Annotated in this window: 37 protein-coding genes and 1 pseudogene; 14 read left to right on the top strand and 24 right to left on the bottom strand. The window is 73.3% G+C overall.

Annotated features, from left to right (window positions below; translation table 11 throughout):
• Positions 1–372: 372 nt before the first annotated feature.
• Together M8I34_RS35880 and ptsP are read left to right on the top strand one after the other, a co-directional pair.
• Entirely contained in the window at positions 373–822 is a 450-nt protein-coding gene (locus tag M8I34_RS35880) for a PTS glucose transporter subunit IIA (protein ID WP_030088803.1), read from the top strand.
• Positions 823–899: 77 nt separating this feature from the next.
• Positions 900–2,570: a phosphoenolpyruvate--protein phosphotransferase gene (gene ptsP / locus M8I34_RS35875; protein WP_030986392.1), complete on the top strand. Its 1,671-nt coding sequence runs from the start codon at positions 900–902 to the stop codon at positions 2,568–2,570.
• A gap of 97 nt (positions 2,571–2,667) precedes the next feature.
• Here the strand turns inward: ptsP and M8I34_RS35870 are convergent, their stop codons facing one another.
• The gene (locus M8I34_RS35870) at positions 2,668–3,594 is read right to left on the bottom strand and encodes a hypothetical protein (protein ID WP_250056969.1); all 927 of its coding nucleotides are present in this window, start codon (positions 3,592–3,594) and stop codon (positions 2,668–2,670) included.
• A gap of 146 nt (positions 3,595–3,740) precedes the next feature.
• On the bottom strand, positions 3,741–5,771 hold the full coding sequence (locus tag M8I34_RS35865) for an acetoacetate--CoA ligase (RefSeq protein ID WP_250056967.1): 2,031 nt from the start codon (positions 5,769–5,771) through the stop codon (positions 3,741–3,743).
• Between the two features lie 341 nt (positions 5,772–6,112).
• Between M8I34_RS35865 and M8I34_RS35860 the strand changes: the two genes are divergently transcribed.
• Both M8I34_RS35860 and M8I34_RS35855 read left to right on the top strand, forming a co-directional pair.
• Positions 6,113–8,506 carry a glycoside hydrolase family 31 protein gene (locus M8I34_RS35860; RefSeq protein ID WP_250056965.1) on the top strand — a complete coding sequence of 798 codons (2,394 nt, stop codon included), beginning with the start codon at positions 6,113–6,115 and terminating at the stop codon, positions 8,504–8,506.
• Between the two features lie 191 nt (positions 8,507–8,697).
• Positions 8,698–9,543 (top strand): M15 family metallopeptidase, encoded by an 846-nt coding sequence (locus M8I34_RS35855; RefSeq protein WP_250056963.1) that lies wholly within the window; start codon positions 8,698–8,700, stop codon positions 9,541–9,543.
• On the opposite strand, the gene M8I34_RS35850 is transcribed toward M8I34_RS35855, so the two are convergent.
• From M8I34_RS35850 to M8I34_RS35835, 4 genes are all read right to left on the bottom strand, one after another.
• Positions 9,473–10,879 carry an adenylosuccinate synthetase gene (locus M8I34_RS35850; protein ID WP_250056961.1) on the bottom strand — a complete coding sequence of 469 codons (1,407 nt, stop codon included), beginning with the start codon at positions 10,877–10,879 and terminating at the stop codon, positions 9,473–9,475. The genes M8I34_RS35855 and M8I34_RS35850 overlap by 71 nt on opposite strands.
• A 58-nt stretch (positions 10,880–10,937) precedes the next feature.
• Positions 10,938–11,936: a hypothetical protein gene (locus tag M8I34_RS35845; protein ID WP_250056959.1), complete on the bottom strand. Its 999-nt coding sequence runs from the start codon at positions 11,934–11,936 to the stop codon at positions 10,938–10,940.
• Between the two features lie 85 nt (positions 11,937–12,021).
• Positions 12,022–13,125 (bottom strand): molecular chaperone DnaJ, encoded by a 1,104-nt coding sequence (locus tag M8I34_RS35840; protein ID WP_250056957.1) that lies wholly within the window; start codon positions 13,123–13,125, stop codon positions 12,022–12,024.
• Positions 13,122–14,018 (bottom strand): NUDIX domain-containing protein, encoded by an 897-nt coding sequence (locus M8I34_RS35835; RefSeq protein ID WP_250056975.1) that lies wholly within the window; start codon positions 14,016–14,018, stop codon positions 13,122–13,124. The genes M8I34_RS35840 and M8I34_RS35835 overlap by 4 nt, the downstream gene beginning before the upstream one ends.
• A 520-nt stretch (positions 14,019–14,538) precedes the next feature.
• On the opposite strand from M8I34_RS35835, the pseudogene M8I34_RS35830 reads away from it, so the two are divergent.
• From M8I34_RS35830 to glpK, 4 genes and pseudogenes are all read left to right on the top strand, one after another.
• A pseudogene (locus tag M8I34_RS35830) lies at positions 14,539–14,952 on the top strand (Zn-ribbon domain-containing OB-fold protein); the annotation flags it as partial.
• A 342-nt stretch (positions 14,953–15,294) separates the two neighbouring features.
• Positions 15,295–16,473 (top strand): lipid-transfer protein, encoded by a 1,179-nt coding sequence (locus M8I34_RS35825; protein WP_308372751.1) that lies wholly within the window; start codon positions 15,295–15,297, stop codon positions 16,471–16,473.
• A 478-nt stretch (positions 16,474–16,951) separates the two neighbouring features.
• Entirely contained in the window at positions 16,952–17,719 is a 768-nt protein-coding gene (locus tag M8I34_RS35820) for an MIP/aquaporin family protein (protein WP_250056955.1), read from the top strand.
• A gap of 107 nt (positions 17,720–17,826) precedes the next feature.
• Positions 17,827–19,362, top strand: a complete 1,536-nt coding sequence (gene glpK, locus M8I34_RS35815; RefSeq protein WP_250056953.1) for a glycerol kinase GlpK — start codon at positions 17,827–17,829, stop codon at positions 19,360–19,362.
• A gap of 72 nt (positions 19,363–19,434) precedes the next feature.
• On the opposite strand, the gene M8I34_RS35810 is transcribed toward glpK, so the two are convergent.
• From M8I34_RS35810 to M8I34_RS35785, 6 genes are all read right to left on the bottom strand, one after another.
• Complete coding sequence (locus tag M8I34_RS35810; RefSeq protein WP_030986418.1) at positions 19,435–20,046, bottom strand: ATP/GTP-binding protein; 612 nt, start codon at positions 20,044–20,046, stop codon at positions 19,435–19,437.
• Positions 20,047–20,272: 226 nt separating this feature from the next.
• Positions 20,273–20,884, bottom strand: a complete 612-nt coding sequence (locus tag M8I34_RS35805; protein ID WP_250056950.1) for a TetR/AcrR family transcriptional regulator — start codon at positions 20,882–20,884, stop codon at positions 20,273–20,275.
• Between the two features lie 78 nt (positions 20,885–20,962).
• Positions 20,963–21,832, bottom strand: a complete 870-nt coding sequence (locus M8I34_RS35800) for an alpha/beta fold hydrolase (RefSeq protein ID WP_250056948.1) — start codon at positions 21,830–21,832, stop codon at positions 20,963–20,965.
• 234 nt (positions 21,833–22,066) lie between these two features.
• Complete coding sequence (locus M8I34_RS35795; RefSeq protein WP_030986423.1) at positions 22,067–22,480, bottom strand: DUF742 domain-containing protein; 414 nt, start codon at positions 22,478–22,480, stop codon at positions 22,067–22,069.
• Between the two features lie 96 nt (positions 22,481–22,576).
• Entirely contained in the window at positions 22,577–23,017 is a 441-nt protein-coding gene (locus tag M8I34_RS35790; protein ID WP_053209948.1) for a roadblock/LC7 domain-containing protein, read from the bottom strand.
• Positions 23,014–25,908, bottom strand: a complete 2,895-nt coding sequence (locus M8I34_RS35785; protein WP_250056946.1) for a nitrate- and nitrite sensing domain-containing protein — start codon at positions 25,906–25,908, stop codon at positions 23,014–23,016. The genes M8I34_RS35790 and M8I34_RS35785 overlap by 4 nt, the downstream gene beginning before the upstream one ends.
• A 204-nt stretch (positions 25,909–26,112) precedes the next feature.
• On the opposite strand from M8I34_RS35785, the gene M8I34_RS35780 reads away from it, so the two are divergent.
• Positions 26,113–26,664: a hypothetical protein gene (locus M8I34_RS35780; protein WP_374211031.1), complete on the top strand. Its 552-nt coding sequence runs from the start codon at positions 26,113–26,115 to the stop codon at positions 26,662–26,664.
• A gap of 161 nt (positions 26,665–26,825) precedes the next feature.
• On the opposite strand, the gene M8I34_RS35775 is transcribed toward M8I34_RS35780, so the two are convergent.
• On the bottom strand, positions 26,826–27,155 hold the full coding sequence (locus M8I34_RS35775) for a bifunctional 3-phenylpropionate/cinnamic acid dioxygenase ferredoxin subunit (RefSeq protein WP_250056942.1): 330 nt from the start codon (positions 27,153–27,155) through the stop codon (positions 26,826–26,828).
• A gap of 161 nt (positions 27,156–27,316) precedes the next feature.
• Between M8I34_RS35775 and M8I34_RS35770 the strand changes: the two genes are divergently transcribed.
• Positions 27,317–28,123: an IclR family transcriptional regulator gene (locus tag M8I34_RS35770; RefSeq protein WP_250056940.1), complete on the top strand. Its 807-nt coding sequence runs from the start codon at positions 27,317–27,319 to the stop codon at positions 28,121–28,123.
• A gap of 262 nt (positions 28,124–28,385) precedes the next feature.
• Positions 28,386–29,471, top strand: coding sequence for an S-(hydroxymethyl)mycothiol dehydrogenase (locus M8I34_RS35765; protein ID WP_250056938.1), 1,086 nt, complete (start codon positions 28,386–28,388; stop codon positions 29,469–29,471).
• 85 nt (positions 29,472–29,556) lie between these two features.
• Here M8I34_RS35765 and M8I34_RS35760 read toward each other — a convergent pair whose 3' ends face one another.
• The 7 genes from M8I34_RS35760 to M8I34_RS35730 all read right to left on the bottom strand — a co-directional run bounded on the left by M8I34_RS35760 (position 29,557) and on the right by M8I34_RS35730 (position 40,496).
• Entirely contained in the window at positions 29,557–34,251 is a 4,695-nt protein-coding gene (locus tag M8I34_RS35760) for a hypothetical protein (protein ID WP_250056936.1), read from the bottom strand.
• A 149-nt stretch (positions 34,252–34,400) separates the two neighbouring features.
• On the bottom strand, positions 34,401–35,333 hold the full coding sequence (locus tag M8I34_RS35755; RefSeq protein ID WP_244416259.1) for a hypothetical protein: 933 nt from the start codon (positions 35,331–35,333) through the stop codon (positions 34,401–34,403).
• A gap of 136 nt (positions 35,334–35,469) precedes the next feature.
• Positions 35,470–36,993, bottom strand: a complete 1,524-nt coding sequence (locus tag M8I34_RS35750; RefSeq protein ID WP_374211030.1) for a hypothetical protein — start codon at positions 36,991–36,993, stop codon at positions 35,470–35,472.
• Between the two features lie 169 nt (positions 36,994–37,162).
• Positions 37,163–37,807 carry a pyroglutamyl-peptidase I gene (gene pcp, locus M8I34_RS35745; RefSeq protein ID WP_250056932.1) on the bottom strand — a complete coding sequence of 215 codons (645 nt, stop codon included), beginning with the start codon at positions 37,805–37,807 and terminating at the stop codon, positions 37,163–37,165.
• A 96-nt stretch (positions 37,808–37,903) separates the two neighbouring features.
• Positions 37,904–38,872 (bottom strand): DUF979 domain-containing protein, encoded by a 969-nt coding sequence (locus M8I34_RS35740; RefSeq protein ID WP_250056930.1) that lies wholly within the window; start codon positions 38,870–38,872, stop codon positions 37,904–37,906.
• Positions 38,869–39,579: a DUF969 domain-containing protein gene (locus tag M8I34_RS35735; RefSeq protein WP_244416255.1), complete on the bottom strand. Its 711-nt coding sequence runs from the start codon at positions 39,577–39,579 to the stop codon at positions 38,869–38,871. The genes M8I34_RS35740 and M8I34_RS35735 overlap by 4 nt, the downstream gene beginning before the upstream one ends.
• Before the next feature lie 173 nt (positions 39,580–39,752).
• Positions 39,753–40,496, bottom strand: coding sequence for a GntR family transcriptional regulator (locus M8I34_RS35730; protein WP_250056928.1), 744 nt, complete (start codon positions 40,494–40,496; stop codon positions 39,753–39,755).
• A 306-nt stretch (positions 40,497–40,802) separates the two neighbouring features.
• Here M8I34_RS35730 and M8I34_RS35725 point away from each other — a divergent pair, with 306 nt between their 5' ends.
• The 3 genes from M8I34_RS35725 to M8I34_RS35715 are packed head-to-tail and all read left to right on the top strand — an operon-like array spanning position 40,803 to position 43,062.
• Entirely contained in the window at positions 40,803–41,582 is a 780-nt protein-coding gene (locus M8I34_RS35725; protein ID WP_250056926.1) for a LamB/YcsF family protein, read from the top strand.
• Positions 41,579–42,199 carry a 5-oxoprolinase subunit PxpB gene (gene pxpB / locus M8I34_RS35720; protein ID WP_250056924.1) on the top strand — a complete coding sequence of 207 codons (621 nt, stop codon included), beginning with the start codon at positions 41,579–41,581 and terminating at the stop codon, positions 42,197–42,199. The genes M8I34_RS35725 and pxpB overlap by 4 nt, the downstream gene beginning before the upstream one ends.
• On the top strand, positions 42,199–43,062 hold the full coding sequence (locus M8I34_RS35715; RefSeq protein ID WP_250056922.1) for a biotin-dependent carboxyltransferase family protein: 864 nt from the start codon (positions 42,199–42,201) through the stop codon (positions 43,060–43,062). Before pxpB ends, M8I34_RS35715 begins: the two co-directional genes overlap by 1 nt.
• Before the next feature lie 109 nt (positions 43,063–43,171).
• Here M8I34_RS35715 and M8I34_RS35710 read toward each other — a convergent pair whose 3' ends face one another.
• From M8I34_RS35710 to M8I34_RS35695, 4 genes are read right to left on the bottom strand one after another with little or no spacing between them, the layout of a single operon-like run.
• The gene (locus tag M8I34_RS35710; protein ID WP_250056920.1) at positions 43,172–46,786 is read right to left on the bottom strand and encodes a hydantoinase B/oxoprolinase family protein; all 3,615 of its coding nucleotides are present in this window, start codon (positions 46,784–46,786) and stop codon (positions 43,172–43,174) included.
• Entirely contained in the window at positions 46,783–47,703 is a 921-nt protein-coding gene (locus M8I34_RS35705; RefSeq protein ID WP_250056971.1) for an SGNH/GDSL hydrolase family protein, read from the bottom strand. Before M8I34_RS35705 ends, M8I34_RS35710 begins: the two co-directional genes overlap by 4 nt.
• A gap of 35 nt (positions 47,704–47,738) precedes the next feature.
• The gene (locus tag M8I34_RS35700; RefSeq protein WP_250056918.1) at positions 47,739–48,968 is read right to left on the bottom strand and encodes a glycosyltransferase; all 1,230 of its coding nucleotides are present in this window, start codon (positions 48,966–48,968) and stop codon (positions 47,739–47,741) included.
• A complete protein-coding gene (locus M8I34_RS35695; RefSeq protein ID WP_250056916.1) occupies positions 48,965–50,092 on the bottom strand; it encodes a glycosyltransferase family 1 protein in 1,128 nt (375 codons plus the stop codon). The genes M8I34_RS35700 and M8I34_RS35695 overlap by 4 nt, the downstream gene beginning before the upstream one ends.
• Positions 50,093–50,248: the final 156 nt, after the last annotated feature.

Genomic DNA, 50,248 nt, shown 5'->3' with positions numbered 1-50,248 from the left:
CTCCTGTTTCACCAGGATCTCCGGGCGCTTCCCTTCGGTGTTTCACACTCTATCAGGCCTTTTTCGTCTTCCGAACCGCCGCTTTTCTGCAAGCATGCAGATGCGCGCAATTCTTGAGTCGCGATCAAGACGCTGGGAGTGCCGCCCACCTCAACCGGACGCAGTTGATTGCGTCCTTGCTGTCCGGGGCAGGTCTCAGACAGTACAGCTCCGGTGTGGGCGAGGCAAATCGATTCAGCTGGACGCGCGCTCCGCAACCGGCGTCTCTCATGCGGAACCGTCAGTTCTTATGACTTACGCTTCTGAACGGTGCGCCGTCCAGGACAGGTAGTGACGGCGGCCTGATGAATCTCCACCCCTGGGAGGCTTCCCATGACCACCGTGACGTCCCCTCTTGCCGGACGCGCCATCGGACTCGCGGCTGTGCCCGACCCGGTGTTCTCCGGAGCGATGGTGGGTCCCGGTACCGCCATCGACCCGGTGCGTGAGCCGTCTACTGCTGTTTCGCCCGTGGACGGTGTTCTCGTATCGCTGCACCCGCACGCGTTTGTCGTCGTCGACTCCGAGGGGCACGGCGTGCTCACCCACCTCGGTATCGACACCGTTCAGCTCAATGGCGAGGGCTTCGAGCTGCTCGTGAACAAGGGTGACACCGTTGCCCGCGGCCAGGAGATCGTGCGCTGGAACCCGGCGGCGGTCGAGGAGGCCGGTAAGTCGCCGGTGTGCCCGGTCGTCGCGCTGGAAGCCACCGCGGACTCGCTCGGCGAGGTGCGCGAGGACGGCGACGTCAAGGCGGGCGACCAGCTCTTCTCCTGGCAGTAGCCGGGCGCCGTCCCGAACGGCAGGTACGACATCCATCGCGGCGGCTTCGGCCGTCGCATCAACCGGAGACGGGTGCAATGGAGACAACGCTGCGAGGCGTCGGCGTCAGCCACGGTGTGGCGATCGGCGAGGTGCGGCACATGGGCACGGCGGTCCTCGAGCCGCCGGCCAAGCAGATTCCGGCGGACGAGGCGGAGCGCGAGCAGGGGCGTGCCCGGCAGGCCGTGGAAGCTGTTGCCGCTGACCTGATAGCGCGGGGGAATCTGGCGGGCGGCGAGGCGCAGGCCGTGCTGGAGGCCCAGGCCCTGATGGCTCAGGACCCCGAGCTGATTGCTGATGTCGAGCGGCGGATCGCCGTCGGCTCCACCGCCGAGCGCGGTGTGTATGACGCGTTCGCCGCCTATCGGGCGCTGCTCGCCGGTGCCGGTGAGTACCTCGCGGGCCGGGTCGCCGACCTCGATGATGTGCGCAACCGGATCGTCGCCCGGCTGCTGGGTGTGCCGATGCCGGGTGTGCCGGACAGCGATGAGCCGTATGTGCTGATCGCGCGCGATCTGGCGCCGGCCGACACCGCGCTGCTCGACCCGACGCTGGTGCTCGGGTTCGTGACCGAGGAAGGCGGGCCGACCAGCCACAGCGCGATTCTCGCGCGGGCGCTGGGGGTGCCGGCCATCGTCGCGCTGCCCGGTGCGGGTGAACTCGTCGAGGGCACGGTCATCGCGGTCGACGGCAGCACCGGTGAGGTGTTCGTGGAGCCGAGCGCCGAGAAGCGTGCGGTGCTGGAGCAGGCCGCGGCGGAGCGGAAGGCCGCGCTGGCGGCGTCGTCCGGTCCGGGTGCCACGTCCGACGGGCACAAGGTGCCGCTGCTGGCGAATGTCGGCGGGCCCGGTGACGTGGCCGCGGCGGTCGAGGCGGGGGCCGAGGGTGTCGGTCTCTTCCGTACCGAGTTCCTGTTCCTGGACGACAGCAAGAGCGCGCCGTCCGAGGAGAAGCAGGTCGAGGCGTACCGGAAGGTGCTGGAGGCGTTTCCGGAGGGCCGCGTGGTCGTGCGCGTGCTGGACGCCGGTGCCGATAAGCCGCTGGACTTCCTGACGCCGGCCGATGAGCCGAACCCCGCGCTGGGTGTGCGGGGGCTGCGGACGCTGCTCGACCACCCGGATGTGCTGCGTACGCAGCTGACGGCGCTGGCGAAGGCGGCCGAGGGGCTGCCGGTCTACCTCGAGGTCATGGCGCCGATGGTGGCGGACCGGATCGACGCGAAGGCGTTCGCGGATGCCTGCCGGGAGGCCGGGCTGCGGGCGAAGTTCGGCGCGATGGTGGAGATCCCGTCGGCGGCTCTGCGGGCGCGGTCGATTCTTCAGGAGGTCGAGTTCCTTTCGCTGGGGACCAATGACCTGGCGCAGTACACCTTCGCCGCCGACCGTCAGGTGGGTGCCGTCTCGCGGCTCCAGGACCCCTGGCAGCCGGCGCTGCTGGATCTGGTGGCGGTTTCGGCCGAGGCGGCCAAGGCCGAGGGCAAGAGCTGTGGTGTCTGTGGTGAGGCGGCCTCCGATCCGCTGTTGGCGTGTGTGCTGACGGGGCTCGGGGTCACCAGCCTTTCGATGGGTGCGGCGTCGCTTCCGTACGTACGGTCGACGCTGTCCAAGCACACGCTGGCGCAGTGCGAGCGGGCGGCGGCCGCGGCGCGTGCCGCGGACACCGCCGAGGACGCGCGGGCTGCCGCGCAGGCGGTGCTCTCCGGGGAGTGATCTCGCGCGGCGCATGCGTCGCAGGAGTGTTGACGGCCGTCCCGCCCTTCTGGCGGGGCGGCCGTGGTGTGTTTGTGGGCCGGGCGGGGTGGTGCGGTCAGTGGTGGTGGGGGTCGGGCGGGGGTGTGAGGGGCAGACCGGGGGCGTAGTCGACGCGGTGCTCGGGCGGGATGGGTTCGCCGGTGTCGGCGTCGGTGCAGTAGGCGGTGAAGACCTCGGCGGCGCCGAGGGGGCGGGGCCAGGAGTCGCCGAGGGTCCAGCCGCGGACCGTGTCGTGGGCGCCGTCGCCGGTGGTGTCACGGTCGGTGGGGGCGGTGGTGGTGCGGGAGACGAGGCCGCCGGGGGTGCGCAGGGCGAAGCCGGCGGCGAGGACCGTGCAGAAGACGAGGGTCTCGGATTCGGCGAACTGGGGCCGGGCGCCGTCGCGGCCGGTGGCGTGGAGGACCGCCAGGAGGGGCGGGTCTCCGGCCGCGACGGAGCAGACGAGGTGGTGGGTGCCTTCGCCGAGGGAGGCCAGAAGCTGCTGGAGGGCCTGGGTGGCGCGGGCGAAGGCGGCGTGGCCCAGGTCTTCGCCGCACTCCTCGCAGGTGCCGGCGCGGGCCAGGAGGCCGGAGGCGTGGTCCCAGGTCGCCTGGCGGTCGGCTTCTTCGACGAGTAACGGGAGCAGCTGGGTCAGCGGCTCGCCCTGGTAGGTCAAGGTGGCGCCGGTGCGGGCGACTTCGGCGGTGTAGCGGCTGCGGCTGTCGGGGCGGTCCGGGTCCAGGGCGAGGTCCGCGCAGTATTTCTCGTAGGCGGCCGGGTCGAAGAGGCTGATGGTCGTGAGCACGCCCTGGGAGGCGAAGCGGCGCAGCAGGGTCTCCATCTGCCGGAGATAGCTGCGGTGGTCGTCGAACGGGAAGGTGCGGTAGCGGCGCATGGCGGTGAAGTCCTGCTCGTCGGCCAGGACGGCGGCGCTGCTGGGGACTTCGCGGCGTAGTGCGCGGCGGGCGGTGGACGGGTCGGTGTGCCGGGATGTGGATGTCATGACTCCCCCTGAGTGAGATGCGCCGCTCTGTCCGAGTGCGGCGGCCGTACATCACTTGTCACAGAGAGTAATCGGGGGGTCTGACAATGCGGCGCGGCGCCGGACCGCGGGGCGTGGGTGCCCTGGCGGTCCGGCGCCGGACGGGCCTACTGCGCGCTGTCGGCGGCGCGGTCGCGGGCCACCCGCTCGTAGAAGCGGAGCAGTTCGAGGTTGTCGACGGAGCCGGGGTTGACGGCCTTGTCGAGCGGGGTGCCCTGGAGGAGGCGCTTGACGGGGACCTCGATGCGTTTGCCGGTGAGGGTGTGCGGGACACCGGGCGCTTCGATGATGTCGTCGGGGACGTGGCGGGGCGAGAGCTGGTCCCGGATGGTCCGCTTGATGCGGTCGCGCAGGGCGTCGTCGAGGATGGCGCCGGGGGCGAGGTGGACGAAGAGCGGCATCCAGTAGCCGCCGTCGGGCAGCTCCAGGCCGATGACGAGGGATTCGCGGATCTCGGGGAGCCGTTCGACGGCTTCGTAGATGTCGGCGGAGCCCATCCGGACGCCCTGGCGGTTGAGGGTGGAGTCGGAGCGGCCGTGGATGATGACGCTGCCGCGGGAAGTGACGGTGATCCAGTCGCCGTGCCGCCAGACGCCGGGGTACATGTCGAAGTAGCTGTCGTGGTAGCGGGTGCCCTCGGGGTCGTTCCAGAAGCGGGTGGGCATGGACGGCATGGGGTTGGTGACGACGAGCTCGCCGACCTCGTCGACGACCGGCTTGCCCTGGGGGTCCCAGGCCTGGAGGTCGGTGCCCAGGCAGGGTGCCTGGAGTTCGCCGATGTGGACGGGCAGGGTCGGGACGGCGCCGGCGAAGCAGCTACAGACGTCGGTGCCGCCGCTGACGGAGGCGGTCCACAGGTCGGCGCCGCTCTCCGCGAAGGAGTCGTGCAGCCAGCGGAAGCCGTCCGGCGGGAGCGGGGAGCCGGTGGTGGCGACGCAGGTGACGGCGGAGAGGTCGAGGTCGCGGGCCGGGTGGATACCTGCCTTGCGGCAGGCCATGACGTAGGCGGCGGAGGTGCCGAAGACGGTGGCGCGGGTGGTTTCGGCGACCCGCCATTGGGCGGAGATGTCGGGGTGGCCGGGGCTGCCGTCGTAGAGCACGATCGTGGAGCCCACCAGGAGGCCGGCGACGAGGAAGTTCCACATCATCCAGCCGGTGGAGGTGTACCAGAAGAACCGGTCGTCGGGGCCGAGGTCGCAGTGCAGGCCGGTCTGCTTGAGGTGTTCCAGCAGGATGCCGCCCTGGGACTGGACGATGGCCTTGGGCAGGCCGGTGGTGCCGGAGGAGTACAGGACCCACAGCGGGTGGTCGAACGGGACCTGTTCGAAGACCGGTTCGGTGTCGTTCGAGGTCAGGTCCGACCAGTTCAGGGCGCCTTCGGGGGCGAGGGTGCCGAGCAGGGGGATGTGGACGACGGCGCGCACGGTGGGAAGTTCGGCACGGAGTTCGGCGACGGTGTCGCGGCGGTCGTGTTCCTTGCCGCCGTAGCGGTAGCCGTCGACGGTGAACAGGACGACGGGTTCGATCTGCTGGAAGCGGTCCAGCACGCTGCGGGCGCCGAAGTCGGGGGCGCAGGAGGTCCATACGCCGCCGACCGCGGCGGTGGCGAGGAGCGCCACGACGGCCTGCGGGATGTTGGGGACGTACGCGCTGACGCGGTCGCCGGGGCGGACGCCGAGGCGGCGGAGTTCGGCGGCCAGTGACCCGACCTGGGCGCGCAGCTCCGTCCAGGTGACCGGGGTGGGCTCATGGGTCTCGTCGACGTACAGCAGCGCGGGGGCGTCGGCGCGGGCCGGGTCCTCGGCGGCGCGCAGGGCGTGCTCGGCGTAGTTGACGGTGGCGCCGGGGAACCAGCGGGCGCCGGGCATCGCGCGGTCGGCGAGGACGGTCTCGTACGGGGTGGCGAAGCGGACGTCGAACCACTCCGCGGTGGCCTGCCAGAAGGCGGGGAGGTCGTCGACGGACCAGCGGTGCAGCGCCGCGTAGCTCGTGGCGGGATCGCCGGGGGTGGGGGCGGGCGCGCCGTGGTGCGTGGCCGCCCAGGCGTGGAAGCGGGTGACCTGTGCGCCGGCGATACGGTCCGGGCCTGGTTGCCAGAGGGGTTCCGGCTGCGGGGCGGACGGCGGTGCGGTGGTCATGATGCGGCTCCCGGGCGGTACGCGTCGTAGGCGTCGGGCGCGCACGGCGGCGGGGGTCCCCCGGCCCAGCGGATGGGCGTGTGCGCGTGACACGGCTTGCCTGGACGATGCCATGTGATCGACTTCCGCACCAGGGTGGGCTCCCCACATTCGGGGGGTGGCGGATGTGGTGGCGGCATGTGGTGCGGGACGGTTCCGGGGGCACACAGGGGGACATACGGCGAGATCAGGCCATCGGACGGCGATCCGCGGGCCTGAAGGTGGCCGAGCGTGACCCGGTGCAGGTGAACGGCAGTTGAACGGCGCCCGCGCACCCGGCCGGAAATGGCAGGCTGACCGGCATGGACGGGCGGGATCTGGTGCGGTCGGTACGGATGATCAAGGCGATCGGGCCGGCGCAGGGGCTACGGTCCGTGCGTACGGCGTGGCGGGCACGGCGGGCGGATGCGCTGGCGCTGCCGCGCCGCACGGCCGAGCGGGCACGGGTCCCGGGCGCGGCGCGCGGCGCGGAGTCCCAGCCGGGCGGCGGAGTGATCCACTTCGCCCGGTCGTCGCTGCGGGTGCGGGTCGCCGCGGGCGGTGCGGTGTTCTGCGGCTGGGACGGTGCCGAGCCGGAGCCGTCGTACGCACTGGCCGGGGCGTGTCCCGAAGTGGACGCGCGGGTGGTGCTGGAGCCCGATACGGACGGCGGCTGGCGGGTGGTCTCCGAGCGGGTGCTGGTGGTGGTGTCCCGGCACGGTGCGGTGGAGGTGCGGACGCCCGGCGGGGCGGTGCTGCGGCGGGAGTTGCCGCCGCGCTGGTGGGAGGGCATAGCCGCGGAGGGTGCGGGCGGGCGGCCGGAGGGCGGTGCCGCGCGCTGGGTGCAGCGGGCGGAGGTCGCGGCCGATGCCCGGTTCTTCGGGCTGGGCGGCCGGGCGCACGGGCCGCGGCTGCGGGACGGTGCGTACCGGCTGTGGAACACGGATCCCGGTGGCGCCTTCGGTCCGGGGGACGATCCGCTGTCGCTGACGATGCCCGTCCAGCTGGTGGTGGCGGACGCCGGTACGCATCTGGTCTTCCACGACAATTCCTGGGACGGCCGGGTGACGCTGCGCGAGGGCGCGGAGGGCGCGGGCTCGGGTCATGACCGGCCGGGCACCTGTGAGCTGCGGATGGACGGCGGACCGCTGCGCTACTGGGTGCTGGCGGGCACCCCGGCCCGGGTGCTCCAGGGCTGGACGGCGCTGACCGGGGCGCCCGCGCTGCCACCGCAGTGGGCGCTGGGATATCAGCACGCCCGCTGGGGCTTCGGCGGGGAGGCCGAGGTGCGCCGGGTGGTGGCGGGCTACAAGGAGCGCGAACTTCCGCTGTCCGCGGTCCATTTGGACATCGACCACTACGACCGGCACCGGGTCTTCACCGTCGACCGGCAGCGCTATCCGGATCTGCCGGGTCTGGCGCGGGAGTTGCGGGCGGACGGGACACGGCTGGTGTCGATCGTGGATCCGGCGGTGAAGGCGGAGCCGGGGGACGCGGTCTACGAGGGCGGGGCGGCGGCGGACGCCTTCGTCCGGGACGCACAGGGGCGGGAGGTCCGCGGGGTGGTGTGGCCGGGCGAGTCGGTGTACCCGGATTTCACCGATGCGCGGGCCCGCAAGTGGTGGGGGGCGCTCTACGCGGAGCGGCTGGCGCAGGGCTTCTCGGGGTTCTGGCACGACATGAACGAGCCGGTCTCCTTTGCCGCCTTCGGGGAGCGGACGCTGCCGCGCTCGGCACGGCATGCGCTGGAGGGGCGGGGCGGCGACCACCGGGAGGCGCACAACGTCTATGGCCTGGCGATGGCACGGGCCGGTTTCGAGGGGCTGTGCGAACTGCGGCCGGCCGAGCGGCCGTTCCTGTTCTCCCGTTCGGGCTGGGCGGGGATGCAGCGCTACGGGGGCAGCTGGTCGGGCGATGTGGCGACGGGCTGGCCGGGGCTGCGCGCTTCGCTGTCGCTGGTGCTGGGGCTGGGGCTGTGCGGGGTGCCGTACAGCGGTCCCGATATCGGCGGGTTCTCCGGGGTGCCGTCCCCGGAGCTGTATCTGCGGTGGTTCCAACTGGGGTCCTGTATGCCCCTGTTCCGTACCCATTCGGCGTTCGGGGCGGGGCGGCGGGAGCCGTGGGAGTACGGGACCGAGGTGCTCGAAGCGGCCCGTACGGCGCTGTACGAACGGCAGCGGCTGCTGCCGTACTTCGAGACGCTGGGGCAGCTGGCGCGGCTGACCGGGGCCCCGTACGTCCGGCCGGTGTGGTGGAGCACGCCGCGGGACCGGGCGCTGCGGGACTGCGAGGACGCCTTTCTGTTGGGGGATGCGCTGCTGGTGGCGCCGGTACTGGCGGCCGGCGTGACCCGGCGGCCGGTGCGGCTGCCGCGCGGCCGGTGGTACGACACCGCGAGCGGGCGGGCGTACGACGGCCCCGGGCAGGTGTGGGTGGAAGCGCCGCTGTCGCGGATTCCGGTGCTGGCACGGGCCGGGGCGGTGCTGCCGGTGACGGGGGCGGACGGCGGGACGGAGCTGGAGGTGTGGGCGCCGGTGCCCGGCCGCGGGGGCAGCGGGCTGGTGGTGCCGGACGCCGGGGACGGCTGGCAGCGGCCGACCGTCGAGCGCTTCCTCTCGCGGCGGGAGGGCGCCCGGGTGGTCGTGGAGCGGCGGGACGGGGGCGCGGTGGGGTATCCGGTGCGGGTGCGGGGGCTGGCGGAGGGGGCGGAGGCGTAGCCGGGCCGGGCCGGGCGGAGGGGTAGCCGGTCCGGGCCGGGCGGGGGCGTACCTGGGCAGGCGGCGTGACGGACGGTAATACAGCGGGGCGGAAGGGGGCGGGCGCGGCGCGTAGTTGGGCCGGTTGCCGTGGCGGACCGGTGGTGCGGCGGGTCTTCCCCTCCGGCCGCCGTGGCTGGTAAACGGGGGCCATGCCGAGACTTGCTGCCGCGCTGCGCGGCCTTGCTGCCGCTGCCACCGCACTGATCGCCGTCGCCGCTGTCCCTCCGGGTGCGGCGGCGGGCACTCTCCCGCACCGCCCGGCACCGTCGTCGCATCCGGCCAACGACCCCAAGGCGCCGCGGGAGTTCGTCGCCCTGCGGGACGTGGATCCCACGATCATCCAGGAGATGCGCTACGTCACCCCGCACACCTTCATGGGGGTGCCGGTGACCGGCTACCGGGCGCCGATGTGCCTGCTGACACGGGACGCGGCACGGGCGTTGCACCGGGCGCAGCGCTCGTTCCTGCGCCGCGGATACTCCCTCAAGGTCTATGACTGCTACCGGCCGCAGCGCGCCGTCAACCACTTCGTGGCCTGGGCCAAGGACCTCGGCGACCAGCGGATGAAGGGCGAGTTCTATCCGCGGGTCGACAAGTCGATGCTCTTCCGGGACGGCTATATCGCGGAGAAGTCCGGGCACAGCAGGGGCAGCACCCTCGATCTGACGCTGGTGCGGCTGCCGGCCCTGCCGACCCGTCCGTACGTCCCCGGGGAGCCGTTGTCGTCCTGCTACGGCCCGAAAGCGGCCCGCTTCCCGGACAACTCACTGGACATGGGAACCGGCTTCGACTGTTTTGACACCCTGGCGCACACCCTCGACCCACGGATCAAGGGCGCGCAGCGGGCGAACCGGCTGCTGCTGAAGAACGGCATGGAGCGCGCCGGCTTCGTCAACTACGCGCCCGAGTGGTGGCACTACACCTTCACGCCGGAGACGTTTCCGGACACCTACTTCGACTTCCCGGTCGCCCGGCGGTCGCTCGTCCGGCACTGACCGCCCGCGCCGGCGGCCCGGCGAGTGACCCTGTCGGCGGGCCTGCCAGTGCCCCTCCCGGCGGCCCTGCCAACGGCCCTGCCTTGTCCGCCGCCGTCGGGCCGTAGGACTCCAGGAGGACCGGGGCGGACAAGGCGGTGGAGAGGGCGTCGGTCCAGGCGTGCGGGTCGCTGCCGGGCGTCTGCCAGACGTCCGGGGAGGCGCTCAACAGGCGTTCGGTGAGCGCTTGTTGGTGGCGGAGGTCGCCCGGCCGCGCGGCCGGGATGCGGTCCATGGGTCCGTCCGGGGTGCGGTAGCCGTGGGCGAGGCGCAGCGCACGGTGGCGGGCCGGGGCGTCGAGATGGGTGACGGCGAGGGCGTCCACTCCCCCGCAGGCAGCGAGGGCGTAGGTGTGCGCGGGAACGTCGAAGTGGCCGGCGCGGAACGCTCCTTGCCAGCGGCCGTGACCGTTGTGCGGCTCGGGGAGGGCGGCTGCCAGGGCGGGGTCCTCGGTGACGAGCGGGCCGGGGCCGTGCCGGGTCGTATAGGTCCGTACGACGCCCAGGCGCAGCGCGGTGTGCGGCCGGCCGGCCTCGGCGAGGAGGGATTCGGCGCCGTCGAAGGTGGTGGTGGACCAGGTGGTGTAGGGGTGGAAACCGTGCCCTTCGTCCAGCAGGACGCCCTGGGCGCCTTCGAAGACGGCCGGGCCGCGGCGCAGCAGGCCGGGCAGATGGGTCTCGTCGACGAGCGTGACGTGGTCGGCGAAGGCGGTGCAGGCGTCCAGGCAGGCTTCAACGGGTGGTGCGTCGAGCGGGCCCACCGCGGCGGTGAGACGGTCGCGCAGCAGGGTGAGCTTGCGGCGCAGGGCCGTACGGGAGGTGCAGTCGCCGGCCGTCAGGGCGTCGGCGGGGTGGGCCAGTGCGTAGGCGGCGGTTTCGCCGATGCCCATGCCGCAGGAGCCGTGCCGGGCGGTGCCGCGGGCGCGCTCCCGGGCCCGGTTGGCGGCCGCGTGATAGGGCGTGGTGAGGCGGGCGCGCCGGTCCACGGTCAGCAGCGCGAGCGGGTCCGGGACGCCGAGCGAGGCGAGATGCCGGGCCTCCGTGGCGAGCGCCAGGGGGTCCACCAGCATGAGGCGGGACAGATGGGTGGGGACGCCGCTGAAGGTGCCGGAGCCGAACTGGGCGAAGGTGTGGTGGCGGCCGTCGGTGGTGACGACGTTGTGGGCCGCCTGGGCGCCGCCGTTGAAGCGGATCACCGCCGCGACCGGCGCCGCGTCCGGCCGGGGGACGCAGAGCCGGTCGACGACGGTGCCCTTGCCCGCGTCGCCGTAGCCGAGATCGACCACGATGGTGTGCACGGAGGTTCCTCTTTCCGAAGGGGCACAGGGGCTCGAAGGTTCGCAGGGGCCCCGAGGGTCACAGGCGGGTGGTGCCGCCCGGTCCGGGGGCGCCGGGGGTGTCGAGCAGGGGTGCCGTGGAGTGCGCGACGGTGCCCCGGCCGCGGCCGAGCGTGGCCAGCGCCTTGCCGACGGTGCCGCCCGCGTCGGAGCCGACGTCGGCGAGGTCGTCGAGTCCGGCGGCGAGGTCGATGGCTTCCTCGCCGAGCCCGACGGTCAGGGCGAGGGTTTCGCAGACCGCGCCGAGGTCGTCGAGTTCGATGACGTTCTGGCCGAGGAGCTTGCGCCAGGTGCGCAGGACGGCGGTGTTGCCGACATGGGCGGCACCGGCCGGGACGATGAAGTAGACATCGAATTTCCGCTGTACCTCGGCGAGGACCGAGGGGAGCGGGAGGTCTTCGGTGAGCTCGTCGCCGAAGACCGCGCGGACCTCGCGGGCCTTGACCTTCCCGTAGGGCATCTCGTCGCCGATGAGGAAGAGGTAGCCGCGGCGGCCGCGCTTCTCGTGGCAGTCGATGCTGGTGTGGCGCGCCATGGCGTAGAGGGCGAGCTCGTAGGACTCGGTCATCTGGCCGCCTCCGCCGCCTTCCAGGAGGATGTTGCCGAGGTCGTCGTCCATACGGTTGTCGGACTCGAACTGCCCGATCTGGAGCGGTACCCGGTCGCAGGTGGCGTCGCCGACGGCCCCGAAGAGGATCTGCGGGTGCTCGACGTACCCCTTGCGCAGCAGCAGGCCGAACAGCTCGGGAAGTTTGGCCTGAAGCGCCCGCGGCACCGCGCGCATCGACCCGGTCACGTCGAAGAGGACGGAGATGGCGAGCGAGGCGGGGTGTTCGTCGGAGTCGCGGCTCTCGCGGGTGGCCAGGCCCTTCGGGTCGAGCGAGGGGTGCGCCGTCCAGGTGTGCCGCGGGGACGAGGTGGTGACACTGTCGCTGTAGTCGAAGGCGCTGGTGCCGGCGGCGGCGCGGTAGTGCGCCGCGGCGCCGTAGACGTCGGTGGACCAGGTTCCGCTGCCCATGGTGATTCCCCCTGTGTGGTGGGCGGGTGGTGTGGTGGAGAGAGGTGCGGCGCGCTCCCGTACGGGGCGGCGCGCCCGGCACGGCTCACGGATGCGGTGTGGGCATCGTGAACGGGCGGAAGGTGCGGGGCCCGTAGAGGCGGTCGAGGAGCGCGTCCAGCTCGGCCAGCAGTTGCCAGGCATCGTGCGGACGGCGGGTTTCGGCCGGCAGGGTGCAGCCGCGCAGGAACGCCCGCATCGGCTTCGGGGTGCGCTCCCCCATGAGGGTGGCCATGGTGTGGGAGGCGAGGTGGATGTCGGTGGCCTCGGTTGCCGGGCAGCCGCCGGTGACCTCGGGCGGGTAGGCGGCACGGTGGCGTTCGACGAGCGCGGGGACGCGGTCGCCGAGGGCCGTGCTGTAGCACCAGTTGACGAGGACCAGGCCGTGCAGCCCGGGGTGGATGAGGACGTGTTCGGGGAGTACGGCGCCGTGCACCCGGCTGGCGCGGTGTGCCCAGCCGAGGGCGGTCAGGAGTCTGCGCCACATCCAGGCGGCGTCGCGCGGGTCGAGTCCGTCCGGGTGGGCGTCGTGGACCTCGGCGAGGGTGTGGAAGCCGCCGGACGGTACGACGGTGTCGGACGGTACGACGGTGTCGGACGGTACGACGGTGTCGAGCGGCACGAGGGCGTTGACGCGGCGTTCGCTGCCGGTGCCGGCTTCACGGTGGCGGAAGGACTCCAGCAGGCGGGGTGCATAGGCACGGTGGCGCCGGTCGCCGTGCCGCGCCAGCCGGTCCAGTGCCCGGGCCTCACGCTCCATGAGGTCGTTGTCGGTGACCGCGCGCGGGATCTTCAGCAGCGCGCGGTGCCGGGTGCCGTCCTGCTCGTACGACGCCTCACGGAGCACCGCGAGGTCACCGGTGGCCAGGGTCGCGCCGAGGGTGTACGTGCGGCGGCGGGTGGTCAGGGTCGGGCGGGTGGCGGCGGTGTGCTGCTGCCAGAGGGCGTCGAGGCGGGCGAACTCGGCCTCGGCGTGCGGGCGTTCGGCGGCCGGTGCGGTGTCGGGGTGCAGCAGCCGGGCGAGTCTGCGGTAGGTCCGGGCGGCAGCGGCGGTGTCGTCGGGGAAGAGGTCCGCGGGGCGGCGGGCGGCGGCCAGCGCGGTGCGGGCGGCGGCGCGGGTGCGCGGCGCGTCCGCGGCCGTGGGGGTCATCGCACGCTCTCCTCCCGGTCGGGGCGCAGCAGCGCCGGATGCAGCAGACGGGCGTCGCCCGCACGGTAGAGGCGGGCGCGCGGACCGCCGCGGGCTCCCCCACGGGCCGCCGTCGCGCCGGTGGATTCCACGAAGCCGGGGACGGAGAGCACTTTGCGGTGGAAGTTCCCGGCGTGCAGCGGGCTGCCCCAGATGGATTCATAGACGCCGCGGAGCTCGACGATGGTGAATTCCTCCGCGAGGAACGCCGTGGCCAGCGGGGTGTACTCGATCTTTGCGCGGGCGCGGTCGAGTCCGTCGGCGACGATGCGGGCGTGATCGAAGGCGAGCGGGCGGAGGGTCTGCGGGCCGGGATTCCCCTCCGCCGCGGTGTCGTCGGCGGGCCGGGGCACGGAACCACCCCCGTCGATCCCGTGCCCCGGACCCTGCTCTGGGGGACGCGGCCGGGCCGCGTCCGGTTCGGCGAAAGTCTGCGAAGTCACCCTTTCGGGGCCCTGCGTCTCCGCGCAGCCCTCGCACCGGCCGCCGAGATCCAGCGCGGAGACGGGGACCCAGGCCGCGGACGAGGCGTCGCCGCCGCCCCGGGCCTCGGGGAGATCGGGCGCGAAGGCCAGGTAGGCGACGGTCACGACCGGCATGCGCGGGTCGCGCCCGGGATCGCCGTACGACCCGAGCTGTTCGAGGTGGACGCGCTCCAGCTGCGTGGCGTCCAGCCCCGTTTCCTCGGCGAGTTCGCGGGCCGCGGCCGCATCGAGCGACTCCCGTCCCGCGCGGACGAATCCGCCCGGCAGCGCCCAGGCGCCCTGGAAGGGCCGGCCGCCGCGCTCGACGAGCAGGACGTGCAAGGCTCCCGCGCGCAGCGTCAGCGCGACGATGTCGACGGTCACGGCGATGGCGGGGAACTCTCGCGGGTCGTAGGCGGCGAGGAATGCACTGTCGCCGCCGCCGTCCTGCGCGGCGCCGCTCCCGTTGCCCTGCCGCTCCGTGGTCACAGCCGCCCCCGATGTTGTTCTCACTCCGAGTCTTTCTCGGAATGAGCACAACATAGCATCGGGCGATGACGGCGTCCAGAGGGGCGAGGGAGCGGTGACACGGTGACGCGCCCAGGGCCTGCCAGGGGCGGCGATCGGGCGCAGCAGGGCGTCTTGCCGGAGCCGGAGGGGTCGAGGGCGGCCGAGGTGGCGGGTACGGCAGGCGTGGCGGGTTCACGGTCCGGACGGGCGTCGGCGCGGGCGGCTTCGGCCACGGGCACCCCTCGTGAACGGCTTGATCGCCCGGCGGCTGTGCCGGGGTTCCGCACGGAGCGGCAGCGTGCCACACTCCTGACGTTCCGTCAGTTCTTGGTTCGGTCCGTCAGTTCTGTGGTTGCTGGTCTGCGGTCGGGGAGGATCTGTGGCACATACGCACAAGCCGGTGGTGCCGGGGTGGTTCGATCCGGACGCGGCAGACTTCCGGCTGTTGGGGACACGCTGCCGGGCCTGCGACGCGGTGTTCTTCCCCCGCGAGGACGCGTTCTGCCGCAACCCCGCCTGCGGAGGCGACGAGTTGGCTGAAGTGCCGCTGTCCCGGCACGGCACGGTCTGGTCGTACACCGACGCGCGCTATCGCCCGCCCGCCCCCTACGTCTCCGATCCGGACGCCGAGTGGCAGCCGTACCTCCTGGTCGCAGTGGAGCTGGCGGAGGAGCGGATGGTGGTCCTCGGGCAGGCGGCACCCGACGTCCGCTCCGCTGAGCTCACCGTGGGCACGGAGGTCGAGCTGGTACCCGGGATCCTCAACGAGGGCGACGGGCACACCTGGACGACGTGGCACTGGCGGCCTGGTGGGGGTGAGCGGGAGGCCGGGCCGGAGCGTGCCGCGCGGCGGTCCGGCACGCACGAGGCGGAGCCCGGCACCCCGCCCGTACACGTCGCCGGCCCCGAAGTGGAAGGCGGCGCCCCCGAAGCGGAAAGCGGCGCTCCCGGAGCGGAAGTCGCCACCCGAGAAGCGGAAGTCGCCGCTCCCGGAGGGGAAGCCACCGCTCCTGGAGCCGAAGTCGTCGCCCCCGGTGGGGAAACCGCATCACTACACCCGCCCACCCCCCGAAGGGGGGTGGGCGGCGGGGAAAAAACTGGAGGTGCGGGTGGGCGGCGGGTAGGGGGGAGCCCAGGAAGCACCGCGACCCGCGATGTGGCGGTGCTCGGCGCCGGTATGCATCCCTGGGGCAAGTGGGGGCGCAGCTTCGTCGAGTACGGCACGAAGGCGGCCAGGGAGGCGCTCGCCGACGCCGGGCTCGACTGGCGCGCCGTGCAGAGCGTCGTCGGCGCGGACACGGTGCGCGGCGGCTACCCCGGCTATGTGGCGGGCGCGACCTTCGCCAAGGCGCTGGGCTGGCAGGGCGCCCGGGTGACCAGCGTCTATGCGGCCTGCGCGTCCGGCGCACAGGCCATCGGCGCCGCACGGGCACAGATCCTCTCGGGGATGGCGGACGTGGCCCTGGTGGTGGGCGCCGACGCCGCGCCCAAGGGCTTCTTCACCCCGGCGGGCGGCGACCGGCCCGACGACCCGGACTGGTTGCGGTTCCGGGTGCTGGGGGCCACCAACCCGGCGTACTTCGGCCTGTACGCACGCCGCCGGATGGCGCTGTACGGCGATACGGCCGACGACTTCGCGCAGGTGAAGGTCAAGAACTCCGCGGCGGGCGCGGCCAATCCGTACGCCCGTTACCGCAAGCGGGTCACCTTGCAGGAGGTCGCGGCGTCGGCCGTGGTCTGCGATCCACTGCGGCTGCTGGACATCTGCGCCACCTCCGACGGCGCCGCGGCACTGGTTCTGACCAGCATGGAGTTCGCGCGCCGGCACGGCGCCACGGATCCGGTCCGGATTCGCGCGGTCTCCACGGCCACCCCGCAGTATCCGCGGACCCTGCTGGACCTGCCGGACATCGCCACCGACTCCGCGGCCGCCGTACCGCCGCCGGAGACCGGCTTCCGGGCGTCGATCGCGCACACCGCCTACGAGGAGGCCGGGATCGGCCCCGAGGATCTTTCGCTGGCCGAGGTCTACGACCTGTCCACCGCGCTGGAGTTGGAGTGGTACGAGGACCTGGCGCTGTGCGGCCCCGGCGAGGGGGCGAAGCTGCTGTGGGACGGGGCGACGGCGCTGGGCGGGCGGCTGCCGGTGAATGCCAGCGGCGGTCTGGCCTCGTTCGGCGAGGCGGTCCCGGCCCAGGCCATTGCCCAGGTCTGCGAGCTGACCCGGCAGTTGAGAGGGCAGGCGGGCACGCGGCAGGTGGCGGACGCCCGGGTGGGCGTGACCGCCAACCAAGGGCTGTTCGGTCACGGGTCGGCGGTCGTCGCGGTGCGGTGAACGCGGGAGCGGGAGCGGTGAGGGCGGGCCCGGAACAGGAGCGGTGAGCGCCGGCCCGAGACGGAATCGGTGAGGGCGGGCCGGAAAGGGGGCGGTGAGCGCCAGCCCGTAAAGGGAGCCGTGAACACGAGCCCGGGACGGGAGCCGTGAGCGCGGCCCCGGAACAGAAGCGCTCAACGCAGGCCCACCAGGCGCCGCCCCGCCCGGTCAGGCGGAGGTGCACACCCGGTAGGAGGAAGCACGCACCCGCAGGCGACGGCGACGGACGGTACCCGTGCCCTCGCTGCCGGTCTCCGCATCCTCTGCTGTGCGCGACCTTGACGGCCCCTCAGCACCGGTGAACACTTCCGGATGCCAGTCGGCATCGCCGCACTCAGGCACCCCGGCCGGGTGGCAGCGGCTGTCCGCTGCCCGCCGGTGGCACGCACCCTGCACGGAGGACCGGGGGACGTCCCCGGGCGAGGGCCAAGGAGCCGCCATGTATTCCAATGGGGACATCGTCGTCGGTGAAGTGATCGGCACCGCGATACTCATACTCTTCGGCGCCGGTGTGTGCGCCGCCGTCACCCTGCACTACTCGAAGGCGAAGGGCGCCGGCTGGGTCGTGATCGCCTTCGGCTGGGGCATGGGCGTCCTCGCCGGCGCCTATACCGCGGCGCCGCTGTCCGGCGGGCATCTCAACCCCGCGGTCACGCTGGGCTCGGCGGTCGCGGGCGGCACCGAGTGGTCGAAGGTGCCGCTGTACATCCTGGCGCAGATGGTCGGTGCGGCGATCGGGGCCGTACTGGCCTGGGCGCTGTACTACGCGCAGTTCGCCGCCAACGCGGAGCAGGACAAGGCCCAGCCGACGCTGGGGATCTTCTCCACCGGCCCGGAGATCCGCAAGCCGGCCGCCAACCTCGTCACCGAGGTCATCGCCACCATCGGCCTGGTGCTGCCGCTGCTGTTCTTCGGCCAGAACAAGGGCATCGGCATCGGCCGGGTCCCCGGCGAGCACGTGGGCGTCTACGGCTCCGGGATCAATGTGCTGCTGGTCGCGCTGCTGGTCGTCGGTATCGGGCTGTCGCTGGGCGGGCCCACCGGCTATGCCATCAACCCGGCCCGTGACCTCGGTCCGCGCCTGGTGCACGCCCTGCTGCCGATCCCCAACAAGGGTTCCTCGGACTGGAGTTACTCCTGGATCCCGGTGGCCGGGCCGCTGATCGGCGCGGTGCTGTCCGGCCTGGTCTACAACGCGGCGTTCTGACACCGGCCGAGAAGCGTCCGGCAGAGAAGCGTCCGGCCGTGAGGTGTCCGCCCGACCGGCCCGGGCCCGCTGCACCCACTCACCAGGACTTCAGGAGGCGTGACGGCATGACGGAGCGAACCGGGAAGACCGAGAAATATGTGGCCGCGATCGACCAGGGCACCACGTCGAGCCGCTGCATCATCTTCGACCACGGCGGCGCGATCGTCGCCGTCGACCAGCGCGAGCACCGTCAGATCTTCCCCAAGCCGGGCTGGGTGGAGCATGACGCCACCGAGATCTGGTCGAAGGTGCAGGCCGTGGTGGCGGGGGCGCTCGCCAAGGCGGGGCTGCGCGCGGACCAGCTCAGTGCGCTGGGCATCACCAACCAGCGGGAGACCACGGTCCTGTGGGACCGGGCCACCGGCAAGCCGGTGCACCACGCGATCGTCTGGCAGGACACCCGGACCTCCCAGCTGTGCGCCGAACTCGGCGGGGCGGACGGCCAGGACCGCTTCCGTGAGGCCACCGGACTGCCGCTGGCGAGCTACTTCTCCGGGCCGAAGGCGGCCTGGCTGCTGGATGAAGTACCGGGGCTGCGGGCCCGTGCCGAGCGCGGCGAGATCGCGTTCGGCACCATCGACTCCTGGCTGATCTGGAACCTGACCGGTGGCACCGATGGCGGGGTGCATGTCACCGATGTGACCAACGCGGGCCGCACGATGCTGATGAACCTCTCCACCCTCCAGTGGGATCCGGCGATCCTGTCGGCGATGAATGTACCGGCCGCGATCCTGCCGGAGATCAGGTCGTCGGCCGAGGTGTACGGCACGGCCGTGGGGCAGCTGCACGGGGTGCCGGTGGCGTCCGCGCTCGGCGACCAGCAGGCGGCCGTCTTCGGCCAGACCTGCTACGGCGTCGGCGAGGCCAAGAACACCTATGGCACGGGTTCGTTCCTGCTGCTGAACACCGGTAACCGCCCGGTCCCCTCCAAGAACGGGCTGCTGACGACGATGGGCTACCAGCTCGGCGGTGAGGCGCCGGTCTACTGCCTGGAGGGGTCCATCGCCATCACCGGCGCGCTCGTGCAGTGGTTCCGCGATCAGCTGGGCATCATCGCGTCGGCCGACGAGATCGAACCGCTGGCGGCGAGCGTCCCGGACAACGGCGGGGCGTACGTCGTACCGGCGTTCTCCGGTCTGTTCGCGCCCTACTGGCGTTCCGACGCACGCGGCGTGATCACCGGCCTGACCGGGTTCGTCACCAAGGCGCATCTGGCGCGCGCCGTACTGGAGGCGACCAGCTGGCAGACCCGGGAGGTCGTGGACGCCATGTTCCAGGACTCGGGCGTGCGGATCACCCAGCTCAAGGTCGACGGCGGGATGACCGCCAACAACCTGCTGATGCAGCACCAGGCGGATGTGCTGGACGTGCCGGTGATCCGCCCGGTGATCTCGGAGACCACCTGTCTGGGAGCGGCGTACGCGGCCGGTCTGGCGACCGGGGTCTGGCAGGACCTGGACGAGCTGCGGACCCACTGGAAGCGGGACACGGAGTGGACGCCGCGGATGGACGCGCAGGTCCGCGACCGCGAGTTCGCCAACTGGCGCAAGGCCGTGGAGCGGAGCTTCGGCTGGCTGGCCGACGACGGTTCGGCGAGCTAGCCGCGTCGGCGGCGCGCAGACGTACGGCCCGTACCCCGGACGGCGGGGTACGGGCCGTACTTCCGCGCCCCGTCAGGGGAGCGCGGGCTCCCGGCGGCGGGCGCCGGCCTCCATCGCATGCTCGACGACGGAGACCAGCACATCCCGCGCGTCGTCCTTGAGCCGGGCGTCGCACAGCATCACCGGCACCTGGGGGTCCAGGTCCAGGGCGTCGCGCACGGATTCCGGCGGGTAACGGTCCGCGCCGTCGAAGCAGTTGACCGCGACCGTGAAGGGCAGCCCGCGCCGCTCGAAGTAGTCGATGGCGGCGAAGCTGTCCGACAGCCGGCGGGTGTCGGCCAGCACCACCGCGCCGAGCGCACCCCGTGCCAGTTCGTCCCACAGGAACCAGAAGCGGTCCTGGCCCGGGGTGCCGAAGAGATACAGGACCAGTTCCTCGTTGACGGTGATCCGTCCGAAGTCCATGGCGACGGTGGTGGTGGTCTTGCCCTCCACCCCGTCGAGGTCGTCGAGCGGCCTGCCCGCCTCGGTCAGCCGTTCCTCGGTCCGCAGTGGTTTGATCTCGCTGACGGCACCGACCAGGGTGGTCTTACCGACCCCGAAGCCGCCCGCGACCAGGATCTTGAGCGTCACCGGCTCGACGGCGGCGGACCGTCGGCGGCGATCGGATCGCCCGAAGGCCATGGGATTCTTCTCCTGAATTGCCGTATATACGGGGGAAGCTCACGCTTGGCACCCGAGCGTCGGCGCACGGGGCAGCTGGTGCAAGGGAACGGTACAACGTGCTCGGCACGGCGCCCACTTGAGATGCGTCACGCCGGCGAGACGTCGTGGGTCAGAGGTGGCCAACCTGCCCAAAAGGGCGCGCCGGCACGGGCAGTGGAAGCGGGTGGAGCGGAGCCGCCGGCGCTCAGCGCGCGGCGAGGACGCCGGGCCGGTCGAGCAGCCCGAGCAGGCTCACGAAGCTGGATTCGACGAAGGCGCAGAGCTCTTCGCGGGCGTCCGGCTCCTGCACGGGCCAGTTGACGACCGCCTCCTCGGCGAACGCCATCCAGGCCCGGGAGGCCAGTTCGAGCCGGGGGGCGTCCGGCAGGCCGAGCCGCTTCTGCCCGTCGCGCACCCGGCGGGCGACGGTCTCCCGGGTCGCGCCGACGATGTCGGTGACCGCGGGATGGCTGCCGGCGGCGCCCCGCACCAGGGCGAGATACACCTGACGGTGCTCCAGGACGTACGCCACGAAGCCCGTGATGAAGGCCCGCATCCAGGCGACCGGTTCCAGCGAGCCGTCCGGCTCCGTCGCGGCGGTGAAGCGGTCGCACGCGGCGCGGACCACCGCGCGGTAGAAGTCGCGCTTGGAGTCGAAGTAGTGGAAGAGCAGCCCGCGGGAGATTCCGGCCCGCCGGGCCACCTCGTCGGTGGACAGCTCGTCCAGGGAACGCTCGGCGAGCATCTCCAGGCCGATGCCCACCAGCTGCTCCCTGCGCTGGTCGGGCGTGAGGCGGGTGGTGCGCTTGCCGGGCATGCCCGCAGTTTACGGCGACGGCGGGCCGGGGCACCGGGGCGGTCCCGGCCCGCCGCGGTGTCCCGGCCCGCCGCGGTGTCAGGCGTACTGGCCGAGGTGGTCGAGGATCTTGGGCGTGACCACGTCGGGGACCTCTTCGGGCAGCCAGTGGCTGGCGCCCTCCAGGGCCTCGAAGCGGTAGGGGCCGTCCACCCACTCCCCCGTGGACTCGGCCGCGCCACGGCCCAGGGCGGTGTCCTCGCTGCCCCACAGGAAGAGGGTGGGCACGGTGATCCGGCCCGCGGGTACCGAGATGACCGACTCGGGGGCGCGGTACCAGTTGAGCGTGGCGGTGAGTGCGCCCGGGGCGGAGAGCCGGCGGACGTTGCCGTCCACGAGCTCGGCGGGCACCTTGCCGGCGTATGCGGCGCGCAGCCGGGCGGCGTCGTCGGCGAGCAGCGCGGCCTCCGCGGCGCCGTCGTCGCGGCGGAAGAAGCGGACGTAGTCGAGACGGTGATGCTGGACGGAGTCCTCGGCGGCGGCCCGGTTGAGCGCGTCCGGGTGCGGGGTGGCCAGCACGGTCAGGGACTTCAGCCGCTCGGGGTGGGCGCCGGCCAGCGCCCAGGCGACCATGCCGCCCCAGTCGTGCGAGACGAGGTGGAAGCGGCCCGCGCCCTGGGAATCGGCGAAGGCCAGTGCGTCGGCGACGAGTTCGGGCACGGCGTAGTCGGCGATGCGGGGCGGACGGGCGCGCGGCGAATAGCCTCGCTGGTCGACGGCGACGGCACGGTAGCCCGCCGCGCCCAGGGCGGGGAGCACGGCGCTCCAGGAGTCGGCGAACTCGGGCCAGCCGTGCAGCAGCAGTACGAACTCCCCGTCGGCCGGGCCGCAGGCCAGTGCGTCATAGGTGTGCGGGCCGACCTGGATCTCCAGGTGTTCGACGGGGGCCGGGGTCTCGTCCGTGGCCATGGCGCGGATCTCCTCCTGTTGACAGTTGCTCAACAGGAACCGTACCGCGGGCCGGTCCGCCGCCACGCGTGGCCGGTTCACCGGCGAGGCCGGTGAACCCACGGCGCGATCCGGCGGATGCGCGTGCGGCCGACGGAGGCGGTCCCGCGGCGGGGGCCGGGCCCGGCCGCCGAGCGGTGGCCGCCGTCGCGGAGCAGGGCCCCGGCGACGGCGGCAGGTGGGCAGGGCGGCGGGTCACAGCGCGCGCAGGCCGTCGATCACCTCGCGCAGCACCTTCTCGTCCGGCAGCTCGGCCGGCGGTACCGGCCTGCTGACATGGACCAGCTCCGCATCCAGCAGATCCCCGATCAGGACCCGTACGACGCCGACCGGCAGGTCGAGTTCGGCCGCCAGCTCGGCGACCGACAGCGGCTCCTGGCGGCACAGGTCGACGATCTCGATGTGCTCGGGCGACAGCGTCCGGTCGTCGACCGACTCCTCCGCACGGCTCTCGGCGATCACCAGCGCGATCAGATCGAGGCGCCCCTCCGCGGCCGTGCGGGTGCGCCCGCGCGTCATGGCGTACGGCCGGACGACAGGGCCCGCGTCGTCGTCGAACCAGCGGGCGGCGTCCCGGTCCCGCGCCGCCCGGCCGTCCTGGTCGCTCATGCCGAAACCTCGCTTCGCTCGGCCTCGCATTCGCGCGGCGCGCACCTCTCGCATCTTCGCTCGCCGCGCTCGCTCATGGCGTCACCGTCGTCGTGCTCAGGTGGAAAGGCCGGACCTGGGCGCGGTGCCCAGGTGCGTGCCCACACGCTTGACCAGCAGCGTCATCTCGTACGCGATCAGCCCGACGTCGGAGTCCGCGTCGGCCAGTACGGCCAGGCAACTGCCGTCGCCCGCCGCGCTGACGAACAGGAACGCCTCGTCCAGCTCGACCATGGTCTGCCGTACCTGCCCGGCCTCGAAGTGCCGGCCGACGCCCTTGGCCAGACTGTGGAAGCCGGACGCGACCGCGGCCAGATGTTCGCCGTCCTCGCGGGTCAGGTCCTTCGAGGCCCCGGTCGCCAGCCCGTCGCTGGAGAGGACCAGTGCCTTGCGGATGGAGCCGACCCGCTCGACGAGCTCGTCCAGGAGCCAGTTCAGCTCCCCGGATCCCTTCTCCGAGACCGATGCGGTGGAAGCTGCTGCCTTCGGTGCGGTCATGGACCGTCCCCTCCCGATGTGGTTCCTGGTGGTGCTGTGCTGCCCGTGTCGTGGCCGTCCTGCGTGGCGGTGGCACGGGCGTCCGGGTCTGTGGTGTCCGGTCCTGTGGTGTCCGGGGCCGTACCGCCCGCAGCCGCCGCTTCGCCGGCTGCGGGGGCTTCTCCCCGTGGTGTTGCGGTCTCGCGCGGGTCCTCGCCGTTGTCGCGGCGGCCGCGCTGCCAGCCGCGCTGGAGCGAGGCCATCCGGGCGCGGACCTGCTCGGCGTCGCGGTCGTCCTCGGCCGCCGTGCTCCGCCCCTGCACCTCGGTCTGCCCGGTGGGGTCGGCCTTGAGCTGGGGCGCGAGGCTGGCCTGCCGTACCCGGCGGGGCAGCCCCGTGGGTGTGGTGGGCGCGGGCCGCTCGCGGTCCTCGGTGGGCTGCGGGCCGTCCGGGGCCGGGCCCTGCGGCGCGGGCGCGGCGGACGACGGCGGCCGGGCCGCGGCGTCCTCGGGGCGCGGACGCCCGGAGCCGGGACGCCCGGCTGCCCGCTGCTCCTGGGCGCCGCGGTCGTCGACCGTTCTGCCGTGGTCGGCGACCAGCACCGGCGGGCGGGGGCGGCGGCGCGGCAGCGGTGCCAGCCCGCCGGGTGCCTGGTCGCGGGTCTGCTGGTGCTGCTCGCCCTCGGGGACGGGCGGCACCGGTGCGATGGCACGGGGGGCGGCGGCCGGGCCGTCGGGGGCGGGGGCTGGCCCCTTCCGCTCGCGGCCGCGGTCCCGCTTGCGGAAGAGAGCGTCCTCGTCGTCGGCCGGGCCCAGCTCGTCCGGTCCCCGCTCGTCCGGGCCGAGCGGCGCTTCGAGTTCCACCGGGCCGTCGATGACGGCCGGGACGCGCCGCTCCCGGCGGGGCGGTGCCTGGGAGAGCGCGGCCAACTTGCCCGCCGCATGCTCCAGTTCGTTGCCGACCGGGCCGCCGGGCAGACCGTCCGGCGCCGGGTCGTCGTCCTCCCGGCCGCCGGCGGTGCTCTCGGTGAGGATCCTCCCCGGGATGAAGACCACGGCGGTGGTCCCGCCGTACGGCGAGGGCTGAAGGGAGACCCGTACGTCCTGCCGCTGGGCGAGCCGGCTGACCACGAACAGGCCGAGCCGGTCGGTGTCGGACAGCTCGAACTCGGGGGTCTCGGCGAGCCGGAGGTTGGCCTCCAGCAGCAGATCGGGGGTCATGCCCAGGCCGCGGTCGTGGATCTCCAGGGTGAAGCCGTTGGCTACCCGCTCGCCCAGGACCTGCACGGCGGTGTGCGGCGGCGAGAAGACGGTGGCGTTCTCCAGGAGTTCGGCTATCAGGTGCGTGAGGTCGGACACCGCGGGGCCGTCCACCGCGAGCCGCGGAAGGCGGCGCACCTCGATCCGCTCGTAGTCCTCCACCTCGGCGACCGCCGCACGCACCACGTCCATCAGCTGGATCGGCTTGCGCCACTGCCGGGAGGGTGCCGCGCCGGAGAGGATGACCAGGCCCTCCGCATGCCGTCGCATACGGGTGGTCAGATGGTCGATCCGGAAGAGGTCGGCGAGTTCGTCGGTGTCCTCGGTGCGCCGTTCCATGGCGTCCAGGAGGGTCAGCTGGCGGTGCAGCAGGACCTGGCTGCGGCGGGCGAGGTTGACGAACACCTCGGAGACCCCACGACGCATTTCGGCCTGTTTGACGGCGGCCTCGATCGCGGCCCGCTGGAGGGTGTGGAGCGCCTGGCCGACCTGGCCGGTTTCGTCCGGGCCGAATTCGAGCCGGGGCGCCTCGGTCTCCACATCGACCTGTTCGCCGGCCGCCAGCCGGCGCATGACGCTCGGCAGCCGTACGCCGGAGACGTCATGGGCGGTCTTGCGCAACCGGATCAGGTCCCGGACGTGGCGGCGGCCGATGCGGAACGAGACGATGACCGAGACCAGCAGCGCGGCAAAGCCGAGGACGCCGGCGATGGCGGCCTTGAGCAGGACGTTCATGGCGACGGGGGCGACACGCTCCTGGTAGCGGTCCCCGGCGTCCTTGCCCATCCGCTGGAGGTCGTCGAGCACCTTGCGCGACGTGGTGTTCCAGCGCTCGGCGTTGACCGCACGCGGTCCGGCCTGCGGACCGGCGGCGATCACCCGGTCCTCGTAGGAGGTCAGCTCGCGGGCCTTCGCGGAGCGCCAGTAATCGGCGTAGAGACCGCGGTCCTTGGCGGGCAGGGCGGGCAGGCTGGTGCGGTAGAGGACCCGGCGCTCGGCGACCCGGTCGGACAGCGCGCGCAGATCGCGCCTGCTCATGCTGCCGGAGGCGAGCACCGCGGACATCAGGGCGTCCTCGCGGGAGACCGCCTCCCGGGCCCGGGTGACGTTGACCAGCGCACGCGCCTGCTTGTCCATCTCCACGTTCTCCAGGGCATGGAGCGCGGCGAGGAAGTCATAACTGGGGTCGACGAGGGCGTTGTAGCTCTCCATGGCCTCGTCGCGGGAGACGGTGTTGTCCTCGACCTGGGCACGCAGCGAGCCGAGTGCGCCCAGGCCCTTGAGGACGCCGGTCAGCCGTTCGCCGGTGCCGTCGCTCAGGTCCTCGCGGAGATCGCGCAGGTCGATGTCGGCGCGCAGCCGGCTGACGGCCTCGTCGGTGGCCCGGGTCTGCCGGTGGAGCGCGTCGAGCGCGTCGGCGCCGCGGCGGTCGGCGAGGTACAGCAGACTCTGCCGGCGCTCCTGTTGGAGGGTCTGGATGACGTCCTCGACCGGATAGCCCAGATTCTTCACGACGTTGCCGACGTCCAGCAGCTGGTTCGCCTCACGCCCGGTGATATAGGTCGTGAACGCCCACAGGGACATCAGGGACACCAGTGGTACGAGCAGCAACGCCACGATCTTCCGGCGGACCGACTTCCCGCGAAAGCGCATGGCCTCCCCTACGTCAACCCCGGCGCACGGGGGTGGTGTTCCGTCAACAAACGGCGCGAGCCTACTACTGTCGAGTGACCCAACCGAAGGCCTGTCGTGACGCCGGGGAAGCGGCCGGGGCGGGATCATCATGAGTTGTCCGCCGATTCCCGGACAACCCGCCCGCATTGGTGGGCCGGTTCACCTCCTCCCCGTGCGGCAAAGATGCCGGACGGTTGGCCGGTTTTGCTCTACCCCGGATCACTCCGCGTGGTCCCGGTACGTGACCATGCAAGGGGACAGGGTGCGGCGCGAGGGGCATGTACCCGGCACATCCGGGCAGCCACCGAGGAGTCGGACATGCGGGGAGAGTACGGGGAGCGTGACGCGTTCATGGACACCGGCAGACAGCTGTTGTGGCAGGAGGAGCCGGCGGTCCGGCGCCGGATGGCCGATCCGGTGCGCACCGCCGCGGTGCGTGCCGTCATCATCGCGGCCCTCACCCTGACCCAGGCCATGGTGGCGTTCCTGTGCACCCTGGCGGGCTCCTGGTACGCGTTCCCCGCGGTGCTCAGCACGGTCGCCAGCACCGTGGTCGCCACGTGGGCGGTACTGGACGTCTGGGTGACCCGACAGGTGTGGGTGCAGCGCAACGGGGTGCAGTCGCAGCCCAGCAGTACGGCCAGGGAACTGCGCCGGGAGCGGCGCCGGGCGCGCCGGCAGCAGCGCAGGGAAACACGGGAGAACCCGTCGGGGATCGACCGGGCGGCCGCCTGAACGGGCGGGCAGGCGGGACGAGCTGAACCGGCGGGCGGGACGAGCGGCTCCCCGGAGGGCTCCTGGCCTGCCGGACCCCTCGGTCCGTCCGTCCTCCCGGGGGAACCGGGGAACCGCACCCGGCCCGGGCCGGTCACGACGCGCTCGCCGTGACCGGGTGGTTACGCCACCGCCTCTTCCCGTACGGCGGGCCGTACGTGAATCATGCCGTCCAGGACACTGACCTCGTGGGTGCGCACCGGCCTGCGGGCGGGCAGACAGGCCGGGGCCCCGGTACGCAGGTCGAACAGGGCCGCATGCAGCGGGCATTCGACGAAGCAGCCCTCGACCCAGCCCTCGGAGAGGGAGGCGTCCCGATGGCTACAGGTGTCGTCGACGGCGTAATAGCCGCCCTCGGCATGAAAGACCGCGATGGCCGGCGTGACGTCGTCGATCTCGATCCGTACGGACTCGCCCTCGGGCAGGTCCTCGATGCGGCAGATGGGAATCATCTGGCCCCCCTCTCGCTGATCGGTATCATGTGTTCTGAATAACGCATCGCAGAGCGCGATGCGCAACAGAATCCAAGCCGGGAAGCGGGCCGTCAAGGGCTTCCCGGCAGATGCCCTCAGACGTGCCCCTCGGGGGCCACCGGGTGGTGACACAAAGACCCATGTCGAAGACGAGCGATACGACGGACGACCGGTCCGAGGAACGGCGCGGCGGGGCGGGATCCGTCCAGTCCGTGGACCGTGCGGTGAGCGTGCTGGAGATCCTGGCCAAGCTGGGCGAGGCCGGGGTCACCGAGATCTCCGAGGAGCTGGGCGTCCACAAGTCGACCGCGTTCCGGATCCTCGGGGTGCTGGAGAACCGCGGACTGGTGGAGCAGGAGCGGGACCGCGGGAAGTACTACCTGGGCGCCGGGGTGCTGCGGCTGGCCGGCGCCGCGGCGATCCGGCTGGACATCTCCCAGGAGGGCCAGCCGGTGTGCCGGGCGCTCGCCGAGGACACCGGGGAGACCGCCAACATCGCGGTGCTGGACGGCGATGCGGCGGTCAACATCATGCAGGCCAGGGGCTCCGCGGCGGTCACCGCGTACAACTGGCTGGGCCGCCGCACCCCGTTGCACGCCACCGCCAGTGGCAAGGTCCTGCTGGCGCATCTGCCGAAGGAGCGCCGGGAGACCCTGGTGACCCGCAAGCTGCCGCGCTTCACCGAGAACACCCTGACCACGGCGGCCGGTGTCCGCCAGCAGCTCACTGCCGTGCTCGCGGACGGATACGCCTGCACCAGCGAGGAGTTGGAGATCGGGCTGAACGCGGTGGCGGCACCGGTGCGGGCGCACGACGGCGCGGTGATCGGCGCGCTCGGTGTCTCCGGACCGGCCTACCGGATGGAGCATGAGCTGCTGCCGGAGCTCGCGGAGCGGTCCGCGAAGGCGGCCGCGGAGCTCTCCCGCCGGATGGGGTACGCCGGTTGACCCCGGTAGCGGAAAATCCCCCTTGACGGATCCCTGACCGGACTTCCAGCATGTCTCCTATAGCGCAACCCGGCGCACTATAGGCAACACGGCGACGGGGGTGGACCGTCCTCCACCGCTGTCACCGTTCCCAGGTTCTCAGCACCCCGCCCTCCCAGGTTCTCAGCACCGCGCACCACTCCAACCCCTCACAGGCATCCGTGCCACCTCACGCGTGCTACCCGCCCCTGCCGCCCCGCAGGCGCTGTTTTAGGAGTGAGACATGCCGCACGAAGCCCGCGCCGTCGTCGCCCTCAAGAAGGGCGCCCCCGTCGAGGTGCTGCCGATCCTCGTACCCGACCCCGGCCCGGGCGAAGTGCTCGTGACCGTGCAGGCCTGCGGGGTGTGCCACACCGATCTGCACTATCGCGACGGCGCGGTCGGCGACGCCTTCCCCTACCTGCTCGGCCATGAGGCGGCCGGGGTCATCGAGGCCGTCGGCACCGGAGTCACGGACCTGGCGCCCGGCGACTATGTGGTGCTGGCCTGGCGGGCGCCCTGCGGGCAGTGCCGTGCCTGCCGACGCGCCCGCCCCTGGTACTGCTTCGCGTCGCGCAATGCCGCTCAGCCCATGACCCTGCTGGACGGCACGGAGCTGACGGCGGCCCTGGGCATCGGCGCCTTCGCCGAGAAGACCCTGGTCGCCGCCGGGCAGGCGGTGAAGGTCGATCCCTCGGCCCGCCCGGAGGCCGCCGGTCTGATCGGCTGCGGGGTGATGGCCGGGTACGGCGCGGCCGTCCACACCGGAGGGGTGGGCAGCGGGGACACCGTCGCCGTCATCGGCTGCGGCGGCGTCGGCAACGCCGCCATCGCGGGCGCCTCCCGGGCCGGCGCACGACGGGTGATCGCCGTCGATCTCGACGACGGCAAGCTGGACGCCGCGGAGCGGTTCGGCGCCACCGACACCGTCAACTCCCGTGGTACGGACCCGGTCGAGGCGGTCCGCGCGCTGACCGGCGGGCACGGCGCCGATGTGGTGATCGACGCGGTGGGCCGCCCGGAGACCTACCGGCAGGCCTTCTACATGCGCGATCTGGCCGGCACGCTGGTCCAGGTGGGCGTCCCCGAACCGGACATGCGCATCGAGCTGCCGCTCATCGACCTCTTCTCGCGCGGCGGTGCGCTGAAGTCGTCCTGGTACGGCGACTGTCTGCCCAGCCGCGACTTCCCCGTACTCATCGATCTGTTCCTGAGCGGCAAGCTCGACCTGGAACGGTTCATCAGCGAGACGATCACGCTCGACGACATCGAACCGGCCTTCACCACGATGCAGCGCGGTGAGGTCCTGCGGTCCGTGGTGGTGGTGTAGGGCGTCCCCTGCGGATCCGCCCGGCTCCGCCCCGGGCTTCCCCGGCTCCTCCCCGGCCCGGCCCGCAGGCCTCCCGCCACGCCGGTCACCCGGCGGCGTCGTCCGACTGCTCCTGCGGAGCCGGGTCCTCGGGGCGGCGGTACATCCGCGTGGCCGTGATCTGCCCGTGCACCGCCTCGCCGGACGGGTCCGGCTGCGGCAGGCCCGGTCGCAGATGCTCCTCCACGCTGATGTACTTCAGGCCCGCCCGCAGGTCCGCGTCGTTCCGCAGCCGGATGACCAGCGGGAACTCGGCGAGCGCCGTGGTGTCGAAGAGGCCGGTGGTGTACAGCAGCTGGACGCCCAGCGCGTCGGCGACGGCGCGCTGCAACTCCAGCAGATAGGTCGCGTTGGCACGGCCGATGGGGTTGTCCAGGAACAACGTGCCGGCGTGCCGCTGCTTGTCGCGGCCCCGGTCGTTGCTGCGCAGCGCCGCCATCGTGCAGTACAGCGCGATGGCGGCGGTCAGCAGCTGGCCGCCGGAGAAGACATCGCCCATCTGCCCGACCGGCACCCGCTCGGCGCGCAGCACCGCATCCGGCTTGAGGATCTCCACCGCCACACCGCGCGGCAGCAGCGCCGCGCTGACCCCGCGCAGCAGCAGGGACATCCCGTCCCGCCGCAGATCGCTGTTCTTCTTGACGGCCGCACGGGTCGCCTCGTCGATCACCTCGCCGAGCCGCTCGGCGAGCGTGGCCTGGTCGGGGTCCTCGAAGCGGATCCGCAGGAACTCCTGTCCCGACCACTCCCCCAGCCCCTCCGGCAGCCGGGACAGCCGCTGGGCGGAGCGCAGGGTGGTCAGCGACGACTCGACAAGCCCGCGCAGCCGGTCGACGATGGAGTCGCGGTTGCGCTCCAGCTGCTCCAACTCGTCGGTGAGCACCCGCAGCCGGGGCGCGAAGGCCTCCGCCCACTTGGCCGCATGGTCCGGCAGGGCCGCGGCGGGCAGTTCGCGGATCTGCTGCCGGGCGGGGGTACGGACCTGTTCGTAGCGGGTGGAGTTGGCGTGCCGTACGAGGATGTCGCTCGCCTCGCGCACCGCGGACTCGGCGGTGGAGAGGTCGGCGGCACAGCCGCGCAGCGAACGGCGGGACTCGGCGGCCGCCTGCCGGGCGTCCTCCACCCGCCCGGCGTACGGCTCGGTCTGTCCGTCGGCGGCATCCTCGGCGTCCTGGTGGTCGCGGAGCAGATCGCGCAGCAGGGCGGCGGTCTCGTCGAAGCCGCCGGCGGCGTCCTCGGCGGCGCGGTGGCCGCGCAGCAGCTCCTCGTGCCGCTCGCGGGCGGTCTCCAACGCCTCGGTGGTGGTGGCCAGTTCGCCGGCCGCGGTGCGCAGCAGCTCCTTGGCTCGGTCCGCGTCCTTGGGCACCAGCTCGTCGGGCAGCTCGGTGTGTGCCTCGCCGTCGGCGGGGGCGAGGCGCTCGGCCTCACCGCGCAGCCGGCCGAGCTGTTCGCTGGCGGCCGAGGCGCGGGTCTCCAGCATCTGCACCAGCGATTCGGCACGGCCCGCGGCGGCCTGCCGGGACGGGCCGTCGGCGGCGTCCGGGCTCTCCAGCAGCGCCTCGGCGCGGGTGCGGACCTTGTTGGTGAGGCGGTTCAGCTCGGCCAGGGCGGCGCTCTCGTCGCCCTCGGCACGTGCCTGTTCGGCGCGCAGATCGGCGCCGACGCCGACCTTCTCGTAGAGCTGGGAGGCGGCGCGGTAGGCCTCGCGCAGCGCGGGCAGCGAGGAGCTCGCGCCCTCGGGGGCCTCCCCCAGGTCGTCCGGCACACCGGCGATCTCGGCGCGCTCGGCGCGCAGCGCGCGGGCGGTGCGGTGAGCGTCGTCGGCGGCGCGCTGGGCGGCCCTGCGGTCCTCGTCGGCGGCCCGCGCGCGGTCCACGCACTCCTCGGCGCGCGCCTCGAACTCGGCTGCTTCATCGGCGAGTTCCCGCATCCGGGACTGCCAGGAGGCACGCTCCCGCAGCCGGTGGGCGAGCCCGGCCAGCAGGTCGGCGGCGCGGCGGGCGCGCTGTGCGGTCTCCTGGCGCTCGTCCCGCACCCGGGTGGCCTCGGCCGCGACCTCATCGGTCTCGGCGCGGGCGGCACGGGCCTCGGCCAGCTCGGCGGCGGCCTCGTCCGCCGCCGTACGGGTCTCGTCCGCGGCGGCGGCCAGTTCACCGAGCCGGCCGGCCGGGCAGCCCGCCCGCCACGATCCGAGCCGGGCGGCCAGCGCACGGTCCCCGGAGAGCCGGGCGGCCAGTGCCCGGATCTCCTCGTCACGCTCTATGGCGCGCGCCCGCAGCGCCTGGCGCTCCTCGTCGGCGGCGGACTCGTCGTGCATCGCCGGGTTCGGCGTGACGAGGAAAACGCCGTAGGCGCCGGAGTCCCGCTCATCAGGGGCGGGCGTGGGCGCGAGCAGCGCGGCGGCAGTACCGACCGCGACGGCCGAACGCGGCAGCAGCGCGGCCTGGGCGAGCACCTCGCGGGCCCGTGCATGGGTTTCCGGATCCGTGATGATCACGCCGTCGACCAGCTCGGGGCGGGCGGCGAGCACCCGGGTGTGGTCGGCGGGGTCGACGGACTGGGCGAGATAGCGCCAGCCGGGCAGCGCGGGGACGCCGTGCTCGCCGAGGTACTCCACGGCGGCCAGCACATCGGGGCCCGGGGGCAGCAGTCCGCCGTCGCCCAGCGCGCCGAGGATGCGGGCGTCGTCGGCGGCGGCCGTGCGCAGGTCGAACAGCTGCCGTTCGGCGGCGGCGACGCCCTCCTCCAGCAGCTCGTGCAGCTCGTCGGCGTTGCGGTCCAGCTCCTCGGCGGTGAGCGGGCCGGCGACGGGACGGCGCGCGGCGACCGGGTCCGTGCCGGGCGTGGCCGTACGGGGGCCGGGCACGCCGAGGGACTTGGTCTCGGACTGCGGGAGTCCGAGGAGGTCGGCGAGCCGCTGCTCGGCGCCGATGGACTCGGCGGCCCGGCGCTCGGCGTCGTAGGCGTGCCCCGCGGCCTGCGCGGCGTCCTCGGCGCGGGCCGCCGCGAGTTCGGCGGCGGAGTGCCGGGCGGTGGCCTCGCGGGCGCGGTCGGTGGCCTGCCGGGCGGTCTCACGGGCCGAGTCCCAGGCCTCGACGGCGGTCTTCTCCGCGTCCGAAGCGGCGAGCGCGGCACGGGCCGGGTCGGCGTCGGGGGCGCTGTCGTCCAGCCAGCCGGCCCGGACGGCTTCGGCGGTCTCCTCGGTGACCTCCGCCAGCCGCTGCTTGAGGTGGTCGGCCTCGCTGCGGGCGCGCTGGGCGTGGGTGGCGGACGTGGTGGCGTCGCGGTGCGCGGATTCCCCGGTCTCCTGGAGGGCGGCGGAGCGCTCCTCCTCCTCGTTGGCGACCCGCTCACCGGCCTCGGCGGCCGTATGCAGGGCGCGTACGAGGTCGGCGGCGGCGGTGGCCCGTGCGGCGAGCGCGGGGGCGGCATCCCGCTCGGCCTCACGGATCGCGGCGGCGACCCGGGCGGAGCGGTCGGCGGCGGCGCGGTGGCGCAGCGCGGTCTCGGCGGCCTGCCAGGCGCTGTGCAGCGTACGGGCGTCGTTCAGCTCACGGCGCTGGGCGGCGGCGCCCTTCTCGGCGGCGGCCAGCGCCAGCGAGGCATGCCGGTAGGCGAGTTCGGCGGAGACCAGGGAGCGGCGCTCACGGACGCGCTCGGCGTCGGTGACGCGGTGGGCCGCGGCGGCGACCTCTTCGGCCAGCTCGGCGGCGCGGCCGCGCTCTTCGGTGCCGCGGGCGTACAGCCGCTGGGCGAGGCCGCGGGTGCGGCGTTCGGCGCCCGCATGCACCTCGCGGGCGCGTTCGCGCTGCTCGGCGGCGTCGGCGATACGGGAGAGCAGGTCGAGGGAGCCGGCGGTGAAGTCCCGCTCGGCGGTGAGCTCGGCGCGCCGGCCGAGCTTGTGGGCGAAGCCGTGCACCAGGTCGGCGAGACCGTCGGTGTCCCGGGTGTCCGTGACGGCGCGCAGCAGCAGGTCGGTGAAGTCCGAGTCGTTCTTCACCGCGAACAGACCGGCCGCCTCGCCCTCGTCCGCGTTCATCTCCCGCTGGTAGCGGAAGAGTTCGGGGTCCAGTCCGAGTTCGCCGAGGTGTTCGTTCCAGCGTTCGTGGATCTCTTCCCAGACGACGTCCAGGTTGGGGTAGCTCTTCCCGGCCTCGGTGAGGACGTCGCGGAAGCCCTTCATCGTGCGCCGGCGGCCCTGGGCGCCGGAGCCGCCCTCACCGCTCTCCTGGCGGGGGCGGACGACGGTGGCCTCGGCGACGGGGAGGGAGTCCAGGCTCATACCGGGGCCGGGGCGGAAGCTGTACCAGGCCTCGGCGAACTTCCGCGGGTCGTTGGAGACCTGCCGGCCGCGCCATTCGCTGACCTTGCCGACGACCACGCTCTCGCCGGTGAGGACGTGCTGCCACTCCAGGGCGACATGGCCGCAGTCGTCGGCGAGCAGGAACTTGCGCAGCACGCCGGAGCTGGCGCCGCCGAGGGTGTTGCGGTGGCCGGGCAGCATCACCGAGAAGATCAGCTTGAGCAGGACGGACTTGCCGCCGCCGTTCTCCAGGAAGAGCACGCCCGCGGGCGCCGGACGGCGCGGCGGGCCGACCGGTTCGTCCTCGAAGAAGTCCGCCTGGGCCGGGGCCGGTTGGGGCACGGGCGCGCCGACTCCGCGCAGGTCCAGCACGGTGTCGGCATAGCGCGCACCGGCGGGCCCGATGGAGTAGAGGCGGACCCGGGACAGCTCGTACATGGCGGACTCTCGTTGTTGTGGCGGGAAGGGGGTGGTGGCCGGTGGTCGGTGGCGGGTGATCGGAACGGTCGGTCGGGGGCAGTCGGTCGGATCAGTCAGCGGTCGGTAGCGGCTCGGTCGGATCAGTCAGCGGTCGAAAGGCCGCCCCGTCAGCCGGAGTGGAAGGGCAGTCCGGCATCGGAAACCAGCTCGAGGTCATCGGTCTCCTCGCCCGGCAGCAGCGCGGCGCTGCCGTCGGCGACGGGGACGATGCCCAGCTCCAGCAGCTCGGCCATGGCGGCGCTGCCGGCCATGTCGCGGACCTGGAGCTGATAGCGGGCGGTGGTGCGGTAGGCGCCGCCGGCGTCGTCGCCGGTGCGCTGGAGAAAGCCGGAGTCGACGAGGAACGTGACGGCCTTGGCGATGATGCCGGTGGTCGAGCCGGCCAGCCGCCGGGCGTCCTTGGTGGCGCCGGTCGCGCTGCGCCGCGCGTAGATGCGCCAGGCGGACTCCAGGCCGGGGGCGTCCGTGGCCGGGTCGGTGTTCTCGCCCTCCTGCTCGGCGCGCTCCTCCAGCCGGCGGCAGGCCTGCCGGACGAAGGCGTCCACGCCGTTGACGGTGATCCGGCCGATATAGCCGTCGTCGGCGAGGTCTTCGGGGCGCGGGAAGGCCAGTGCGGCGACGGCGAGATGGGCCAGGCCGTGCAGGAAGCGGTCGGCGGAGTCGGCGGAGGCGCGACGCGCGTAGTCGCCCATCCGTACGGCGAAGACGGAATCCTCGTCGGCGGTGACGGCCATCCCGGCGCGGGTGGAGACCTCCAGGACGACCAGGCCGAGGCCCGTGGCGACGGCGTCGGCGAGGCGGGCGAACGCGGGCTCGTCGCGATAGCGGCGCAGCAGTTCGCCGTATTCGGCGTCACGGGCGGGCAGCAGCTTGGGCTGGAGGCCGAAGGAGACCAGCCGTGCGGCGTCGGCGGCATCGGCCGGGGTCAGGGGCGCCGGCCCCGCCGCGGCCGGCTCGGCTTCGGCGGTGGGCGCGCCCCAGCCCGGTTCACCGGCCCCGGACGCCAGGTCCGGCTGCGGTGCCTCGTCGTACTGGGTCACGGAACTAGCTCCTTGCGGGGGACGGTCTCGGAAATCTCTGGCCGGCACGACGGCGGGCGGCCGCCGGGCGCGCCGGGGCCCGGCCGGACCGGGCGCGCCGCACCGTTCGCCGGCCGCCGCTCCCGGGCGCGGGACATCACGCCACCTCCGAACGGTCCGCTGCCATCCCGGCGGAGTCCAGCAGAGCCGTGCCGACGATGAGGTCGGCGCCGCCGAACTCGGGATCTATCAGCTCCGTGCCGTCGTCCACGGCGAACAGCAGCTGCTGTTCGCCCTGGCGGTAGGCCGTGCCGACCGGCGGGCTGGCGGCGTGTACCGCCAGCAGGGCGACGAGGTAGGGGAGTTCGGGGTCGCCGCGGCGCGCCTCGGCGAGCAGTCCGGAGAGCCTGCGGGGTGCGTCGGCGGGCAGGTCGAGCAGCGCCATCGCGGAGTCGAGCTGCGCCTCGCTGAAGCGGCTGTCGTCGGGCGTCGCCACCAGGTCGGGCTCGGGCATCTCGGCGCCGAGGTGCTCGCGCTCCATGGGCGGGGTGAGCAGCACCTCGACGAGATCCCCTATGCGCACGGCCGAGGGGGTGCGCAGGCCCGTGCCCTTGGCGAAGAAGGCGTCGGTGACGCGGATGGCCTGCTCGGCGGGGAGCGGCAGCAGCGGGGCGACGAGCTGGCCGTACAGGTCGAGTCCGGAGCGGGCGGCGGGGGTGGCGAAGGCCTGCCGGTCCTGCTCGGCACGGAAGAGCGGTCCGGCCTCCAGCAGCCGGGACTGGAGCTGGGTGTGGCGGCGGATGCAGTCCTTGACGATGTCGACGAGCTCGGCGGCGCGACGCTTGTGCTCGGGCTCCTCGGTCTCGTCCCGGGCCTTGCGGATGTTCGTGAGGATGGCGTTCTCGTGGCGGTAGCGGTCCGCGACGTGGTCCAGCGCCTCGTTGATCATGTCCGGGACGGTCTCCAGCCAGTCCACGGCGCGGACGTTGCGGCGGGTGGCGTCCAGGGTCCTGCGCAGCGTCTCGGCGTACTGCACGGTGCGGTAGCGGGCCTGCTCGGCGGCGAGCTGGGCGTCGGCCAGCCGACCGCGGTTGATCAGCACCTCCAGCTTGACCTCGGCGGCGATCTGGGCGCTGGTGACGTCCGTGTCGAGCGCGCCGACCAGGACGTTGACGGCTTCGTCGGTGGCCCGCAGGAAGACGCTGCCGCCGGCGCCGGGGACCTCCTCGATGAGCTTGAAGTCGTAGTCGCGGCGGACGTACTGGCCTTCGGTGTCGAAGGTGCCGTAGACGGCACGGAAGCCGCGGTCCACGCTGCCGACGTTGATCAGGTTCTCCAGCACCCAGCGGGCCACCCGCTCGTGCTCACCCGTGGGACGGCGGGGAGCCTGGGCGGCGACCCGCGGGAGCACCTTCGCCACTATCTCCTCGTGGTCGGCGCCGGTGTCGAAGTCCATGTTGAGGGTGACGAGGTCGATGACGGCGAGCGCCACCTCCGCCATGGCGTAGATCCCGTACTCGCCCGTGAGGTTGGCCTTGCGCACGTCGAGGTCGTGCAGCGGCGCGGTGCACGCGAGGGCGCGCAGCCGACGGGCCAGGCCTTCATCGGCGGCCGGGCCCGGCGCGGGCCGGTTCGGGCCGTTGAGCTGGGGCGCAGCGGCCCCCGGGGCGGAGAAAGTCACGTCGCACAGAGTAGGCGCTCGCACTGACAACGGACGAAACGGCGCGGATCCGCTCATGGGTGGAACCGCTGGTGGAACCGTTGACGGGCCACTCGCCGGACCGGCGCGTCAGTCTACGGCGTGGCCCGCGGCGGCCGGCCGCCAGGTCCCGTGGGCGCCGGTGCCGGTCTCAATGGGTGGCCCCGCCGGCGACGCGCAGGTCGGTGCGGGTGTGCGCGGCGGTGACCGCGATCTCGCGCAGGGCCCTGGCGACCGCACCGACCGGCAGCGACGGCTGGGCGCGGTCGACGACCTGCTCCGGTGCGTAGGGGACGTGGACGAAGCCGCCGCGCAGGTCGGGCAGTTCGGTGGCGATGAGGTGGGCGAGGCCGTAGAAGACGTGGTTGCAGACGAAGGTGCCCGCGGTGTTGGAGACAGAGGCGGGCAGCCCGGCGGCGCGCACGGCCGCCACACAGGCCTTGATCGGCAGGGTGGAGAAGTACGCGGCGGGGCCGCCGGGCACGATCGCCTCGTCGACCGGTTCGGCGCCCGAGACATCCGGGATCCGGGCGTCGTCGACGTTGACGGCGAGGCGTTCGACGGTGATGTCGGGGCGGCCGCCCGCCTGGCCGACGCACAGCACTATCCCGGGGCGGGTCTCCTCGATCGCGGCGCGCAGCACCGCCACCGACGCTCCGTAGACGCAGGGCAGCTCGACGGCGAAGGCCTCGATGCCGGTGGGCGGTTCGTCCGCGGCGGCGCGTACCGCCTGCCAGGAGGGATTGGTGGATTCGCCGTCGAAGGGTGCAAATCCGGTCAGCAGTACCCGGGTCATACGGTCATCCTTGGTGCGATGCGTCCGGTGGTGGGGGAAGCGAACAGGGTCGGGGGCACGGTGCCGTGGAGTGCGGCACCTGTGCCCGGAGCCGGCTCAGAAGGCGAACAGCGCCATGATCAAGATATTGCAGCCCAGCAGGACGCCCGCAGTGGGCAGCTGCGCCTTGATGGGCCCGTACTGGTCCTTCAGTTCCAGCAGGGCCGCCGGAACGATGTTGAAGTTGGCGGCCATGGGGGTCACGAGGGTGCCGCAGAATCCGGCGAGCATGCCGATGGCCAGGACGGCGGCGGGGTTGCCGTCGAAGTGGCCTATGAGGACCGGCCAGCCGACGGCCGCGGTCATCACGGGGAAGGCGGCGAAGGCATTGCCCATGATCATGGTGAACACGAACATGCCCACGCAGTAGACGACGACCGCGACGTAGAGCGAGTCCTCGGGGAGTACGGAGGTGGCGATCTTGCCGACCTGGTCGCCGACGCCGGAGACCTGGAAGATGGCGCCCAGCGTGGCCAGCATCTGGGGCAGCAGCATGGCCCAGCCCATCGCCTCCAGCATGGAGCGGCCGGACTGCACGGGCACGGAGATCCGCTTCTCGCGGAGCATGATCATGCCGACGACGAGGGCGACGACGGCACCGATCCCCAGGCCCAGGATGGTTTCGCTGCCCTCCTGGAGGACCGGCTCGCCCCCGAAGGACAGGTGCTTGACGCCGATGGCGCAGGCCATGGCGACGGCCGGGATGGTGAGCGCCGGGACGAACAGCTTGTTGCCGAGCTTGGCGGCGCTGGCGGTGCGCTGTTCGGGGGTGGTGGTGCGCGGGGTGCCGCGCCCGGTGAAGCCGAAGCCCGCCAGACAGGCCATGACCAGCACCGCGGCGCCCAGCGGCTCGGCCGGTGCCTGCTTGGTGACGACCCAGCTGCTGTAGATGAAGCCGGCGCCGATCAGGCCCCAGAAGGCTCCGGTGCCGAAGCGCTTGGGGTTGCTGCGGTCGGTGACCATTTGAGAGGCCATCACCAGGAAGCTGAGGCCCACCAGCCAGTAGAACCACTCTGCCTTGATCACTGGGCGGCCTCCACTGCGGCGGTGTTGTGGACGTGGGCGGTGAGCAGTTCGCGTTCCAACTGGCGGTCCAGGCGCAGCAGTCGCCAGCCGTGGACCACGAAGGCGCACAGGGCGGTGGGGATCGCCCACAGCGCGAGCTGGAGCGGTTCGAGGTGGGTGCCGTAGGTGGTGTTGACGAAGCCGGTGATCAGCAGGATCGAGCCGACGGCGAGGAAGACGTCCTCCCCGAAGAAGAGGCCGATGTTGTCCGCGCTGGCGGAGAACGACCTGACCTTCTCCCGTGTCCGGTCCGGGAGTTCGCCGTATTTGCGCTCGGCCGCGCCCTCGGCCATCGGGACGGCGAGCGGGCGGACGGTCTGGGCGTGGCCGAAGACATTGGTCAGCCCGACCGCGGCGCCGATCTGCCGCAGACCGAGGTAGAGCGCCAGGAAACGTCCGGTGGTGAGCTTGGCGAACCGGGCGATGAGGTTACGGGCCTGCTCCTGGAGGCCGTAGCGCTCCAGGAGGCCGATGACCGGGAGGGTGATCGCGAAGATCGTCACCGCCCGGCTGCCGGCGAAGCCATCGCCGAACGCGGCGAGCACCTTTCCCGGCGACAGCCCTCCGAGGAGGCCGGTCGCGATGCCGGCCACCCCCACGACCAGCAGGGGATTGCGTTTCGTGGCGAAGCCGATCACGACCACGAGCACGCCGAGGAGCACGATCATGGATCCGCCTTCCGCGTACGGGGGACCCCACGGGGCCCACAAGGAGATGAAGAGATTGCAGCGGAGGCTAGGCGATTGTTCAACGATCCGACAAGGGGTGTGCGCGGACGGATCTCAAGCCACCCCCGCGGCGCAAGCCCGCGCGCTCCCCGCGACGGCTCACACCGCGGGCCTCACCCCTCCGCGATGCGCTGCGCGTACGCTCCCGACAACTGGCTGCGCGAGTCCTCCAGGTAGGACAGCAGCAGCCGTTCGGCTTCGGGGGCGTCACCCGCCTGTAGCGCCTCGACAATCTGGCGATTACGGGTCAAATAGGGCGCATGGAAGCGCCGGGGGTCGGCCATGACATGGAAGACCAGCCGGAGCTCGGCGAGCACCGCCCGCATCAGCTCATCCGTGCGCGGACTGCCCGCCAGGGCCACGACGCCCTGATGGAAACGGATGTTGGCCGTCGAGAGCGCCTGCCACTCCCGGTCCCCCGAGGCGGCCTCGCCGGCCTCCACGGCGGCCTCGATCGCCGCGACGGCCGCGGTCACACCGGGGCCGTAGGGCCCCTGCCCCAGCCCCCGCACCGCCGCACACTCCACGAGCATCCGCACCCGGTAGATGTCCTCGAGATCCTCGACCGTCACCATCCGGACGAACACCCCGCGGTTGAGCTCGTGCACCAGCAGCCGCTCGTGCGTCAGCAGCCGGAACGCCTCCCGCAGGGTGTTGCGCGAGACGCCCAGCGCACCGCCGATGCTCTCCTCCGAGAGCCGGGCGCCGGGCGGGAAGTAGCCCTCGGTGATCCGGTCGCGCAGGATGTCGGCCACCCGCTCGGCCGTGCTGGAGCGCCCCAGCAGAGCGCGGTCCCCTTCGAGGCCCGCGACCTCGGTGAGCCGCCACTGATCGTTCTTCGCCGCGCCGCCCGCCATACCGCTCCCCGCTCTCGCGCCGTACCGGGCGGCAGTCGAGGCCGCCCCGGTGTCGTGTGAGCGAAAGTCAATCCCAGATGGGGGAACAAAACAACGCATCCTCTCCCGGATACAGCCCACCTCTTGTCGGATCGTTCAACGATCCTCTACGTTGTCGTCCATGCCGGTCGGCTCGAGTTGCCCTTGGGGGAGAGCCACTACGGATACGGGCCGGCCGGTGCGGAAGCCCCCGCCCACCCCGCCCCCGAAGCGGCCGGCGCACCCCGCACTCCCACCCGGCACCGAGCACCTCTCGAACGGATACACATGAGCGACGGCCCGGAGACCCCTTCCGTCATCGACCTCAACGCCGACCTCGGGGAAGGCTTCGGCCGCTGGCAGCTCACCGACGACGAGGCCCTGCTCTCCGTCGTCACCAGCGCCAATGTCGCCTGCGGCTTCCACGCCGGTGACCCGGCCACGATGCGCAGGGTGTGCGAACTGGCCGCCGAGCGCGGCGTGGTCATCGGTGCCCAGGTCTCCTACCGCGACCTGGCCGGCTTCGGCCGCCGCGCGATGGACGTACCGCCGGACGAGCTGTCCGCCGAGATCACCTACCAGATCGGCGCGTTGGAGGTCTTCGCGCGCGCCGCCGGTGCCCGCGTCGGCTACGTCAAACCCCATGGCGCGCTCTACAACCGCTGCGTCCACGACGAGGAGCAGGCCGCTGCCGTCATCGACGGCATCAGCGCCGCCGGCGGCAGCCTGCCGGTCCTCGGCCTCCCCGGCTCCCGGCTGCACGAGGCCGCACAGCGGGCCCACCTCCCCGTCGTCGGTGAGGCGTTCGCCGACCGCGCCTACACGGCCGAAGGCACTCTGGTGCCGCGCCGTGAACCGGGCGCGGTGATCCACGACGCCGACGAGGTGGTCAAACGCGCCCTCGGCATGGCCCGCGACCGCACCGTCACCTCGCACGACGGCCGGCACGTCGGCATCACGGCCCGCTCGCTGTGTCTGCACGGCGACACCCCCGGCGCCGCGGACCTCGCCCTGCGCGTACGGTCCGAACTGGCCGCGGCCGGGGTGCACATCCGGAGCTTCGCATGAGGCCGCTGCCGGTCGGTGAACACGGCCTGCTCATCGAGCTGGACAGCGCCGAGGAGGTCGAGGCGCTGCACGCCGAATTGCTGCGCCGGGCCGCCGACGGCGCCCTGCCGCCGGTGCGCGAGATCGTCCCGGCCGCCCGTACGGTGCTCCTCGACGGCCTCGCCGACCCCCGCGGGCTCATCGCCGAACTCGCCGCCTGGGACATCCCGCCGCTCACCGCCGGCGACCGGCCCGCCGTGGAGATCCCGGTCCGCTACGACGGCCCCGACCTCGCCGATGTGGCCGCCCTGTGGGACATCACCCCCGAGGACGTGGTGCGGCGGCACTCCGCCACGGAGTTCCATGTCGCCTTCTGCGGCTTCGCCCCCGGCTTCGGCTATCTGACCGGACTGCCCGAGCCGCTGCACGTACCGCGCCGGGACACGCCCCGTACGAAGGTCCCGGTCGGCTCGGTCGCCCTGGCCGGCCCGTACACCGGTGTCTACCCGCGCTCCTCCCCCGGCGGCTGGCAGCTGATCGGCACCACCGACACCGTCCTGTGGGACCCGCGCCGCGAACCGGCGGCGCTGCTCACGCCCGGCACCCGTGTCCGCTTCGTCCCGCAGGAGACCGCCTGATGACCGACCGCGCCTTCTCGGTCGTCCGGGCCGGTGCGCTCACCACCGTCCAGGATCTCGGCAGGCCCGGCCACGCCCACCTCGGTGTGCCGCGGGCCGGCGCCCTCGACGAGCCGGCGCACCGCCTCGCCAACCGCCTGGTCGGCAACCCCGAGTCCGCCGCCACACTGGAGACCACGCTCACGGGCTGCGCCCTGCGGGTCCGTACGGCCACCACCGTCGCCGTCACGGGCGCGCCCTGCCCGGTGACCGTCGACGGCCGCCCCGCCCCCTGGGGCGCCCCGGTCCGCGTCCCGGCGGGCGCCGTCCTGGACGCGGGTCCCGCCACCCACGGTCTGCGCTCCCATCTCGCCTTCGCCGGGGGCATCGACACCGAACCGGTCCTCGGCAGCCGCGCCGCCGATCTGCTGTCCGGTCTGGGCCCCGACCCGCTCACCGATGGCGCGGTCCTTCCCCTGGGCGAGCCCCACGGCCCGCCGGCCACCGCCGACGCGGTCCCGCACACCGGTCCGGCGACGGAGCTCCTCCTGCCGTTCCTGCCCGGCCCCCGCGACGCCTGGTTCACCGACGCCGGTCTGCACACCCTCGCCACCGGCCGCTTCCGGGTCTCCCCGGCCAGCAACCGCATCGGCCTGCGCACCGAAGGCCCGCCCCTGGAGCGCGCCCGGACCGGCGAACTGCCCAGCGAGGGCATGCCGCTGGGCGCCCTCCAGGTCCCGCCCAACGGGCTGCCGGTGCTCTTCCTCCACGACCACCCCACGACCGGCGGCTATCCGGTCATCGGCGTCGTCCCCGAGCGCTACCTGGCCCCCGCGGCCCAGGCGGTACCGGGGACGCCGGTCCGCTTTCTCCGCATGCGGTGAGCGGTCCGCGGGGCTGCCGGGAAGTGCCGCGAGGTGCCGTCGTGCGGCTGCGGCTGCGTCGTGGCCGGTCGCGCAGTTCCCCGCGCCCCTCTGGGACGCCGGGCGGCCGTCAGCCGCCCTCCGGCGCCCCGTAACCTCCGCCGCCCGGTGTGCGCAGCACCAGCACATCGTCCACGCCGACATCCGCCGCGTCGCAGCCCGCCAGTTCCTCGCGCGAACCGTCGGCCCGTTCGATGGAGTTGGCGCCCAGCGCACCGGGGGCGCCGCCCGCCATGCCGTACGGCGCGACCCGGCGGTGGTTGGTCAGCAGGGCCACGGTCATCGGCTCCAGGAAGCGCAGCCGGCGCTCGACACCGCAGCCGCCGTGCCAGCGGCCCGTACCGCCGCTGCCGGAGCGGATGGCGAAGCTGTCGACGCGGACGGGGTAGCGCCACTCCAGCACTTCGGGGTCGGTCAGCCGGGAGTTGGTCATATGGGTCTGGACGGCGTCCGCGCCGTCGAAGCCGTCACCGGCGCCCGAACCGCTGGCGACGGTCTCGTAGTACTGCACCCGGTCGTTGCCGAAGGTGACGTTGTTCATGGTGCCGGAGCCCTCGGCCTGGACGCCGAGCGCGGCGTAGAGCGCGCCGGTGACCGCCTGGGAGGTCTCCACATTGCCCGCGACGGTGGCCGCCGGAAAGACGGGGGCGAGCATCGAGCCCTCCGGGATACGGACCTCGACGGGCTTGAGGCAGCCGCTGTTGAGCGGGATGTCGTCGGCGACCAGGGTGCGGAAGACGTACAGGACGGCCGCCATCACCACCGAGCTGGGCGCATTGGCATTGCCGGGCTGCTGGGGCGAGGTGCCGGCGAAGTCCAGTACGGCGCCGCGGGCGGCACGGTCGACGGTCAGCGCGACATGGATCTCGGCCCCGCTGTCGGTCTCGTAGCGGCAGCTGCCGTCCGACAACCGCGCGATGATCCGCCGGACCGATTCCTCGGCGTTGTCCTGGACGTGCCCCATGTAGGCCTGGACGACATCCAGCCCGAACTGCTCGGTCATCCGCCGCAGTTCCTGGATGCCCTTCTCGTTGGCGGCGATCTGGGCGCGCAGGTCGGCGAGGTTCGCGTCCGGTGCACGGGAGGGGTACGGGCCGGCGGCGAGCAGCTCGCGGGTCGCGTCCTCGCGCAGCTCGCCGTCCCGCACCAGCAGCCAGTTGTCGAAGAGGATGCCCTCCTCCTGGATGGTGCGGCTGAAGGCGGGCATCGAGCCCGGGGTGATGCCGCCGATCTCGGCGTGGTGGCCGCGGGAGGCGACCAGAAACAGCAGCTCGGCCCCCTCGGTGTCGAAGACGGGAGTGACGACGGTGACGTCCGGGAGGTGGGTGCCCCCGTGGTACGGGTCGTTGATCGCATACACATCGCCCGGCCGCATCTCGCCGGCGCGGCGCCGCAGCACCTCCTTGATGGACTCCCCCATCGAGCCCAGGTGCACGGGGATGTGCGGGGCGTTGGCGATCAGATTGCCGTCGGCGTCGAAGAGGGCACAGGAGAAGTCGAGGCGCTCCTTGATGTTGACGGAGTGCGCGGTGTTCTCCAGGCGGACGCCCATCTGCTCGGCGATGGCCATGAAGAGGCTGTTGAAGACCTCCAGCATCACCGGGTCGGCTTCGGTGCCGACCGCGACCCGGTCGGTGCGCGGCCGGGCCCGGGTCAGCAGGAGGTGCCCGCCCTCGCCCATGGCCGCCTGCCAGTCCGGGTCCAGGACCGTGGTCGCGTCCTCCTCGGCGATGACGGCCGGGCCGGTGAGGGTGTCGCCGGGGCGCAGGTCCGTGCGGCGGTAGAGGCCGGTGTCCTGCCAGCGGCCGCCCGCGTACATCCGGACCGTGGCGGCGGGCGCCGGCTCCCCTTCGCCGCCGCCGGACGGCGCCTCGTAGCCGCCCGCGCCGCCGGCCGCGCCCAGCGCCTCGACCGACACCGCCTCGGCCACCAGGGGTTTGTCCATGGTGAAGGCGTAGCGCTCGCGGTGTGCCCGGACGAATTCCGCGGTCATGGTCTCGGCGTCGGCCAGCGGGACGCCGATGGTGGAGTCGGTCCCGGCGTAGCGGATCAGCACCCGGGCCCGAGTGCTGACCGACTCGTCCGGCACCCCGTCGTCGAGGAGTTCGCGCCGGGTCTGTCCGGCGAGGGCCTCGCACACCTCGTGCACCCGGCCGACGGCGTCGGGGTCGGTGAACTCCGCCTCGACGGCCTGCTCGCGCATCGCGGTGGCGTCGGCGACCCCGATGCCGTACGCCGAGAGCACCCCGGCCAGCGGCGGGACGAGCACCGTGTCGATGCCCAGCGCGTCGGCGACCCCGCAGGCGTGCTGACCGCCGGCTCCGCCGAAGCTGGTCAGGACGTAGCGGGTGATGTCGTGGCCGCGCTGGACGGAGATCTTCTTGACGGCGTTGGCCATGTTGAGCACCGCGATGTCGAGGAAGCCGGCCGCGACCTCCTCGGGGCCGCGGTCGTCGCCGGTCTCGGCGGCGGCCCGCGCGGCCAGCTCCGCGAAGCGGGTGCGCACGATGCCGGCGTCCAGCAGCTCGTCGCCGTCCGGCCCGAACACCGCGGGGAAATGGGCGGGCTGGATGCGGCCGAGCATCACATTGGCGTCCGTGACGGTGAGCGGTCCGCCGCGCCGGTAGCAGGCCGGTCCCGGGTCCGCGCCGGCCGAGTCGGGGCCGACCCGGTAGCGGCGGCCGTCGAAGTGGAGCACGGAGCCGCCGCCGGCCGCGACGGTGTGGATGTTCATCATGGGGGCGCGCATCCGCACGCCCGCGACCTCGTTGCCGAAGACCCGCTCGAACTCCCCGGCGTAGTGCGACACATCGGTGGACGTGCCGCCCATGTCGAAGCCGATCACCCGGTCGTGGCCGCCGCCCGCCTCGGCAGCCGTACGGACCATGCCGACGACGCCGCCCGCGGGACCGGACAGCACCGCGTCCTTGCCGCGGAAGTGTGCGGCCTGCCGCAGTCCGCCGTTGGACTGCATGAACATCAGCCGGATGCCGGGGAGTTGGGCGGCGATCTCGTCGACGTACCGGCCCAGGATCGGGGAGAGATAGGCGTCGACGACGGTGGTGTCGCCGCGCGGCACCAGCTTCATCAGCGGGCTGACCTCGTGCGAGCAGCTGACCTGGGCGAAGCCGGCCCGTCCGGCCAGCTCGGCGACGGCCCGCTCGTGCTCGGCATGGCGGTAGCCGTGCAGCAGGACGACGGCGGCGCTGCGCAGGCCGTCCGCGCGGGCCTGGATCAGCGCCCGGCGGACCTCGTCCACGTCCAGCGGCCGGACGAGCTCGCCCTGGGCGCCGATCCGCTCCGGTACCTCGATCACCCGGTCGTAGAGCGCTTCGGGCAGCACGATCCGGCGGTCGAAGATCCGCGGCCGGTTCTGGTAGGCGATCCGCAGCGCGTCCCGGAATCCTTCGGTGGTCAGCAGCACGGTCGGTTCGCCCTTGCGCTCCAGCAGGGCGTTGGTGGCGACGGTGGTGCCCATCTTGACGACGGAGACCCGCTCGGCGGGCACCGGTTCGTCCGGGCCGAGCCCCAGCATCATCCGGATACCGGCCACCGCGGCGTCCCGGTAGCGCTCCGGATGGTGCGAGAGCAGCTTGCCGGTGACCAGCCGCCCGTCCGGTCGCCTGCCGACGACGTCCGTGAACGTGCCACCGCGGTCGATCCAGAACTCCCAGCGTCCGGTCATCCTGTCATTGTCGCAGCGCCCTTCACCATCGCAGGGGCTGTCCGCGCCGGGTCACCGTCCGGTTCGGCCAGGGCGGCGAGCGCACCGCGGGTGGCCCGCTCGGCCGCGTCGTCCAGCAGCCGCCCGGATCCGGCCAGACCGTGCCGGCACTCCTGGAGCGCCAGGCCGAGCAGACCGGGCAGCAGATCCGTGCAGCGGTCGGCGACCCAGCGGGTGCCGCGGGTCGCCATCCACCGGGCGGATCCGGCGCGGGTCGGCGGCGGACCGTCGAGGGTGAGCGCGGGCGGCGGTCCGACGCCCACGCCGGCGGCGGCGAGCGCCGTGTGGAAGCCGCGGGCCAGCAGCCGGTGGCCGCGCTCGGCGGGGTGCAGCCGGTCCACGCTCCAGGAGGCCCGTTCGGCGACCCAGGGGTGCTCGGCGAGGTGCAGATGCACGCCCTGGTAGCGGGCGGACACCGCATGGACGACGGTGTTCACGGCGCGCATCCGGCGGGCCAGCGGGCGGGCCAGCGGCGCGGGCAGCCCCAGCATCCGGCCCGGATCGGGCAGACACGCCGTCAGCACCACGGCCCCGTCGGCGCTCAGCGCACCGTGCGCCCGGTCCAGTGCGGCCGCGACCCGCTCGATGGCGAAGGCCGCACGCAGGGTGTCGTTCGCCCCGACGACCAACGACGCGAAGCGCGGTGCGAGCTCCCGCGCCACGGGCAGTTGCCGCTCGGCCAGCTCCGCCGCCAGTGCCCCGCTCCGCGCCAGGTTCACCAGCTCCACACCGCCGGGACGCTCGCCCAGCGTCCCGGCGAGCAGGGCCGCCCAGCCCCGCCAGCCGCCGCCCGGTACGGGGTCGCCCAGGCCCACGGTGAGCGAATCGCCGAGCGCGACAAAGCGGGCCGGAGCCGGGCCACCGCCGCCGCCCGGCACCTGCTCCGGTATCACCGCTCCCTCGGATCCCACCGTCACCACCCGCCCAGCGGGCCGGCCGGGGACGGCCAGGACGTGGCGGCGACCGGCCTGCCGAGCGGTGCGGGCGCGTCGTGCGCCGCGAGGAAGGCATCGACGGCGGGCTGCCAGCCGTAGCCCTCGGCACGACGGCGGGCGGCGGCCCGCCGGGCGGGCTCGGGCCGGGCCAGGACCCGCTGAACGGCATCGGCGAACGAAGGCCCGTCGTCGAGCGCCGTGTCACCGCCGCTGCCGACGAGACCCGCCAGCGCCGAGGCCGCACTGGCGACCACCGGCGTGCCGCAGGCGAGCGCCTCCAAGGCGGCCAGCCCGAAGGTCTCGGCCGGGCCGGGCGCCAGTGCGACGTCGGCACCGGCCTGCAACGCGGCGAGCCGGGACCGGTCGGCGAGATGTCCGAGGAACGCCGCGGGCAGCCGCTCGGACCGCGCCCGGGCCTCCAGCCGTGCGCGCAGCGGCCCGTCACCGGCCACCACCAGCGTCGCGTCGATCCCGCGGCGCCGCAGCTCCGCCAGTGCGTCCAGGGCCCGCCCGGGACGCTTCTCCTGCGACAGCCGGGAGCAGAGCAGCAGCAGGACCTCCGCCCGGCCCGCCCAGCGCCGTCGCAGCTCCGCGCTGCGGCAGTCCGGGTGCCAGGCGACGAGATCGACACCGAGCGGAGCGCGCACCACATTGCGCACACCGGCCCGGGTGAACTCCGCCGCCGCCCAGTCGGTGGTGCACACGACGCGGCTGTAGGCGTGCGCCGTACGGAGGTTGAGCCGGTCCGCGGCGGCGCGGGCCAGCGGCCGCGGTACGCCCCAGGTGCGCAGCACCCCGTCGACGCTCTCGTGCGAGACCATCACCGCGGGCACCCGCGCCCGGCGCGCCCACTGCCCCGTCCAGCGCAGCGTCGTCCGGTCGGAGACCTCCAGCCGGTCGGGGGCCAGCGAGTCCAGCAGCCGCTGGAGCCGGCGGCGGTCGGTCAGCAGGCGGTAGCCGCCGCTGCCCGGCAGCTCAGGACCCGGCACGGTGATCACCCGCCCCTGCGCGGTGACTTCGTCGCGCAGGCCGGCCGTCCCGCCCGTCCCCGGCGGTCCGGGGACGATGAGCACCGGCTCGTGCCCGGCGGCCCGGTAGCCCGCGCCCAGTTCACGCAGCGCGGTGCGCAGACCGCCGGAGGCCGGGGTGACGAAGTTGGCGATCCGGACGATCCGCAGGCCCGCCCCGGTGGTGCGCCGCGCGTTCATGCCGCCACCGCCGTCCGGCCGCTGAGCACGGCCTCGTAGTGGCCCAGGAGCTGGTCGCCGACCGCCGCCCAGGTGCGGTCCGCCACGGCTCTGCGGGCCGCGGCACCGTACCGGACCCGCAGGTCGGCGCTGCCCGCGAGCAGGCGTACCGCGTCCCGGAACGCACCGCCGTCGCCCGGCGTCACCAGCAGCCCCGTACGGCCGTGGTCCACCAGGTCGAGCGGACCGCCCGCCCGCGGCGCCACCACCGGCACACCGGAGGCCATCGCCTCCTGCACCGTCTGGCAGAACGTCTCGTACGGCCCGGTGTGGACGAATACGTCCAGCGAGGCGTAGAGCCGGGCGAGTTCGTCCCCGGTCCGGCGGCCGAGGAAGCGGGCCTCCGGCAGCGCGGTGCGCAGCCCGGCGGCACTGGGCCCCTCGCCGATGACGACGGTGCGTACGCCCGGCAGCCGCGAGGTCTCGGCCAGCAGCCGGACGTCCTTCTCCGGCGCGAGCCGTCCCATATACCCCACCAGCAACTCCCGCCCCGCGGTCAGCGAACTGCGCAGCACCGCGTCGCGCCGCCCGGGGTGGAACCGCTCGGAGTCGACGCCGCGCGGCCACAGATGCACCCGCGGCACACCGTGCTCGGTCAGGTCCAGCAGCGCCGCGCTGGAGGGCGCCAGGGTGCGGTCGGCGGCGGCGTGCACCGCCCGGATACGGCGCCAGGCCGCGGCCGCGCCGCCGCCGAGGTAGGTGCGGGCGTAGCGGCCCAGATCGGTCTGGTAGACGGCGATCGCGGGCACCTGGCGGCGGGCGGCGGCCGCCATGCCCCGGGCCCCGAGGACGAAGGGGCTGGCGAGGTGCACGAGATCGGGGCGGTGCCCGTCGAGCGCCGCGGACAGCCGGCGTCCGGGCAGCGCGATCCGCACCTGCGGGTAACCGGGCAGCGGCATGGAGGGCACACGGACGACGGGGCAGGGGCTCTCGTACGTACCGGCGGCCGGCGCAGCGCCACCGAGCGGTGCGATGACGAGCGGATCGTGGCCGCGCCGGACGAGATGCCGGGCGGTTTCCAGGGCGCAGTGGGAGACGCCGTTGACATCGGGCGGGAAGGATTCGGTGACGAGGACGACACGCATACCGCTGTTCTCGGCGCACCGTGCGTGGAGGGGACCAAGGGGATCTTTCCTACCGGGGAACGTTCCGCTGCGCTTTGCCTTTGGCCCCACGTTTTCGGCTGTCCCGCCTTAGTTGTTGCTCGCCGTTGCGCCTGCGGCGGGCCGGTCCGCTGCGCG

This window comes from Streptomyces sp. MCA2, assembly GCF_023544705.1.
Classification (GTDB): Bacteria; Actinomycetota; Actinomycetes; order Streptomycetales; family Streptomycetaceae; genus Streptomyces; species Streptomyces decoyicus.
Note: the sequence above shows the minus strand (reverse complement) of the source record. Positions and strands in the feature narration are given on the sequence as shown.

Bases quoted from the DNA above. Each gene is read 5' to 3' on its own strand.
- M8I34_RS35710 (WP_250056920.1), bottom strand. From the start codon at position 46,786: ATGACCGGACGCTGGGAGTTCTGGATCGACCGCGGTGGCACGTTCACG.
- glpK (WP_250056953.1), top strand. From the start codon at position 17,827: ATGACGGAGCGAACCGGGAAGACCGAGAAATATGTGGCCGCGATCGAC.
- M8I34_RS35845 (WP_250056959.1), bottom strand. From the start codon at position 11,936: ATGGGCAGCGGAACCTGGTCCACCGACGTCTACGGCGCCGCGGCGCAC.
- M8I34_RS35775 (WP_250056942.1), bottom strand. From the start codon at position 27,155: ATGATTCCCATCTGCCGCATCGAGGACCTGCCCGAGGGCGAGTCCGTA.
- M8I34_RS35765 (WP_250056938.1), top strand. From the start codon at position 28,386: ATGCCGCACGAAGCCCGCGCCGTCGTCGCCCTCAAGAAGGGCGCCCCC.
- M8I34_RS35785 (WP_250056946.1), bottom strand. From the start codon at position 25,908: ATGCGCTTTCGCGGGAAGTCGGTCCGCCGGAAGATCGTGGCGTTGCTG.
- M8I34_RS35715 (WP_250056922.1), top strand. From the start codon at position 42,199: ATGACCGACCGCGCCTTCTCGGTCGTCCGGGCCGGTGCGCTCACCACC.
- ptsP (WP_030986392.1), top strand. From the start codon at position 900: ATGGAGACAACGCTGCGAGGCGTCGGCGTCAGCCACGGTGTGGCGATC.
- M8I34_RS35810 (WP_030986418.1), bottom strand. From the start codon at position 20,046: ATGGCCTTCGGGCGATCCGATCGCCGCCGACGGTCCGCCGCCGTCGAG.
- M8I34_RS35855 (WP_250056963.1), top strand. From the start codon at position 8,698: ATGCCGAGACTTGCTGCCGCGCTGCGCGGCCTTGCTGCCGCTGCCACC.
- pcp (WP_250056932.1), bottom strand. From the start codon at position 37,807: ATGACCCGGGTACTGCTGACCGGATTTGCACCCTTCGACGGCGAATCC.
- M8I34_RS35725 (WP_250056926.1), top strand. From the start codon at position 40,803: ATGAGCGACGGCCCGGAGACCCCTTCCGTCATCGACCTCAACGCCGAC.
- M8I34_RS35770 (WP_250056940.1), top strand. From the start codon at position 27,317: ATGTCGAAGACGAGCGATACGACGGACGACCGGTCCGAGGAACGGCGC.
- M8I34_RS35800 (WP_250056948.1), bottom strand. From the start codon at position 21,832: ATGGCCACGGACGAGACCCCGGCCCCCGTCGAACACCTGGAGATCCAG.
- M8I34_RS35870 (WP_250056969.1), bottom strand. From the start codon at position 3,594: ATGACATCCACATCCCGGCACACCGACCCGTCCACCGCCCGCCGCGCA.
- M8I34_RS35860 (WP_250056965.1), top strand. From the start codon at position 6,113: ATGGACGGGCGGGATCTGGTGCGGTCGGTACGGATGATCAAGGCGATC.
- M8I34_RS35865 (WP_250056967.1), bottom strand. From the start codon at position 5,771: ATGACCACCGCACCGCCGTCCGCCCCGCAGCCGGAACCCCTCTGGCAA.
- M8I34_RS35790 (WP_053209948.1), bottom strand. From the start codon at position 23,017: ATGACCGCACCGAAGGCAGCAGCTTCCACCGCATCGGTCTCGGAGAAG.
- M8I34_RS35880 (WP_030088803.1), top strand. From the start codon at position 373: ATGACCACCGTGACGTCCCCTCTTGCCGGACGCGCCATCGGACTCGCG.
- M8I34_RS35700 (WP_250056918.1), bottom strand. From the start codon at position 48,968: ATGAACGCGCGGCGCACCACCGGGGCGGGCCTGCGGATCGTCCGGATC.
- M8I34_RS35805 (WP_250056950.1), bottom strand. From the start codon at position 20,884: ATGCCCGGCAAGCGCACCACCCGCCTCACGCCCGACCAGCGCAGGGAG.
- pxpB (WP_250056924.1), top strand. From the start codon at position 41,579: ATGAGGCCGCTGCCGGTCGGTGAACACGGCCTGCTCATCGAGCTGGAC.
- M8I34_RS35820 (WP_250056955.1), top strand. From the start codon at position 16,952: ATGTATTCCAATGGGGACATCGTCGTCGGTGAAGTGATCGGCACCGCG.
- M8I34_RS35730 (WP_250056928.1), bottom strand. From the start codon at position 40,496: ATGGCGGGCGGCGCGGCGAAGAACGATCAGTGGCGGCTCACCGAGGTC.
- M8I34_RS35780 (WP_374211031.1), top strand. From the start codon at position 26,113: ATGCCGGACGGTTGGCCGGTTTTGCTCTACCCCGGATCACTCCGCGTG.
- M8I34_RS35795 (WP_030986423.1), bottom strand. From the start codon at position 22,480: ATGAGCGACCAGGACGGCCGGGCGGCGCGGGACCGGGACGCCGCCCGC.
- M8I34_RS35735 (WP_244416255.1), bottom strand. From the start codon at position 39,579: ATGATCGTGCTCCTCGGCGTGCTCGTGGTCGTGATCGGCTTCGCCACG.
- M8I34_RS35840 (WP_250056957.1), bottom strand. From the start codon at position 13,125: ATGACCCCCACGGCCGCGGACGCGCCGCGCACCCGCGCCGCCGCCCGC.
- M8I34_RS35760 (WP_250056936.1), bottom strand. From the start codon at position 34,251: ATGTACGAGCTGTCCCGGGTCCGCCTCTACTCCATCGGGCCCGCCGGT.
- M8I34_RS35695 (WP_250056916.1), bottom strand. From the start codon at position 50,092: ATGCGTGTCGTCCTCGTCACCGAATCCTTCCCGCCCGATGTCAACGGC.